This is a genomic window from Prolixibacter denitrificans (genome assembly GCF_003014495.1).
GTDB lineage: Bacteria > Bacteroidota > Bacteroidia > Bacteroidales > Prolixibacteraceae > Prolixibacter > Prolixibacter denitrificans.
Genome location: NZ_PYGC01000010.1, coordinates 1 through 57,671, shown reverse-complemented (window position 1 = coordinate 57,671; position 57,671 = coordinate 1). Strand labels below are relative to the sequence as shown.

Annotated in this window: 53 protein-coding genes (1 of these 53 running past the window's edge); 28 read left to right on the top strand and 25 right to left on the bottom strand. The window is 45.6% G+C overall.

Annotated features, from left to right (window positions below; translation table 11 throughout):
- From CLV93_RS16210 to CLV93_RS16190, 5 genes are all read left to right on the top strand, one after another.
- A protein-coding gene (locus CLV93_RS16210; protein WP_106543262.1) for an RNA polymerase sigma-70 factor crosses the window boundary here: on the top strand, positions 1 to 522 show its 3' portion. The gene continues 27 nt to the left of window position 1, outside the view; the window shows 522 of its 549 coding nt (coding positions 28–549); its start codon lies off the left edge, out of view; it ends in the stop codon at positions 520 to 522.
- 107 nt (positions 523 to 629) lie between these two features.
- Positions 630 to 1,664: a FecR family protein gene (locus CLV93_RS16205; RefSeq protein ID WP_106543261.1), complete on the top strand. Its 1,035-nt coding sequence runs from the start codon at positions 630 to 632 to the stop codon at positions 1,662 to 1,664.
- Between the two features lie 149 nt (positions 1,665 to 1,813).
- Positions 1,814 to 5,191: a SusC/RagA family TonB-linked outer membrane protein gene (locus tag CLV93_RS16200; RefSeq protein ID WP_211297880.1), complete on the top strand. Its 3,378-nt coding sequence runs from the start codon at positions 1,814 to 1,816 to the stop codon at positions 5,189 to 5,191.
- 34 nt (positions 5,192 to 5,225) lie between these two features.
- Positions 5,226 to 6,869 (top strand): RagB/SusD family nutrient uptake outer membrane protein, encoded by a 1,644-nt coding sequence (locus CLV93_RS16195; RefSeq protein ID WP_106543260.1) that lies wholly within the window; start codon positions 5,226 to 5,228, stop codon positions 6,867 to 6,869.
- Between the two features lie 101 nt (positions 6,870 to 6,970).
- The gene (locus CLV93_RS16190) at positions 6,971 to 8,275 is read left to right on the top strand and encodes a YdcF family protein (RefSeq protein WP_106543259.1); all 1,305 of its coding nucleotides are present in this window, start codon (positions 6,971 to 6,973) and stop codon (positions 8,273 to 8,275) included.
- A gap of 138 nt (positions 8,276 to 8,413) precedes the next feature.
- On the opposite strand, the gene CLV93_RS16185 is transcribed toward CLV93_RS16190, so the two are convergent.
- Both CLV93_RS16185 and CLV93_RS16180 read right to left on the bottom strand, forming a co-directional pair.
- The gene (locus CLV93_RS16185) at positions 8,414 to 8,995 is read right to left on the bottom strand and encodes an FMN-binding protein (RefSeq protein WP_106543258.1); all 582 of its coding nucleotides are present in this window, start codon (positions 8,993 to 8,995) and stop codon (positions 8,414 to 8,416) included.
- A gap of 9 nt (positions 8,996 to 9,004) precedes the next feature.
- Positions 9,005 to 10,207, bottom strand: a complete 1,203-nt coding sequence (locus CLV93_RS16180) for a hypothetical protein (protein WP_106543257.1) — start codon at positions 10,205 to 10,207, stop codon at positions 9,005 to 9,007.
- A 425-nt stretch (positions 10,208 to 10,632) separates the two neighbouring features.
- Between CLV93_RS16180 and CLV93_RS16175 the strand changes: the two genes are divergently transcribed.
- Positions 10,633 to 11,364 (top strand): DUF169 domain-containing protein, encoded by a 732-nt coding sequence (locus CLV93_RS16175; protein WP_106543256.1) that lies wholly within the window; start codon positions 10,633 to 10,635, stop codon positions 11,362 to 11,364.
- A 228-nt stretch (positions 11,365 to 11,592) separates the two neighbouring features.
- Here CLV93_RS16175 and CLV93_RS16170 read toward each other — a convergent pair whose 3' ends face one another.
- From CLV93_RS16170 to CLV93_RS16130, 9 genes are all read right to left on the bottom strand, one after another.
- Entirely contained in the window at positions 11,593 to 12,177 is a 585-nt protein-coding gene (locus CLV93_RS16170) for a hypothetical protein (RefSeq protein ID WP_106543255.1), read from the bottom strand.
- A gap of 314 nt (positions 12,178 to 12,491) precedes the next feature.
- Entirely contained in the window at positions 12,492 to 13,106 is a 615-nt protein-coding gene (locus CLV93_RS16165; RefSeq protein ID WP_106543254.1) for a heavy-metal-associated domain-containing protein, read from the bottom strand.
- Between the two features lie 108 nt (positions 13,107 to 13,214).
- Positions 13,215 to 13,850, bottom strand: coding sequence for an NAD(P)-dependent oxidoreductase (locus CLV93_RS16160; protein WP_106543253.1), 636 nt, complete (start codon positions 13,848 to 13,850; stop codon positions 13,215 to 13,217).
- 15 nt (positions 13,851 to 13,865) lie between these two features.
- Positions 13,866 to 14,279, bottom strand: a complete 414-nt coding sequence (locus CLV93_RS16155; protein WP_211297879.1) for an antibiotic biosynthesis monooxygenase family protein — start codon at positions 14,277 to 14,279, stop codon at positions 13,866 to 13,868.
- A gap of 88 nt (positions 14,280 to 14,367) precedes the next feature.
- Positions 14,368 to 14,769, bottom strand: a complete 402-nt coding sequence (locus tag CLV93_RS16150; RefSeq protein ID WP_106543251.1) for an ester cyclase — start codon at positions 14,767 to 14,769, stop codon at positions 14,368 to 14,370.
- Between the two features lie 65 nt (positions 14,770 to 14,834).
- Positions 14,835 to 15,200, bottom strand: a complete 366-nt coding sequence (locus CLV93_RS16145; RefSeq protein WP_106543250.1) for a DoxX family protein — start codon at positions 15,198 to 15,200, stop codon at positions 14,835 to 14,837.
- 64 nt (positions 15,201 to 15,264) lie between these two features.
- Positions 15,265 to 16,380, bottom strand: a complete 1,116-nt coding sequence (locus CLV93_RS16140; RefSeq protein WP_106543249.1) for an epoxide hydrolase family protein — start codon at positions 16,378 to 16,380, stop codon at positions 15,265 to 15,267.
- A gap of 42 nt (positions 16,381 to 16,422) precedes the next feature.
- Complete coding sequence (locus CLV93_RS16135; protein WP_146142044.1) at positions 16,423 to 16,860, bottom strand: SRPBCC family protein; 438 nt, start codon at positions 16,858 to 16,860, stop codon at positions 16,423 to 16,425.
- Positions 16,861 to 16,970: 110 nt separating this feature from the next.
- Positions 16,971 to 17,537 (bottom strand): Crp/Fnr family transcriptional regulator, encoded by a 567-nt coding sequence (locus CLV93_RS16130; protein WP_106543247.1) that lies wholly within the window; start codon positions 17,535 to 17,537, stop codon positions 16,971 to 16,973.
- Positions 17,538 to 17,919: 382 nt separating this feature from the next.
- Here CLV93_RS16130 and CLV93_RS20565 point away from each other — a divergent pair, with 382 nt between their 5' ends.
- From CLV93_RS20565 to CLV93_RS16085, 10 genes are all read left to right on the top strand, one after another.
- The gene (locus CLV93_RS20565; protein WP_281351382.1) at positions 17,920 to 18,042 is read left to right on the top strand and encodes a hypothetical protein; all 123 of its coding nucleotides are present in this window, start codon (positions 17,920 to 17,922) and stop codon (positions 18,040 to 18,042) included.
- A gap of 34 nt (positions 18,043 to 18,076) precedes the next feature.
- Complete coding sequence (locus CLV93_RS16125) at positions 18,077 to 18,712, top strand: hypothetical protein (RefSeq protein WP_106543246.1); 636 nt, start codon at positions 18,077 to 18,079, stop codon at positions 18,710 to 18,712.
- A 3-nt stretch (positions 18,713 to 18,715) separates the two neighbouring features.
- Positions 18,716 to 19,357 (top strand): DUF5675 family protein, encoded by a 642-nt coding sequence (locus CLV93_RS16120; RefSeq protein WP_106543245.1) that lies wholly within the window; start codon positions 18,716 to 18,718, stop codon positions 19,355 to 19,357.
- A gap of 54 nt (positions 19,358 to 19,411) precedes the next feature.
- Positions 19,412 to 20,062 carry a hypothetical protein gene (locus CLV93_RS16115; protein ID WP_106543244.1) on the top strand — a complete coding sequence of 217 codons (651 nt, stop codon included), beginning with the start codon at positions 19,412 to 19,414 and terminating at the stop codon, positions 20,060 to 20,062.
- A gap of 249 nt (positions 20,063 to 20,311) precedes the next feature.
- The gene (locus CLV93_RS16110; RefSeq protein ID WP_106543243.1) at positions 20,312 to 20,698 is read left to right on the top strand and encodes an HU family DNA-binding protein; all 387 of its coding nucleotides are present in this window, start codon (positions 20,312 to 20,314) and stop codon (positions 20,696 to 20,698) included.
- A gap of 333 nt (positions 20,699 to 21,031) precedes the next feature.
- Positions 21,032 to 21,688, top strand: a complete 657-nt coding sequence (cas6, locus tag CLV93_RS16105) for a CRISPR-associated endoribonuclease Cas6 (protein WP_106543242.1) — start codon at positions 21,032 to 21,034, stop codon at positions 21,686 to 21,688.
- Between the two features lie 181 nt (positions 21,689 to 21,869).
- Positions 21,870 to 22,313: a hypothetical protein gene (locus CLV93_RS16100; RefSeq protein WP_106543241.1), complete on the top strand. Its 444-nt coding sequence runs from the start codon at positions 21,870 to 21,872 to the stop codon at positions 22,311 to 22,313.
- 100 nt (positions 22,314 to 22,413) lie between these two features.
- The gene (locus CLV93_RS16095) at positions 22,414 to 22,992 is read left to right on the top strand and encodes a hypothetical protein (RefSeq protein WP_106543240.1); all 579 of its coding nucleotides are present in this window, start codon (positions 22,414 to 22,416) and stop codon (positions 22,990 to 22,992) included.
- A 172-nt stretch (positions 22,993 to 23,164) separates the two neighbouring features.
- Positions 23,165 to 23,548 carry a VOC family protein gene (locus CLV93_RS16090; RefSeq protein ID WP_106543239.1) on the top strand — a complete coding sequence of 128 codons (384 nt, stop codon included), beginning with the start codon at positions 23,165 to 23,167 and terminating at the stop codon, positions 23,546 to 23,548.
- 324 nt (positions 23,549 to 23,872) lie between these two features.
- Positions 23,873 to 24,454 carry a dihydrofolate reductase family protein gene (locus CLV93_RS16085; protein ID WP_106543340.1) on the top strand — a complete coding sequence of 194 codons (582 nt, stop codon included), beginning with the start codon at positions 23,873 to 23,875 and terminating at the stop codon, positions 24,452 to 24,454.
- A gap of 136 nt (positions 24,455 to 24,590) precedes the next feature.
- Here CLV93_RS16085 and CLV93_RS16080 read toward each other — a convergent pair whose 3' ends face one another.
- From CLV93_RS16080 to CLV93_RS16045, 8 genes are all read right to left on the bottom strand, one after another.
- The gene (locus tag CLV93_RS16080) at positions 24,591 to 25,868 is read right to left on the bottom strand and encodes an MgtC/SapB family protein (protein WP_106543238.1); all 1,278 of its coding nucleotides are present in this window, start codon (positions 25,866 to 25,868) and stop codon (positions 24,591 to 24,593) included.
- A 100-nt stretch (positions 25,869 to 25,968) separates the two neighbouring features.
- Positions 25,969 to 26,967: an alpha/beta hydrolase gene (locus CLV93_RS16075; protein WP_106543237.1), complete on the bottom strand. Its 999-nt coding sequence runs from the start codon at positions 26,965 to 26,967 to the stop codon at positions 25,969 to 25,971.
- Between the two features lie 328 nt (positions 26,968 to 27,295).
- Positions 27,296 to 28,912, bottom strand: a complete 1,617-nt coding sequence (locus CLV93_RS16070; protein WP_106543236.1) for a RagB/SusD family nutrient uptake outer membrane protein — start codon at positions 28,910 to 28,912, stop codon at positions 27,296 to 27,298.
- A 20-nt stretch (positions 28,913 to 28,932) separates the two neighbouring features.
- Positions 28,933 to 32,304 (bottom strand): TonB-dependent receptor, encoded by a 3,372-nt coding sequence (locus CLV93_RS16065; RefSeq protein ID WP_211297878.1) that lies wholly within the window; start codon positions 32,302 to 32,304, stop codon positions 28,933 to 28,935.
- A gap of 89 nt (positions 32,305 to 32,393) precedes the next feature.
- Entirely contained in the window at positions 32,394 to 33,449 is a 1,056-nt protein-coding gene (locus CLV93_RS16060; RefSeq protein WP_106543235.1) for a FecR family protein, read from the bottom strand.
- A 148-nt stretch (positions 33,450 to 33,597) separates the two neighbouring features.
- Positions 33,598 to 34,179: an RNA polymerase sigma-70 factor gene (locus CLV93_RS16055; RefSeq protein WP_106543234.1), complete on the bottom strand. Its 582-nt coding sequence runs from the start codon at positions 34,177 to 34,179 to the stop codon at positions 33,598 to 33,600.
- Positions 34,180 to 34,333: 154 nt separating this feature from the next.
- On the bottom strand, positions 34,334 to 35,521 hold the full coding sequence (locus tag CLV93_RS16050) for a helix-turn-helix domain-containing protein (RefSeq protein WP_106543233.1): 1,188 nt from the start codon (positions 35,519 to 35,521) through the stop codon (positions 34,334 to 34,336).
- Between the two features lie 423 nt (positions 35,522 to 35,944).
- On the bottom strand, positions 35,945 to 36,892 hold the full coding sequence (locus CLV93_RS16045) for a LysR family transcriptional regulator (RefSeq protein ID WP_106543232.1): 948 nt from the start codon (positions 36,890 to 36,892) through the stop codon (positions 35,945 to 35,947).
- Between the two features lie 100 nt (positions 36,893 to 36,992).
- On the opposite strand from CLV93_RS16045, the gene CLV93_RS16040 reads away from it, so the two are divergent.
- Both CLV93_RS16040 and CLV93_RS16035 read left to right on the top strand, forming a co-directional pair.
- Positions 36,993 to 37,445, top strand: a complete 453-nt coding sequence (locus CLV93_RS16040) for a Dps family protein (protein ID WP_106543231.1) — start codon at positions 36,993 to 36,995, stop codon at positions 37,443 to 37,445.
- A 34-nt stretch (positions 37,446 to 37,479) separates the two neighbouring features.
- Positions 37,480 to 38,202: a peroxiredoxin gene (locus CLV93_RS16035; protein ID WP_106543230.1), complete on the top strand. Its 723-nt coding sequence runs from the start codon at positions 37,480 to 37,482 to the stop codon at positions 38,200 to 38,202.
- Positions 38,203 to 38,264: 62 nt separating this feature from the next.
- Here CLV93_RS16035 and CLV93_RS16030 read toward each other — a convergent pair whose 3' ends face one another.
- Positions 38,265 to 39,671 (bottom strand): COG3014 family protein, encoded by a 1,407-nt coding sequence (locus CLV93_RS16030; protein ID WP_106543229.1) that lies wholly within the window; start codon positions 39,669 to 39,671, stop codon positions 38,265 to 38,267.
- A 93-nt stretch (positions 39,672 to 39,764) separates the two neighbouring features.
- On the bottom strand, positions 39,765 to 40,349 hold the full coding sequence (locus CLV93_RS16025) for a penicillin-binding protein activator LpoB (protein WP_106543228.1): 585 nt from the start codon (positions 40,347 to 40,349) through the stop codon (positions 39,765 to 39,767).
- Between the two features lie 188 nt (positions 40,350 to 40,537).
- On the opposite strand from CLV93_RS16025, the gene CLV93_RS16020 reads away from it, so the two are divergent.
- Positions 40,538 to 41,188 carry an HAD family hydrolase gene (locus CLV93_RS16020; RefSeq protein ID WP_106543227.1) on the top strand — a complete coding sequence of 217 codons (651 nt, stop codon included), beginning with the start codon at positions 40,538 to 40,540 and terminating at the stop codon, positions 41,186 to 41,188.
- Positions 41,189 to 41,390: 202 nt separating this feature from the next.
- Here the strand turns inward: CLV93_RS16020 and ung are convergent, their stop codons facing one another.
- Positions 41,391 to 42,053 (bottom strand): uracil-DNA glycosylase, encoded by a 663-nt coding sequence (ung, locus tag CLV93_RS16015; protein ID WP_106543226.1) that lies wholly within the window; start codon positions 42,051 to 42,053, stop codon positions 41,391 to 41,393.
- Between the two features lie 109 nt (positions 42,054 to 42,162).
- Positions 42,163 to 43,497 (bottom strand): Na+/H+ antiporter NhaA, encoded by a 1,335-nt coding sequence (gene nhaA / locus CLV93_RS16010; RefSeq protein WP_106543338.1) that lies wholly within the window; start codon positions 43,495 to 43,497, stop codon positions 42,163 to 42,165.
- Positions 43,498 to 43,979: 482 nt separating this feature from the next.
- On the opposite strand from nhaA, the gene CLV93_RS16005 reads away from it, so the two are divergent.
- From CLV93_RS16005 to CLV93_RS15995, 3 genes are all read left to right on the top strand, one after another.
- Complete coding sequence (locus CLV93_RS16005; RefSeq protein ID WP_106543225.1) at positions 43,980 to 45,215, top strand: ROK family transcriptional regulator; 1,236 nt, start codon at positions 43,980 to 43,982, stop codon at positions 45,213 to 45,215.
- 104 nt (positions 45,216 to 45,319) lie between these two features.
- Positions 45,320 to 48,418: a SusC/RagA family TonB-linked outer membrane protein gene (locus CLV93_RS16000; RefSeq protein ID WP_106543224.1), complete on the top strand. Its 3,099-nt coding sequence runs from the start codon at positions 45,320 to 45,322 to the stop codon at positions 48,416 to 48,418.
- 19 nt (positions 48,419 to 48,437) lie between these two features.
- On the top strand, positions 48,438 to 50,123 hold the full coding sequence (locus CLV93_RS15995; protein ID WP_106543223.1) for a SusD/RagB family nutrient-binding outer membrane lipoprotein: 1,686 nt from the start codon (positions 48,438 to 48,440) through the stop codon (positions 50,121 to 50,123).
- Positions 50,124 to 50,263: 140 nt separating this feature from the next.
- Here CLV93_RS15995 and CLV93_RS15990 read toward each other — a convergent pair whose 3' ends face one another.
- The gene (locus CLV93_RS15990) at positions 50,264 to 50,851 is read right to left on the bottom strand and encodes a DUF4251 domain-containing protein (RefSeq protein ID WP_106543222.1); all 588 of its coding nucleotides are present in this window, start codon (positions 50,849 to 50,851) and stop codon (positions 50,264 to 50,266) included.
- Positions 50,852 to 51,249: 398 nt separating this feature from the next.
- A complete protein-coding gene (locus CLV93_RS15985) occupies positions 51,250 to 51,840 on the bottom strand; it encodes a DUF4251 domain-containing protein (protein WP_106543221.1) in 591 nt (196 codons plus the stop codon).
- Positions 51,841 to 52,166: 326 nt separating this feature from the next.
- Between CLV93_RS15985 and CLV93_RS15980 the strand changes: the two genes are divergently transcribed.
- The 6 genes from CLV93_RS15980 (at position 52,167) to CLV93_RS15955 (ending at position 57,545) form a co-directional block, all read left to right on the top strand.
- Positions 52,167 to 53,048 carry a phosphatase PAP2 family protein gene (locus CLV93_RS15980; RefSeq protein ID WP_106543220.1) on the top strand — a complete coding sequence of 294 codons (882 nt, stop codon included), beginning with the start codon at positions 52,167 to 52,169 and terminating at the stop codon, positions 53,046 to 53,048.
- A gap of 258 nt (positions 53,049 to 53,306) precedes the next feature.
- A complete protein-coding gene (locus CLV93_RS15975) occupies positions 53,307 to 54,017 on the top strand; it encodes a hypothetical protein (RefSeq protein WP_146142043.1) in 711 nt (236 codons plus the stop codon).
- Positions 54,018 to 54,063: 46 nt separating this feature from the next.
- Positions 54,064 to 55,065 (top strand): hypothetical protein, encoded by a 1,002-nt coding sequence (locus tag CLV93_RS15970; protein ID WP_146142042.1) that lies wholly within the window; start codon positions 54,064 to 54,066, stop codon positions 55,063 to 55,065.
- Positions 55,066 to 55,236: 171 nt separating this feature from the next.
- Positions 55,237 to 55,689, top strand: coding sequence for a PepSY-like domain-containing protein (locus CLV93_RS15965; protein ID WP_106543217.1), 453 nt, complete (start codon positions 55,237 to 55,239; stop codon positions 55,687 to 55,689).
- 113 nt (positions 55,690 to 55,802) lie between these two features.
- Positions 55,803 to 56,522, top strand: coding sequence for a hypothetical protein (locus tag CLV93_RS15960; RefSeq protein ID WP_146142041.1), 720 nt, complete (start codon positions 55,803 to 55,805; stop codon positions 56,520 to 56,522).
- Between the two features lie 30 nt (positions 56,523 to 56,552).
- Positions 56,553 to 57,545, top strand: coding sequence for a hypothetical protein (locus tag CLV93_RS15955; protein WP_106543215.1), 993 nt, complete (start codon positions 56,553 to 56,555; stop codon positions 57,543 to 57,545).
- Positions 57,546 to 57,671 lie beyond the last annotated feature (126 nt).

The window sequence follows — 57,671 nt, the reverse complement described above, 5'->3', positions numbered from 1 at the left end:
CTTCTGTGGAAGGAAATTGTCCGGGATGACAAAAAAGCTTTGGAGTCGTTGTTTAGAAAGTATTTTGCTCCTTTATGCCGTTTTACCGATTCTTTTGTTGAGAATCCTATGACGGCAGAAGAGTTGGTTGCCGATATATTTTTGGGTATTTGGATCAAACGTAAGGAGCTTCTCATTCATACCTCAGTAAGGGCTTACCTTTTTGCTACTGCCCGAAATACTGCCCTCAATCATCTTCGCGGAAATACCAAAGGAAAGATTGTTTACCTGCACGAACAACCTGTCGAACCCGGTTTTGTCGATGGGGTAGATGCCGGCCTTGAATATTACGAGCTGTTGGAACAGGTGGAGGGCATCATCGATAAAATGCCGAAGAAGCGCCAGCAGATTTTCCGGATGCACAAATTGGAAGGTTTGAAGTATAACGAGATTGCCGATCGCCTTTCTATTTCGGTAAATACAGTACAAAATCAGATGAGTGAGGCAAAAAGATTCATGTCTCAGTTTAATGTATTTCTTTGATTACCTGCTAGAAGAGGTTTTTTGTTTTCCACTTAACAAATAATTAACATTAAAGAATAGTAGGTCGACTTGTTGATTCGTGTCTCAGATATGAGAAACACAACCTAATGAGTACGACGGATTTCTATGAACTAGCTATTCGGTGCCTGACGAATGAAGGCACAGACCATGACTGGAAGGAACTGGAGAAGTTCCTTCAGAAACGTGAATACCGTCAGCTTTATCAGAAACTTGCTTCCTCATTTCCTTCCGAAGAAAAAAATTCCCCACAATATAATCTGGAAAGAAGTTTGAATCGACTTCGTAGTGGTATTTCGCTCGATGAAAAAAGGGTTCCTACCAGGAAGAAGGGAAGGATCAAAGTGCTTCTTCGCGGTTTAGTAGCAGCGTCTGTCGCTGCAGTAATTGCCTTGGGAACTGTGAAATATCATTCCGGAAAAGAAGATATCCAATCCAAATCCGAAAAAGTGGCCTGGCTTAAAAAATCAGCGCCGGCCGGACAACAAGTGCGTGTGCTTCTTTCGGATGGAACCCAGGTGATTTTGAACGGAAACAGTCAACTTCGCTATGCATCCAATTACGCTTCTCAATCGGTGCGAAAGGTGTTCCTAAGCGGCGAAGCTTTCTTCACTGTCAAGCATAACGATAAAAAGGAATTTGAAGTAGTGACCGGTCATGTGGTGACACGCGATTTGGGAACCCGCTTTAATGTTGAAGCTTATGCAGAGGATTCGATTATTACCGTGGCATTGGTCGATGGCGCGATTGAAGTAAGTTCGCCGGTAGCCCGACATCTTCAATTAAAACCGCATCAGAAACTTACTTACCACGCGAGTGATAACAGCCAGGAAGTGAATTCCTTCAATGTGGCAGAATTGACCGGCTGGAAAGATCAGCTTCTGATTTTCCACAATAAGCCACTTCCGGTGGTGCTGGAAAAACTATCTCGGCATTACGGAAAGCCCATAGTATTCCACGACAGTGCTTTAAACCAAATCGTTCTGACAACGCAATTCAAACAGAAGTCTTTAGATCAGGTATTAGAAGTGCTCTCGTATGCGGTGGGGGTCAAATTTATCGATAAAGGGGACAGCATATTAGCTGTAAAAAACAATAGTGATAGAAAGAGAAATGAAAACTAAAATGGAATATATGATTTAATCTACTTGTCGGGGATTATCCCGAAAATCACCAACAATTGAACACAAAAAAAAGAGTAAAAATGAAGTTTGGCGACCGTCACTTTTACTCTGGAGAGAATTAGTAATTAATTCAAAACTGTTACAAAATTATGAAAAAAAAATTGTTCCTGACAATTTTCAGGCTGGGATTGTTTGTCCTGCCCAGTCTGTTGTTCTTAAACACGCCGGCTTCGGCCAGTGATTTATCCAAGCGGATAAACATCGATGAAGGCTCATATACTCTTGGTCAGTTTATTAACATGATAACTGATCAGTCGGGGTATGACTTTACCTACCAGGCAGCAGAACTGCCTATGGAAACAAAAGCCAGCATTCCCATGAAGGGTGAAACAGTTGACAAAGCAACGGAAAGACTGGCGAAAACCTTCCAACTAAAAGTAAACATCCTTAACAACAACATTATCCTGAAGCCCGGCGACGCCAAGGGGAAGCAGGATACAAAAACCATTAAAGGAAAAGTGCTGGACGACAAAGGACAGCCACTTCCCGGTGCAACGGTCGTTGTAAAAGGTACGACAACCGGTACCATAACCGGTCCTGATGGTACTTTTTCGCTGACGGCACCGGCCAATGCTACTGCTCTGACTGTTACTTTCATTGGTATGCAGAGCCAGGATATCGCTTTGGATGGACGTGCCAGCTATACCGTTAACATGCGCCCCGAAACAGTCGGACTAGACGAAGTAGTGGCCATTGGTTACGGAACCGTGAAAAAGAAAGATTTAACAGGTGCTGTGGGTATCGTTAAATCGAGCGAAATAGAGAGCCAGCCGACCGAAAGTGTCGACAAGATGTTGCAGGGACGTATGGCCGGAGTTGATGTCGTAGCCGATAATTCGCCGGGTGGCGGTGTAGCTGTTCGTGTGCGTGGTTACAGTACCATTCGTAATAACGAACCGCTTTACATTATCGACGGAGTTCCGGTTTCAGAAGGAATCAATATGGTGAACCCGAACGACATCGCGTCGATTCAGGTGCTGAAGGATGCTTCTTCTGCTTCTATCTATGGTGCACGTGCTGCCAACGGCGTTGTGATTATCACTACCCGCCAGGGAAAATCAAAAGATCCTTCTCTTCGTGTCGATGCGTACGTTGGTTTACAGCAGGCAGCCAATAAGTTAACCATGTTGAATGCACAACAGTATGGAGACATGCTTTGGCAGGCCATTAAAAACGACGGTGCTACACCGGCAAACGAAATTTACGGCAATGGACCAACACCGGTGATTCCACAATACCTTGATGCCGCTCAAATAGAACCATCGGCCAACACCAACTGGGTGGATGAAATTTTCCGTACGGCTCCGGTACAATCCTATAATGTATCCTTTTCGAAAGGAGACGAAAAGTCGAGACAAGCCTGGTCGCTCGGTTATTTCAACCAGGACGGTATTATTAAGTACACCGGTTTCGAGCGTATCTCCGGTCGTTTGAATTCGGAATACAATTTCTTCGACAAGAAACTGAAAGTGGGAGAAAACCTTGGTCTTTCCCATACATGGAGTAATGTAGCCGAAAATAACTCAGCACTGGGTGGCGTTGTCTACGAAGCCTATAAAATGCCGTCGATTGCACCGGTAAAAAACCTGAACGGTGAATATGCCAGTTCTCCGCTGAACGATATTCAGAATCCAATGGGTAAACTGTACCGGAATAAGGATAACAAGGGTAAAACGCTCAAACTGTTTGGTAACGGTTACATTGAATACAAAATTATTGAAGGCCTGACCGCCAAGACAAATTTTGGTATCGATTATACCAACTTCTATGAGCGCAATTACAGTCCCAAATACGTGGAAACATACACTCAGCAGAACCTGAGCTCGTTGACGACTAGTAATAACTGGAAGTTCGACTGGGTTTGGACGAATACATTGAATTACGTCCACCAGTTTGGAAAACACTCGATTAATGTGTTAGCCGGTATGGAAACCTTGAAATCGCAAATGGAAGGATTTACCGGTTTCCGTGAAGGATTTGCTTACGACGATCCCAACTTCCGCTACCTGGACGCCGGAGACGGTGGTTCTCAGAAAAACACAGGTACAGGAACTGAGTGGAGTATGATTTCCTACATCAGTAAAGTAGACTACAGCTATGATAACCGTTACCTTTTGTCGGCGACCTTCCGTCGTGACGGTTCCTCGAAACTGGGTAACAACAAATGGGGAAACTTCCCGGCTATCTCTGCCGGATGGCGCGTCAGTGAAGAGAAATTCTTCAACGTGGATGCCATTACGAACCTGAAGTTACGCTTCGGTTGGGGACAGAACGGTAACCAGGATGTGCCGGCTTACAGTACCATTTCTTCTTACTACAGCAATCCGTACTATTCCAACTATGCCATGGACGGTGCGCAGACTTCGGTATATACCGGTTTTACCCCGAGTAGAAACGGTAACCCCGATTTGAAATGGGAAACTACTACTCAGACGAACTTTGGTGTCGATTTGGGCTTAGTGAAAAACCGCATTGAATTTACCGGTGACTATTTCATCAAGACCACCAAAGACCTGTTGATGGAGCGGCCGCTGCCTCCGACCATTGGTGGTACTACACAAACAGTGTGGACGAATGCCGGTGAAATGCAGAACAAAGGTTTCGAGATCACTCTGAATTACCACAGTAAAAAAGTAAACGACCTGCAATGGAATGTGGGACTGAACCTGTCGCATGTGAAGAATGAGCTGACATCGCTGCCGGAAGATATCGACTATATCGGTTTGCCGGGCTCGTATCTGCACAGTGTGAACTTCGACCAGGAAACATCGCGCTCAGCTGTTGGTGAACCCATTTCATCTTTCTATGGCTACAAGGCGCTGGGCCTCTTTAAAACGCAGGCCGAAGTGGATGCCTGGGGGAAACAACCCAATGCTCAGCCAGGTGATATCAAGTTTGCCGACCTGAATAACGACGGTGTGATTGATGCTAACGACCGTACTTTCATCGGAAGTCCGCATCCTGATATGTCGTTTGGGCTGAATTTCAGTCTGAACTACCGCAGCTGGGACTTTTCCCTGTTCGCACGAGGAAGTGTGGGTGCCCAGATTTACGACCTGACCCGTTACTACGGCGATTTCTTCGATTTGTCGGCATACAACAAGCAGTCGCGTACGCTGAATGCCTGGACAACCGACAATCCGAATGCAACTGTTCCACGTTTGTCTCTTGACGACCCGAACAATAATATTCGTCCTTCGAGCTACTACGTTCAGGACGCCGATTATGTCCGCTTGCAGAATGTGAAGCTGGGATACACACTCCCGGCAGGAAAACTGCACAGCAAGCGGTTCTACCTCTATGTACAGGCACAAAACCTGTTCACTATTACCAATTACAAAGGTTTGGATCCGGAAGTCGGATTGCAGAACTACAGTTCAGCTCACAAAAACCTGGATATCGGTGTCGACCGCGGTATTTATCCTGCAGCGCGTACCTATACACTGGGTGTGAATCTGGAATTTTAAAAGGTAAAACGGAGTGTATAAAATGAATAGAAAAATGAGACGTATATATTTATTTATTATCATAATCGGCTTTGGCTTTTCTTCCTGTAGCAAAAGCTTTCTCAACGATACTCCCATCGGGGAATTATCGGAAACTCAGGTTCAGACGCCTGATAACCTGGAAGGGCTTGTCGTTTCAGCCTATTCGGTTTTGAACGGTCAGTTCGATGAGGCGTCGAATGCCTTTAACTCTCCGGCTTCGAACTGGAGCTTCGGTGACGTCGTTTCGGACGATGCTTATAAAGGGGGTGGTGGTACCGGTGACCAGAACCAGATTCACCTGATGGAGATTTTCCAAACCAACCCGTCGATTATCGATGTCGATAGAAAATGGCTGGCTCTCTACGAAGGGGTGAAACGCGCCAATCTTGCCATCCGCGAGCTGAACAAATCGGAAACGTTCGATCCGGAGCTGAAAAAGCAGCGTATCGCAGAAATGCGTTTCCTGCGTGGTCACTACTATTTCGAGCTGAAGAAGATTTATAACCACATTCCGTGGATTGACGAGACCGATGAAACCACTGACTCGTACTATAAATCGAATACCGAGTTGACTTCTGACCAGCTCTGGCAGAAAATTCTGGACGATTTCGATGCGGCGTACAAAGTGTTGCCGGCCGATCAGTCAGCAGAGCCGGCCCGCCCGACGAAATGGGCTGCCCGTGCTTACATGGCTAAGTGTTACATCTTCATGCAGGATTGGAATGATGCCATTACCGCCGCGGACGATGTGATCAATTCAGGCAAATACCATCTGATGGACAACTTCCGCGATGTTTTCCTTCCGGATAACGACAATGGCCCGGAAATTATTTTTGCGGTACAGAACTCCATCAACGATGGTTCGCCCAACAACTACAATGGTTCTATCGGCGACCGATTGATGCCGCCCGGAGGCCCTTTTCCTAACTACGGCTTTCTGCGTCCTTCGCAGAACCTGGTCAATTCATTTAAAACCGATGCGGCGGGTATGCCTGTCGAAGATAACGTGAACGTAACGGATGCTGACTACGTCGATCCACGGCTCGATCATACGGTTGGACGCCATGGCATTCCTTACCTCGATATGGGACTTTACAACTGGGAACCACGTGATGCGGTTACCTATGGTGAGTTCATTCAGAAGAAACGTCAGGTTTCGAAAAACTCTCCGGCTTATCTTCAGGTTTGGCCTTATGTTACGTCGATGAACTATTACATCATTCGTTACGCCGACGTACTGTTATGGAGAGCGGAAGCCGCCATTGAGACCGGCGACCTGGAAACCGGACGCACCTACATCAATATGGTTCGCGGACGGGCTAAGAACAGCGAAGTCGTGAAATTCGACGACGGAACACCGGCAGCTAACTACAGCATCGACACCTACAATACGCCGTTCGCCGATAAGGCAGAGGCAACTACGGCTTTGCGTACCGAGCGTCGTCTGGAGTTTGCGCTGGAAGGACACCGTTTCTTCGATTTGGTTCGCTGGGGCATTGCCGATAGTGTGATGAATTCTTATTTCGACGTGGAGAAAACCCGCCGGACACACCTGGCGAATGCGCACTTTACTGCCGGGAAAAACGAATATTTCCCGATTCCGCAGTCCATGGTCGATCTGGGCAAAGGCATGATTACGCAGAACCCTGGCTACTAAGTTCATACATTCTCTATTAGATAACACCAAAGTACCCGGCCCCCTGATTTTCATTGACGGGGGCCGGTTTTTTTCTATTCAACAGAAAATAATTTCAACTTATGAGCAATCGAAAAATAGTATTGTTGGCTGTCCTGGTATTGTTCACCTTAGCGGGAAAAGCACAAACTGCTTCTCCGAAAGTGGATTACCAGCCGGGATACCGATGGACCTTATCAGGCAATTATGTGCAGGATAAAAACTTTTACCTGCTGACTCTGATGGAAAAACTGCCGGCGGTACAAGAGGCGCTGGCAGCCGATCCGGTGTTAAAATCGCTGTTGTCCGAACGGGTGAAAAACATCAAAGAGGCTACCGGTTATGACTTACCGAATCAGTCGATGGAATCGATGCGGGACAAAACTTCCCATTGGGCCGAACTATTCCTGCTAAGCAGTGACGAAATTGAAAAAGTAGGTGATGAGCTGAAGAAAATGTACAAGTTGGATGCAGCATTGCAAACACTGGTAGCTGAACAGATTCGCCCCAGCGGAGCCTACGAACATTTTGCCAAATTAGATGATGCCGCATTGCTGGCGCAAGCCTGGAAGATTTCCGCCAAAGGAATCAACGGAATTATCCGGACCTACGCTTTGGGCGAGAAGCCGCTCTACCCGAAAATCGATTCGGTGAGCTACGATGTGAATTCGCAGTATTACCGGATGCTGGTTAATATGCTGGCCAGCAATGTAGGGGACGATACAAAGAAAATGAGTTTGTTCTTTCAGCCCTCTCTTTCCTTTTCGCTGTGGCTATTGAAGATGAACCATCGCGATGAAGCGGCCCGTTTTGAGCCGATGGTGACCGGTGAAAATGCGAAAGCTTGGGAGCAGGTGCAGAAAACGAACTTCGACGAGTATCCTTATACGGCTATCCTGTTGCCGGGATATGGTCCCGAAAAGAAAGGAGTTGATTTAAGTCCCGCCGGCATGCTTCGCTGCAAACTGGCAGCCGAGCGATATTTTGAGAAAAAGGCACCTTTTATCATCGCTTCCGGCGGCTATGTGCATCCCGACCAGACGCCATTTTGCGAGGCCGTCGAGATGAAAAAAGAATTGATAAAGGAATACGGTGTCCCGGAAAGCGCTATCATCATCGAGCCCCATGCGCGGCATACCACAACGAACTACCGCAATGCAGCCCGGTTGATGATTCATTACGGAATACCCATCCATAAAAAGGCGCTTTGCACTACCACGAAAGGACAGAGTTACTACATCACGAATATGGGATTTGAGAAGCGTTGTGTGGAAGCGTTTGGCTACATGCCCTACGTTCCCGGCAAACGGTTAAGCCGGAACGATACCGAGTTCACACCACGTCTTGAATCGTTGACTATTGATCCAATGGATCCGTTAGATCCGTAATTCGCATAGGTTGGATTAGATAAGCCCGGCCGATAGCAGCCGGGCTTTTTTTATTACCTGGTCAGGGGCTTTTCCATATCTCTGGTTAATATTGTCCTCTTCGAATTGAAGTTGAACATCACGTGGGTGTACTTGAGTTTATTTTTGGGAAATACTTGTTCTTAGCCATTGTTGTAACATCTGAGTCTTTTCCTTTACGTCCCTTGTAATGGCATAAACCGATATGGTAGCACCGGAAATCGCATCGATTCCATGTCCTACGCGAAGATCGTTCTTTCCGCTGTAGCCATCAAACTGTTTCAACCACCCGCGTGCGGTAATTTCCTGTCCGTGTGTAGCCTGGTAATTGAATACTTTGGTTTGAAGGATACTTCCACGGGCATCATACAAGATGAAATAGTCGAAATACTCGTATCCAATTTCACCTGTTATATTACCAGGTGCGGCACATCCTCCTGTACGACAGCTGTTTACCCTGCCAATGTATGCATACCGTACCGGGCTCAGACGATTCTCGTTGCGGGTTTGGAAGAACTTACCATGCATGTTCTTTGTCGGTACAGCATCAGAAAATTGTAGTTCTTCCAGGTCGGAGAGTCCATTCAGATCCTCTTTTTCGATAGCCCGGATGAACGGCTTGCTGGCAAAATCAATTCCCTTATCCGCGTACGTTCCCGCACTTACCAGCAGCCAACTCAAAAGAAGCAGAATTTTCTTCATATTGGTCGGTTAAAACATGATGCCGATACCTGTATTCAATGTTTTTGACCAGGCGTTGTCAGCTTCCGATTTCATAAACTGCATATCGGCTTTAATAACGGCCCCGGGAGTTATCTTCCAGGTTAAACCGGTCGTGATGATTTTTTTCTCATTGTTGCTGTTGCGGGAAATACCGGGTGCTAGTGTATTCTGAGTATTGAGATAAGCGTAACGGGCAAATGGAATCAACTCCCCGTATTTTTTTTCCAATCCACGAAAAACATTGTAGCCGGCTTCTGCATAATACCCCATCAAAGAACTACCCAAATCATTGGGTGTTCCGTCTGTCGCAGTGAAGCGGTTATAGGCCCCGGTATTGGAAAGGCCGGCATAATAGTATTGACCTCTCAACTGCCATCCTCCCGTGGTATAACGGGCATCGACACCTACCATCGATACACCGACAACAGAAGAGTCGGCGTGAGCGATTGCCGTGCGGTCATTCTTGTCAACACCATCGTACAGCGTACTTTGTGTTTTGCCAAAATATCCGGATAAGCCTACGTTCAATCCGCGGACACCGAAGTATTCGATTTTCCCGGTCACATTAGGAGCGCTCATAAACGACTCAGCCCCCTTTTGCCGCCCTTTCCGCAGGCCGTATTTACCACTCAGGGTACCCGAACCATCGAAGCTTTTGAAGCCATTGACGACGTATACCTGGTATTTCAGAGACGCCGGAAGGTATGTTCCGGAGAAACCAGCTCCTACTTCGCGCCAGGTGGTCGGGCTGATGTATTTGTCCACCAACGGGCGTTCTACTCCGTTGAATGTTGTTGGTTCGTGGTATTCGTTGATAATTCCCATTGGGGTTAGCAATAGACCTCCCCGGAAGTTGATGTAGTTGTTGATTTTATATTGCAGGAAGGCCTGTTCGACGGCTACTTCACCAATGTGTTCGAATTCAATCTCGGAGACAAACTGCGTTCGATTGTTGAATTTATAGCCAAACATCAGTACCATTCGGTGTACATCCAGAGAACCGTTATTGCGGATGCCGGAATTTAATGGTTGGTTGTAATGGATTTCTCCGTAGCCTCCGATTGTCAGCCGGCTTGTATTTAGCATTTGATTATCGGCGCTGTTCAAATAAACATTGGATAGGCTGTCGTTTGTCTGGGCATTTACCCCTGTGAAAATGCCCGCCAGAATCAATAAAAGTAGAGTTCGCATTGTGCTATTGTCATTTAGGTTAACTTATTTGGTTGCAAAACTACGGGCTGGAAGGATGGTTTGAAATACCTACTTGTGATGATTTGGAGGTTGCAGGCTCACATGTTGTCGGTATCAAAACGGTTAAAAAAACGTCGGGGCTTCGAGCACTGACAGGGTAGCGGTCCATTCCCCGTCAGTGGTTGTCTAACCCTAAAGGTGGTATAAAACAGCGTCGGGAATGAAAGGATAACGAATCAGAGCATCTTCTAAGCCTGACAGGATTCCAAACCTTGTCAGGGCTTTGCGTATAGGCTGACCAATTTAAATTCATTCAAAGACGCTTGAACCAGGGGCGAATCGTTTAGAACGATATCTTTAAACGAAAGTCATATCTCTGAAAAGAGCTATGGATAAACAAAAGGAAAAATTAGTGAAGAGAAATCATGAGTGTGATTACCAAAAGTAAAATTGCAGACGCCATCGGATTGAAAAATCACCCGGTTGCCGTGTTCCGTTCGACTGTTAGACCCGATAATGCCGCCCAGTTTAAAGAGGGACGGTGGGGATGTGTGGTTTCGTTGTTAAATGCCGCTGCAAAAGGGAGAACAGCGGTATTCGATGAGAAATCGACCCCTTGTATGGGCGGACAGGTTGGTTTGGGAGTGGGTTGTTACAACATGGATTTTATTACACATCTTTTATCGGACGGTTGGCCGGATGGACGGGAAGGTGAATTCTACCTGAAGAATACAGATTTAGCCGAAAAATTCGCTACCGGGCTACCCGAGATTGTAACCGAGAAGTATATGGTGTTCAAACCACTTTCGGAATTGAAAGAAGACGAAACTCCGGAAGTCGTTATTTTCCTGGCCAATGCCGATCAGCTTTCCGCGCTGACGACGCTCGCTAACTACGACAAAGAGACGCAGGACAATGTGAAAATTGACTTTGCCGCAGGATGCCAGCAAACGGTACTGTATCCGCTGTCGGAGGCCGAAAAAGGAGGGTCAACGTGCTTTGTCGGGCTAACAGATATTTCGGTACGAAAACTGGTCGACAAAGACATTCTTTCCTTCGCTTTGCCTTATCAGCGCTTTTTAGAGTTGGAAGAGCAGGTTGAAGAGAGTTTCCTGACCAAAGGAACGTGGCTCAATATTACGCCAAGAATCAATTGATTGGTCGGATCGAAAGTCTGAAATTCCATCATCTCGGTCTGGTACGTCTCTATATTCCGGCCCGTTATTCGGAGCACTTGTTGTTCCTGGGAATGTCTTGTTTATAAAGCGGGAAATAAGGTTTGGGAAAAGAATACTCTCTCGGTTCATCTGTTACCGTGGAATCTCCTTGTCTGTATAACATATATTAACAAGCTCTTAATTTCCATCATTAAAGCATTATGATATTTAGTTATTTAATTCAGTGACGTTCTTGTCCCGGTATTTTTTTGCAAGTTCATTACGACCTTTCGCAAACTCTTTTTTTAGTTGATTTAGGTTGATTTCATCTTCTTGGAATTTGCTCTCAAGCTCTAAAAGAAGCTCTAATTCTTCCAATGATTTCTGATAATAATTGATCGATTTATAGGCGGCTAACTTTCGAAGATTAAGCAAGTAAATATAGATTTCAGTGTGTGTATATTGGGACAAGTTCTTCGAAACGATGTCGTTTGCTATGATGGATTCAAGCAAATCGGGATAGGGGATCGGGTTTTGTTTTTCGATTCTTCTGATTGCTGTCGAATCAACATGAACGGTATCTTTTAAATTTGTAATATAACTATCAAGTTCTCTGGTATAATTGCTTGTTCCTTTGACAATTATGTTCGCTGAGTTAAGGAGCTTTACCGTATCTTCTTTTTCCTTTTTCGCTGCCTCTGAATTCGACAGACTAATTGCTAGCAGTACGCCAATGAGCGTTGCAATTAAAGTCAAGACAAACGATGTTATTTCCGTTTTTGACAGCTTTATAAAATTCAGTTTCAATTTCACAGGTCTTCTATCTTTACAAAGTACTGGACATATTAATTATATCTTCAATCACTGTTCAGATACTGGGAGACATTAATACATCACAGTGCAGTGACTTTTTAATTGTCATTTAATCCTTTCTCAAAAATTTGCCGCATGCATTTTCAATCTTAGCTTGATTTTTTCGGTTCCCCATATATTTAAAAAGTAAGGAAATCAATCAAATTAGTGCCGGACGAAATTACCAAACCGATGATTTGGCAACCAAAAGCTGTTTGAAATAAAATTCGTTTTTCCATGCTATCTCAGTTTTTGTAAAACTTTAATTTTTATGGTTAGGAACTTTGAATTGCCGCTATCAACTTCTCCATCTTTGGACGTTCAAACATCATTTTTGTGGATTTCAACTTTTTATTCTCAAAAACGAGTTGTTCCATAAAAGTCACTGGGGGGACTGGTTTGCTGGTGTGCATATCATAAATGACACAGGCTTCTTTTCCTTCGATAAAAATGGCCTTAATTTCGTTTCTTAAGATACCTGCCTTATTTGAACCTGAATGTTCCTTTAGCATATCAATATATTCGTTCGATGAATTGGTTTGCAATCCGCCATCAAACTTAAAATCGGGGCAAAGGCAGTTTTTGAGTTTGTCATAATCAAACCGGCCAATGGCTGTAACGTAATCAATAACAAGTTTTCGATACTGCTCTGAAAGAGTTTCTCCTGTTTCTTCTGCCTCGTCTTCCGCTTCAGATATTTTGTACAGAGTGTTTGACAACGCGCGCTGTAAAACCGCTATTTGAACTATGTTTTTCGAGTCGATTGTGCCTTGACCACTTTCCAGATCAATATCAACCTGATCTACGCCATCAACTTTTAATAGGCTGTCATGCACCAGTTTTTTACAGCCCTCGCAAGTCATTCCTGTAATTTGATATGATTTTTTCATTTCAACTTTGTTTTAGAGTTTATAAAGGGGCCGCCTTTTATTTTGAAGCGATAATCGATTTCGGGAGAAACTCACTTGCCTAGGTTGCTTGTACTCGTAAATGTGTTTCTAATAGGCAACAACTGGTTTCTCGTGAATATATTCATCTGACTCTACTTGTTCGACTATGAATTTGGACAGATCCTTTCGCGAAATCTTTCTACCTCCCTTTGGGCTGTGGTTCAGATTAGTCCGATATTTTCCCGTTCCTTTCTTTGAAGTCAATCTAGTCGGCCGAATGCAAATCCAATCAATATCGGTGTTCTCTTCCAGCAGTTTTTCCAGCATTTCCATGTCAGTATAGATATTTTTAAATAATTGCCGGACAATCGCTTTCACAATAAATGTGTTTGTTTGCGGATCGGAAGTATCGAATGCCGCAGCAGTCAGGACAATCAGTTTTTTAATCCCAAATTTCTTCATGGCGGCCATCATATTCCGGCCTCCTTCAGAATAGATGTTGGTCGGCTTTCTGTTTGTCCCTGTTCCCAATGTTGAAATCACCACGTCAATATCTGAGAAATGATCCTGAAAGGTGTCTGGTTGCATAACATCGCCTTTCAACACAGTCAGACTTTTTGAATCGGGAAAACTACAACTCTCAGGATTACGCGCCATCGCTTTTACCCGGTAACCGCTTGTCAGCAATTGATCAACTACGCGCAATCCTGTTGGACCGGAAGCGCCAAATAAGAAAACGTTCATGGATGAAGTGATTAATTAATCGTCCAATTCGGAATAGATTTCTCTTTCCATCTTTATATGTAACCGGTTAAGCATTTCCGGTGGGGCAAAATTTATCCGTTTATACTCTTGTTGTACCGCTTCTTTCGCTTTGTCAAGTGCAGCAGAATTCTGCCAGATGGCGACGGTCACATATATAAAGTTTCCTTCTTCATCTGTATGTTCGTAAACGTTGTCTGTGATAAATCCGGGGAGATTCTTAATGAAATGTCTGTTTAACATCATGCGATTGACAAATTCTGATTTTGCTTCTTTGGGAACATAAAATTTGTCAATCAGAACTTGCCTTTCAGTTTTGATGTTATTTGCGATATTTTGATGTGTCGAATTCATGATATTTTTCTTTTTTTCATGTTTATGGTGAATATTGGGTACATCCTCAGTAACCAACGATTGACAAAGGATTAATCCCAGTAATAAAACCGTCTTCATAACCAATGCTTTTAAAATTGACCAGAAATGAAAGTACCTGGCCCTTTTATAGCTCTGCAATTACCTGCATGATATCATTCAGTCCCCAATGGTCGGTGTACTTGCCGTTTTTCACACGTACTATGTCCATTACGCTCATAGTAACTTTTTTACCGGTTGCGGGGTGCCCCATGATTTCTCCCAGGTGAGTTCCGTGGAGTGTTTTTCTGGATGATACCAAATCGTTTTCGCCGATTTGTTCATGAATCTCTACTTTCAAATCGGGGAATCCCTGATGGAGAACCTTTACCAATTGAATCATGCCGTTGATATCGTGTGGCATATTTGCGGGGGCCGTATGATTGATGAAATCATAAGAGATAATCTCTTTTAACACCTCGGTGTTTCCCTTTTCCAGTAATTCCTTATTAAAGCGGAGCACCACCTTTTTATTGTTATCCGTATTCATGTTGAACCTATTCTATTTTGTGTATTTATTCCGGTGAATTGTCTTTCAGCTTATTCATGATGATATTAAAGCGGCCTGAGCTCCAGTCGGCCGTAAGCGATAAATGCACTGATAGCTGCAACTGTCAGCCAATAGATGCTATGACTGTAGTTCGTGTCTCCGGAATAAAAGCTCAATCCGATGTATCCCAACATTTCAACAACAATAATGAGTGCAGCGATGGGGGGGAGGATAGCCAGACGTTTCGTCAATGCCGGAAGGAATAGACCGATGGCACACAGGAATTCAATGATGCCCAGTGTCTGCCAAACTCCGTGAGGTATTGACTGAAGGGAAGATACGGTAGATGCAGGGTTGGTAAATTTCCAAATGGCGCCCATTATCGTATGCAGGGCAAGCAGGATCTGAAGAATCCATAACAAAATATTCATAGCTTATTTTTTTATAGTTGATTGGCGAACCATTTTTGTCTTTTATGGAGAGTTCGTTTCACAATTAGTCTATCCCCTTAAAAAATGTTTTAAGATTATCCGCCCATAATTCCGGCTCTTCCATGGCTGAAAAATGTCCTCCCTTTTCCATTATCGTAATGGATTTGAGATTGACCATTCGCTTTGCCCATTCTTCCGGAAATTGTGCTTCGCCCGGAAATAGTGCGACACCCGTTGGGGTGCTAACGTGTCGATTGTAGAGAGGGCCCTCTTCAGCCATAAAAACTGCACGAGCATTCTCCAGGTACATGCGGATTGATGAGTTAATCGTTTGCGAAACCCAGTAAATCATGATATTGGTTAACAATTCATCTTTTGTGAAACGGGTTTCGATATTGCCCTTGTTGTCGCTCCAGGCATAGAACTTTTCCAGTATCCAGGAGGCAAGTCCTACGGGAGAATCGTTCAATGCATATCCTAATGTTTGTGGTTTCGTTGATTGGATCATATTAAATGCCCCTTCAGCGAACCACCATTGCTGAATAAGCTGTCCAAATTCCTGTTCCGGTTGGGTCATCTGGCTCCAGTCTTCGCTGCCATTGGGATAACCTACATCCGTCAGATGAATGGCTTTAACTGCTTCCGGGTACTGATTGGCTAACGACTTGGTAATCGGGGTGCCCATATCACCCCCGGCTGCGTAAAAGTGAGTGTAACCCAATACATCACCCATGAGTTTGGCCCACAAAATTGCAACCTGGTCGGCGTTCATGGCTTTGTGATCAGAGAAACCGAACCCGGGGATGGACGGAATGATGAGGTCAAAGTCATCCAACATAGGGATTACCTTGTAAAAACGGTAAAACGAATCAGGCCATCCGTGGGTAAGAAGCAGTGGCTTGGGACTATTTCCTTTCCCTTTTATATGGATGAAATGAATCCCAACTCCATCAATCCTGACCCTGAATTGAGGAAACCTATTGAGAAGAGTTTCATGTGTTCGCCAGTTATATTCATTGAGCCAGTATTCAACCAGCTCTCTGAGATAGCCCGGATTTGTCCCGTAATTCCAATTAGCGTTTTCGGGTTCATCGGTCCATCTGGTTTTCACCAGTCGTTCTTTAAGATCGGTAAGAACAGATTCTTCTACTTGAATTTGGAAAGGTTCGGCCTGTTTCATGTTATGAAAATTTAGATTTATCCATTTTAACCAGAGGAAAACTTATTTCTTCTCACATGTTTCTTTTAATAGTTCAAGAGACAGTTGCATGTCTTTTCCCAATGATTTTTTCAACAGACTCTTAAATAGCCTGGCCAGCCATCCTTCCATACTTTCTTCGACGAAAACTTCCGTGTGCTTACCGTTATCAACGAACTTCCAGTTGTGGATGGCCAACATGTTCATTGCTTTACCGGTCCATCCGATAAATTGTGGAGGAAGCACGGTATGTAGCCGGGAATGAATTCGGGTTCCCCCGGCTTTCCAGTCAAAGGTCGTGTTGGGTTCAAGTGGGCCGTTTAATTTCGAATGGCTGACCATCTTCAGCCACGTATTCCAGTTGTCGATGTCTGACAGAATTGACCAGACTTTATCCGGGGGTGCAGCAATTTGTATTTGCCCTGATATCAAAATAGGTGCTTTGGAGTTGACTTCAATCATTCGCTTTGCTTTGGGTGAAGTTGACTCTGTCGTGTCAACTAATTCAATCTGATAACCCAAAGTTCGGGACAATTATCACCGGTACTTTTGATATAGATCAAGAAATAGCTTTAACGCGTACTCTTACGAAGTCGGCTTAATGTTTCAGGAGACATTCCGATCATCGAGGCGAGGTACTGTAGGGGGACCTGGTTGAAGAGTTCAGGATGTTCGTTTAGTAAGTGTTGATAGCGTTCTGCCGCCGGCATCGATAATAGGTTGAACACCCGGTCTTCCATCACAGTAAAATAGCTGGCAATGCAGAGTTTCTCGATTTCGTGCCAGCGTGGCAAGCGGTCAGCCAGACTTTTGTATTCGTCCCGGGTAATCGTATAGAATTCACAGTCTGTCAGGGCCTGCATGTAGTAGGGGGTAGGTTGATTAAAATGAATGCAGCGTAAATCGGTAATAAAAAATCCTTTGTACGAGATCCATTGTGTGATTTTTTTGTCTCCTTTGGGTTGAAATACCCTCATATAACCAGACTTATGGAAGCTAAGCAGGTCGCATATCTGTCCGGGTTTCAGGAAATAACCTCCCTTTTTCAGACTGGTTAGTTTGAACAGGGACGATATCACCGTTAATTCATCAGGGAATACTTTAAAATAGGAATGAATATAATTCTCCAGCTCTGTCATGGAATGGATTTGTATCTTATATAATTGACTCAAGTTGTTCCTGCCTAAATCCTTATAACCCTACATGGCTCTTTTTGTTTAATGCATTTATTGTATTGGGAAATAATCTGAAAAAGGTTTAATGAAGACTGATGCTTTTGGGAAGAATCCTCAATAATTCGCCCATATTGCGTCATTTAATCTAATATTTGCCTTTTGTTTAAATTGATTCTTAACCATATAATGATTAAGTTAGGCTATCATTTTGGTTCAACCGGGTGACCATCCGGCTAGCCACAGACAGAAAACAATAGCATCAGTTTACGGGGGAAAAAAGAAAACAACCGGAATCGACAGGTAATTTCCGGCTGAAAGTGACAAGTATAACCTCAACCCGAGACTGATGAAACGACCGACGAACAACCTTTTGACCCGACAGGGCAACCTCACACCGGAGGTAACCCATTCCCGTGTTTATCCTATCAATGAGAAAAATATCCTGCTCACTCCGGGCAGGAAAGACTAAGCTGATCAATCATTTACCTACCAATCCGATACACATGAAAAAAGACAAGAAAAGCGGCCTGCGAAAGTTGGGCGAAACCTTGCTCAAAAAAGGCCTTCCCCTGTTAGGGAGCATTGTTACCGGCGGAGCATCCGACCGGATCATTAACCTCCTCAAAGGCGCGACCGGCATTCTCGATGATGACCCGGAAGCCATCGAAAAACAGCTGACCGACCATCCCGAACTGCTGGTAAAACTGAAGGAGCTCGAAGCTACCAACAAGGTGCAGTTGCAGGAGTTGTTGCTGCAATCGGCCCGTATCGAACTGGAAGAAACACAATCGTACCTGGGCGATGTACAGGATGCCCGCCGCCGTGAGATACAGGTCACCAATGCTACGGGGCGTCGCGACTGGCTGTTTCTGGCTTTGGCGATTATTGTGGTGGTCGGTTTCTTTACCCTGGTGATGATGGCGGTCATTGGTTCGTTCAACGGGAAAACCTTCTCGACCAACGGAGCCATTAACCAGCTGTTTGGTGCCCTGGTGGCCGGCTTCACCATGGTACTCTCGTACTTCTTCGGTTCCAGTAAAGGCAGCGCCGATAAGACCAACCTGATGGAACAGCGTTTCCGGACGCAGCCGACGGCTATGCCCACGACAAACGAACCCTTTACCAACGCAAAAGGATAGCCCATGGAACTGCAAGTGATACGGTACAGCACCTCCGGCGAATCGGCGCTGGGGATGCTGCTCATCAACGGCACTTTTGCCTGTTATACCCTCGAAGACCGGCCGCGTGACAGGAAACAATACGGTCAGACCGGCATTCCCGCCGGGCGTTACCGCGTGGAGTTATATGAACAGGGCCGTTTGCATACCAAATACCTCGAACGGTATGGTGCCGATTTCCATAGAGGAATGCTGCACATTGTTGGTGTCCCGGGATTCGAAGGTATCCTCATACATACCGGCAATACCGATGACGACACCGACGGTTGCCTGTTGGTGGGCGATACCTCGCAGGTGAACATCGAGCGGGATGGTTTCATTGGAGAAAGCAGGAAAGCTTATCAACGCATCTACCCGATGATAGCCAATGTACTCGAACTGGGCGAGGCGGTATGGATTACCTACCGGGATAGCGTTAATGGAAAATCAGAAACTTCGGAGGCCGACCAACTGGTGGTGGCCGACCAACTCAACTTTCGCGCTTCACCGGGCGGTAACCGGATGGGTGTTTTGTTCGAAAACACCGGTGTCGAAACCATCGAACAACGCGACGGCTGGGCACGCATCCACGTCGAAGGCTGGGTGAGCGGAAAGTATTTGGGGTAAAAATTTTCTAACCTGACAGGTTTCAAAAACCTGTCAGGTTTAAACACAGAACCAATGCAAAAAATCGAACCTATCGTCTCCGACCGTTTTTATCACATCTACAACCGCGGCATCAACGGTGAGAACCTGTTTGCGGGAGAGGATAACTATCTCCATTTTTTGCGGCTGTACGATAAATACATTCATCCTATTGCCGATACGTATGCGTGGGTGTTAATGCCTAACCATTTTCATTTGTTGGTGCGGATAAAGGAGGAAAAGGAGTTTGACGTGGAAATTAACCCTGACAGGGTTTCAAATTTCGCAGAGCCTAACCTGACAGGTTTCCAAAACCTGTCAGGTTTAAAACCACCTTTTCAACATTTTTCCAATTTATTTAATGCATATATCAAGGCCTTCAACAAACGCCACGCCCGCCATGGCGCGCTGTTCGAACGTCCTTTTAAACGGAAGTTGATAACCGATGAACACTACTTGCGGCAGGTGGTGATGTACATTCATAACAACCCGGTGCATCATGGTTTCAGCGACCATCCGTTAGGGTATCCCTGGAGCTCGTACGCTGCGTGTGTGTCGATAAAACCAACCCGATTGCACCGCAAAGACGTAGTTGCTTGGTTTGGCGATCGGACCAACTTCATCGCCATGCACCGGCGCAGCATCGACCGGGAAAAGATTGAACAATGGTTGAAGATAAATGGATAGAGGAGCAGACCACTGTCGGGGTCCACGACCACCGACAGGGATTCGAACGCACCCCGTCAGTGGTTGAAAACCCTGACGGTGGTTAAAGAATAGAACACAGACCTGGCAGCGTGCGAAGCACCTGACAGCGTCGGGAAAAAAGATGTTTGACGCTGACAGGTCTGACGACGCTGTCAGGTCGAACGAAAAGAACAAACCAAAACTGAATCGAACCTTAGAGGAATTTATAAATCATTAAATATGTAGCATATGGCTATTAAATTCAAAGTCATCGAACGGGGAGAACCCGGTGTAGTAGGCGGCGGAGAGAAGAAGTACTATGCTTCTGCCGTTTCATCAGGGGAAACGACCCTGGAGAACATGACCGCTTTGATTGAAGAAGCAAGTACAGTTAGCGGAGCCGACATTCGTGCGGTTTTGTATGCCATGGTTTCTATTGCCGGGCGTTCGTTGGCTGACGGACAAATCGTTCGCTTAGGTGACCTGGGTAGTCTTCGGATGAGCATCAGCAGTAGTGCATCCGAAACGGCTGATAAAGTTACTTCCTCGAACGTCAAAGGGGTAAAAGCAGTATTTACCCCGGGTCCTAAACTGAAAGACACAATGAAACTGATGAAGTACGAAAAGACTTCGTAAAGAGTCATTGTAACTGAAGATGCCTGAAGCCGGTAGTTTTAAAGGTGAAGAGCCAACTCAAACAAACTCCGGCTTTAGGCTTTGGTAAATCATAAGCATGAAATCAAAAAACGATGCGCATCATTTTAAAAATCATAAGCATGAAATTGGAAAATCATAAGCATGAAATTGGAAAATCATAGGCATCAAATTTTTTTTCATAAGCATGATTTTTGAATTTGGTTACCCGTGTGAACTACCGCCTTTCCTGGGCCATGAAGAAAGCCCTGAAAAATGCAGACCTGAAGAAAGTGAAGGGCTGAACCGAACCCAAACTACCTATCATTTACACCTATGAGAATCCACTTAAAAACCGATGCCCGGAATATTCTGATTCCTTTTGAGCACCAACATTTGCTGACCGGGACCATCTATAAATGGTTGGGCTGGAACAACGAACACGGCAAGCTGTCACTCTATTCTTATTCGTGGCTGAAGGGAGGTCGCAAAACCGGCAACGGGTTGCAATTTGATAATGGAGCTTCTTTTTTCTTCAGCTCACACAGTCGCCAATTAATCGGGCGCCTGATATACGGGGTGCAATCCGATCCGGCGATGTTCCGGGGCATGGAAATATCAGAGATTGTCGTGCAGGAAGACCCCGATTTGACTAATCGCGAACGGTTCTTTACGGCCAGCCCGGTTTTTATCAAACGGCGGGTAGGCGACCGGATTGACCACATTTTGTACGACGACCCCAGGGCCAATGCCTGCCTGAAGGAAACCGTAACCACCAAACTGCGGAAAGCCGGAATAGAGGATGCGTCGTTCGATATCCGGTTCGACAGGGAACATCCCCGGGCCGGCACCCGGCTGATTACCTACAAAGGGATTGGGAATAAAGCCAGTTGGTGCCCGGTTTTTATCGAAGGACGTCCCGAAACCAAAGTGTTTATCTGGAATGTAGGATTGGGCAACTCCACCGGGATTGGGTTTGGAGCGATTAAGTAGCCTCCAAACCTGACAGGTTTTCGAAACCTGTCAGGTTAATAAACGAGCCTATTTGCCAAACCACATTTTATTGATAAATTAGTCTGTCCTAACGCTTTGCATTTTTTACATAGAGTCCCTTCAGAATTGTATTGCATTGATATAAAGAATCTAAACTTTAAAGAATTTCACGTTATTGATTATGAAAATTTTTTTATTTGTCGCTGTCATTTTAGTCGCTGGATGTAGCCGAAATTCAACGGAGCCGTCTAAGAAAAGTGCAGAAGATGAGTCTGAGTACAATAGGTTAGTCTGGGAAAAGTACAATGAACCTCTAGTATTACTAGCTATTAAATATGATATTGATACATCAATAGTGAGGCCGGTGTTTACTGAATATTTAAAAAAGCAAGATCCATATTCATATTACGTGTTAACTTATTATACTGTTGGTAATGATACTGCAGCACTTCATGCACCGCGTGAATCTGTTTACAAAACGGTCCATCGGATATCTAACGAGTATTCAATAGATGTAAAAGTTTTATCGAGTTTTCTTTTCGACTTAAGAACATACAACCTGCTAAATGAAATAGATGATACCAGTTCCGATATACTGGATAAACACTATGAAGAAAAACACTAATACTAATTTAATATCTACTCCTGAACACATCACTAAGAGGGGTATAAGAACAATGTATTTACACACTAGTTATAGCAAATTTTAAAAAAGCCGAATCCAAATGACAAAAAAGGGATTTTTGATAATATTCTTATTCATATCGACCACTACTGCCATTGCTCAAAAGATGGGGATTGAATATGTCACGGCATTAGACTCAACAGAGGTTAATCATTACTTGACTTTCAGCAAAAATGAAACTATGACAATCTATTATCCAGTTGGAAGGGGTGTTTTCTGGAATGCGATAATTGAAAAACCCAAAAGCTTTACATATTCAGTGCACAATGACACAATGGAGATTAATATGACGAGTGTGACAAGCACTTCGCCCATTAATTCAACTGAGAGAAGAATATTAAATTCAAAATTTGTGGTAACATCAAAAAACCAATTGTATGATGTTAAAAGTGGCTATTTCTATATTGACAGGAGGCAATCTAACAAATTTAAAAATGGTGTAGTCGTATTTGACAATAACATTTATATAATAAAGAAGAGAGGAAATAGAGCATTGAGAAAAAAATTAAAAGAGATTAATATTGATGACTACAAGACAACAATATTGAGGGGAAAAAGTGCATTAGACAAATATGGAGTTTGGGGAATTAATGGTGTACTTGTAGTCGAAAAAAAATAAAAAAACTTGCTATAACAATGTACATATTGCATCGCGGGGTTCGTGCAGTGTGTTGTCTATGCCCTTTTCTTGACCGTCTTGGTCCTGCGAACGCTCTCCGATTCCAAAACTTCGGAACACTTTGTAACGTACATCAACCGTAAGCAGAAGTTTTTAATAAAACATTGAATAAATGCCACAAGACAGACTTACCAACTCCAACGAATTTCGATTTTTCTATTTTACGAATCGATATGCTGATACAGTATATTTCTACAAACATATTATGCAACTTGAAGAAGTGAGGTCCTGGGATCGCGGTCATGGCAACAGAGGAACCATATTCAAGTTTCCCAAAAGCGAATTCCTGTTAGAAGTTGAAGAAAGCGAAGAAGCACCTTCATTTTATGGAGCCGGCCTTTATATGGAGGTCGATGATGTAGATGATTGGTATCGCAAAGCAGTCGCTCAACGTATGAAAATCAAACAACCGATTTCCGACACTTCCTACGGTCATCGGTCATTCAAGATGGAAGACCCTAACGGCTTAACAATCGGGTTGTTTCAATACATTTAATTGTCCAAAATATGGAGATGATCTCTAACCTGACAGGTTTCGGAAACCTGTCAGGTTTTTTGTTGCCGCATGGCCGACTACCGTCGGGGTCTGCGACCACCGACAGGGTAGTAACCCATTCCCCGTCAGTGGTTGCCAAACCCTGACGGTGGTATACGAACAGCCCGCAGACGCTGTCAGGTTTCTGAAACCCTGCAGAGTTTTTTTCATATAAATACCGGAGTGTTTGCCCTTGTTGAACAGAACAATATATTGGCAAACCAGCTAAGGTTCATTGTAAAAAGGCAGTATCCACTCATAGACAACCATAAAAAACAGAATCCGATGAGAAAAATAATTTCATTTATGCACCTGTCGCTTGACGGGTTTGTGGCAGGACCGAACGGAGAAATGGACTGGATTAACGTTGATGAAGAAATTTTTGACCATGTCGGTAAGCGGATCAGCGAAGGCAATACGGCATTATACGGGCGGGTAACGTACCAGATGATGGAAGATTACTGGCCTACCGCAGGTGATAAGCCGGCAGCTTCCAAACACGACATGGAACATTCGAAGTGGTATAACCAAATACATAAGATTGTTTTATCGAAGTCAATGAAAGACGCGGATTTGCCTGACGCAACCATCATTAGCGATAACCTTCCGGCCAGGATAAATGAAATAAAACAATCGCGCGATGGCGGGGGTAAAGAGATTTTGCTTTTTGGCAGCCCGACAGCAACTCATTCACTTATTCAACTTGACTTAATTGACGGCTACTGGCTGTTTGTTAACCCGATTATCCTTGGGCGTGGCATTCCCTTGTTTGAAGGCATTAAAGACAAAACAAAACTGAACCTGGTGACTACCCGGCCATTTACCAGCGGGGTAACCGAACTGAATTATACCGTGGAAAGACAATGACAACGAATTGCAAACAATGTGTTTGAGTAATGCCGGGACGATTTCTACCCTGTCAGGGTTTTTTAAGGAACAAAAAGAAGCTCCGGACGGACTAAACCGATGGCAAACCGGCCTCCACTTATACCGAAGCCCCCTCTTATTTTATCACGTAAAACCAGATGGAGCAGAGAATCCCGGCGGCCAGAAGGATACCGAAATGGAGGCTCATTCTTCTTTTCACCGTTTTGCTGCTCAGCGAAAGCGCGTATATCATTTTTAGCAGGTTGTTGCTATTAGTGGCATTCAGGATGGCCAGCGCTACCACAAATACATCGAGGGTGCTCTTTTGCTGTAGCAGGTTCATCAGGAACGGGTCGATATCGGTGACGCCCACGACAAAGGCCAGGGTCGTTACACCTGCACTTCCGTAAGCCTGCGAAACGTAATGGGTAATGAGTCCGAACAATACGAACAGGAGTCCGAAGACTAGGGCGGTCCTGAATTCGAGCGGGTTCCGGTTGGTACTTTCAACCTGTTTGCCGGTTATCTCCTGTTTTTCGGCTTTCATCAGAGCGGTGCGCGAGAGCACCATTGAAACCACGAACAACAGGAGGAACGGTATTACCAGCCGGAGGGCCACGGCGGTGTTGAACAGGAACGCCAACAGGAGAATGCGCAAATACATCATGCCGTTGGCCATCATAATAGCCGAGACGGCTTCGGCCCCCAGGCTTTCACTCTTTTCTTTTCTAGCCAGGATCACGGTCGTTGCGGTTGAGCTGTATAAGCCGCCTAAAATTCCGGTAATCGTCAGACTGGATTTCGGGAACACCAGTTTCTTTAGCAGGTAGCTGGCATACGAAATGCCCGAGACCACTACGATGGCGAGCCAGATATGGTATGGCGAAACCGGAATAGAATCCGAAATATTTTCATGCGGCAGCAAGGGAAGAATGATTCCCGCGAAAGCGATAAACTTGGCCAGCGTGATGAATTCATCCTGCGACACCTTTTGCATGATGGTCACAAATTCGTCCTTCATTTCGGTAATGACCAGGATGGCTACCACGAACGACAGCGTCAGCCAGATGGGCTGCGTCATGATAAGCAACGGGATGGAGTAGGTGAGCAGGGCCAGGATAACACTGGTGAGCCCGTATTTTTGCTGTTCTTTTATTTTCAGGTAATAATGAATACCGAGGAGCAACCCCAGGATGACAAAGCCCGTGAGAAAGGGAATGAACGATTTTTCGTTGACGACGATGAGCAGGTAGCCAAGTAAGCCGATGAAGGTAAAGGTGCGGTCGGTGCCGAAGAGCTCGGCGGCCTCCTTGGAGGAGTGGTGACGGCGCTGTTCGAGGCCAATCAGTAATGAGAAAACCAAAACCAGCAGGAAGTGGACAATTTCATCGGGAATGTTGGGTACAAAGTTCATCGGTTCTTTCCTTATCCGTTTACCATGAATAAAGATAGGATTTCGCGTTCATTTTGCATAATTATTTTTCAGGCATCCAAGTATCAGGAATTCCGGGAACTCACTGTTTCTTCAATGTCTTGTCCAGGAAGGTGACCATATACTTAACCGTTTGGTCGAACCAGGGATGTACCTGCCAGAAGGAATGTACGCTGTTGGGAATGGTGTGTACGTTGGTGTAAATATGGTACTTGTCGAGGACTGAGATGACGCTGTCACGTCCGGCATGGAAACGGGGTTGTGCACTGTTGATGAACAGCATGGGCGGTGTATCCTTTCCGGCGTAAATCATTGGAGATGCTTCCACCCATTTGGCCCGGTCCTCTTTCAGTGTGGCACCAAACCAGTATGCGCCTGCCGAGCGTTTGCCGGGAATTTTGTCTTTTGCACTTTCTGCCGGTGTGGTGAAATCGAGGATGCCATCCATGTCGATAATGGCCTGTACTTTCGATGAAACCTGGTTGTTTCCCTCATTGCCTTCAAACTTCTTCATATCGCCGGTCATACCGACCAACGCAGCCAGCTGACCGCCTGCGGAGCTTCCGGAGATAGCGATTCTGTCCGGATCGATATCATACTTTCTCGCGTTCGCCCGCAAATAACGAATAGCCGCTTTGATGTCGTATACCGCTGCCGGATACAGTGCCTCGGGTGATAACCTGTACCCGACTGCTGCGGTGACATAGCCTTTTGCAGCGATTTGCTGGGCCATGGGGACCTGTGCCTCCTTGCTTCCGGAGCGCCAGCCACCGCCAAAAACCAGGATCACTGCGGGGTACTTTCCCTTTTTCTCCGGCCGGAATAAATCCAGGTGCAAATCACGCTTGCCGTAAGGAGTGTTGGGCAGAGTTGCGTAGACCACGTTGTATTCCGCTTTAACACCCTTAGGTAACTCCGGCTTCACGGGGGTAACGTTGGGGTAGTGTTTTTTGATTTTCACCCAGGCCGAGTAAGGTGTGTAAGAAGTGTCGCGCGGAATCGGTTTCGTAGCACAGGTTTGTGCGGAAGCAGTTCCTGTCGCAATTAAAAGCAATAGCAGAAGTCGGATAGCTCGTATCATGGAATTGAGTTTGTAAGGAACAAAACTTATTAAACAAAGTCATTTTGACAAGTACCGTTCCATTTTAATTGTTGTTCTATGGCTATCATATTCGCCCAATAGTGGTTAATGGTTCGTGGTAAGTCGGTAATAATAGGAATGATAGAAACCGAAAAGCTTAACCTGAAACTTGTAGCCTGAAATTTCGAAATCGAAGGTCCGGAGTTTTTCTTCTTAACCCACTTTCTCAAAAGAAAAAGGGGCCACCGCTGTAGCTGCAGGATGGCCCCGGGTTAAAAACCCAACTGTATGAATGATTTGTTTTTATCGTTCCTTTTCAGGAATTGGATTAATATCCATCGTTTTGAGAGCTCTGCGGGTTAACGGAAATCTCCTGTTCCGGAATCGGCAGCAGTACGTTTTTGTCTTTGAACCCGGCACCTGAAATGGACATGTAATCCTCCTGGCCGTTGGTAAACGTTCCTTCCGGAATCATTTTGCCCTGGTCAGCCAGTACGCTCTTCGCATCGCCCCAGCGAACGAGGTCCTGGAAGCGTACACCTTCGAAAGACAGTTCCAGGCGGCGTTCATTTTTGATGTCGGCGAAAAGCTGGTCACCCGATGAAGTGAGGGCAGGCAGATTTACGCGGGCCCGTACCTGGTTGATCAGCGGAAGGGCTTTGCCATCCTGACCACTGCGGTTGTATGCTTCAGCGGCCATCAGCAGGACATCGGCATAGCGCATCAAACGGACGTTGGTGGCATAGTTCAGCTCTTTTACGCTGGTTGCGCTGGTATTAGACTCATCGGCCCATGAACCGTATTTAAGACGAACATAGCCTTCGCATTCCCAGGGATAGGAGTTGCCCTGATCGGCATTCCGCAGTTTTCCGCCGTGCGCGATTAACTGGTCTTCGCTCATCATGGCTGCGTTCCTACGTACGGTATCGTTGGCGGCAGTGTAAGCATTCCATAGCGATTTCTGCGGATAAGCAAATCCCCATCCGGCTACCAATCCGGTATTACCACCGTCAAACCAGCCGTCACCACGCGGACCGCAAAGCTGCCAGTGGATGTTACTTTCGGTGTTACGACCGTTGTTGCCCCACTGGAAGTTGCCCCAGTCGTAGTTTTTCTCGGCTGAGTAGGAAATTTCGAACAACGACTCTTTTCCGAATTCCTGTCCTTTACGGAGGACTTGAGAATAGTCGGAAATCAGTCCGTATTCGCCCGAGTCGATAACTTTCTGGAACTCGGCAGCTGCATCAGCATACTTTTTCTCGTAGAGTAACGATTTACCCAACATAGCCTGGGCCATTCCCTTGGACACGCGCACTTTGTCGGCTGCCGATTGCTGGCTTTTCAGCGGAAGATCAGGGATAGCCTCGTTGAGGTCCTTCTCTATCTGCGCCCAGATGTCGGCTACTTTAGCGCGTGGCTGGTTATACTGATCGGGTGACGATGCCGGTTCGGTTACCAGCGGTACTTGTCCCCACAGGGTAACCAGGTCGAAATACAGCATCGCACGCAACGATTTCGCTTCGGCAATAGCCTGCTTCTTGGCGTCCGATTCGGGTTTGATGTTCGCAATCACCAGGTTGGCGCGGTAAATACCCCAGTATGACATCTGGAACAACCAGGTGATTACCGGGTTGCTGGAACTGTAACGGAACTCATTGATTTCCTCGTAGGGAGGCTGGTCACCGCGGTGTCCTCCACCGGTATAGATTTCGTCGGACAACAGGGTTTTCAGCATCCACATGCTGTCCCAATCGTAGGCGTACATCGATTGAAGTATGTCGTAAACACCCAGCACGGCGCCTTTAGCGTCGGCATCGGTTTTATAGAAGCTATCCACAGGGATGGAGCCTTCGGGCGTGGTGTCCAGGAATGATTGAGAACAGCCCGACAGGAAGAAAATGGCGGATAGTAGCGCCACCTTGAATTTATATTTTTTGATCTGCATGTTCATTGCGTTTTAGTTGATTAGAATGAAATGGAGGTTCCGAACATCACTTTACGGGCGGTAGGATACGTTCCCCGGTCGATACCAATGTTGTTGTTATTGTTGTTGTTGGTACCGGCTTCCGGGTCCATACCGATGTAATTGGTGAAAGTGAAGAAATCATCGAGTGATACATAGAACCGGGCAGATTTCATATGTAAGTTCTGCATCAGTGATTTGGGAAGATTGTATCCCAACTGAATCTGCTTGATGCGCATGAAAGCTCCGTTGAATACCAGGAGGTCACTGTTCCATGCTTTGGGATCAGTTCCTGCACGTGGCTCGGTCGCCGTGGTATTATCAGCCGTCCAGCGGTTTTTGAAGAAATATTCCGGACGATTGATGGTCGGACGGTCGTTACGAATCCAGCCCATCAATACATCGTTACCGGAAGTTCCCTGGAAGTTCACATTGAAATCGAAGTTCTTGTACGATGCGTCGAGACTTCCACCGTAATAGAGGCTCGGAATGGCACTTCCAATGTACTGTTTATCGGCTTCCGTTACATTATTGGTTGGCTGACCACTTTTGTCGAGGAAGATCGGATCGCCGGTTTTTGGGTCGATGCCTTTGGTCTTGTAACCATAGAAGAACCAGAGCGGCTCGCCTTTTTGAACCGCCGTGGCAGTCCATCCCGGTCCCACCTGGGCACCGTAGAGACGGTCGAGTGTCGGGTTGAGGTAGGTTACTTCGTTCTTCAGCGTCGACATATTCAGGTGAATACCGTAATTGAAATCATGGATCTTATTTCGGTATCCCAATTCGAACTCAAAACCCTTATTCGTTACGTCGCCGGCGTTGATGGGCGATGCTGCATTTCCGGCTTCCAGTGCAGGCGTATTTTGCGTGATGAGATCGGTTGTTTTCTTGTTGTAGTAGTCCATGGTGAACGTCAACCGGTCGCGGAAGGCACGAAGATCAAGGCCCACATCTGTCTGCACACTGGTTTCCCAGCGGAGATTCGGGTTTTCGAGCTGTGAGGGTTCGAATACTGTTCCGAATGAACCGTCGGCCATCGGGTATGTCAATGCATATCCATTGCTGGTCGATGAGATGAGTGAAGCATAGCTGTAGTTCCCCAGGTTGGAGAGGCTACCGTTCTGACCCCAGCTGGCACGAAGTTTAGCACTGGTGACGAAGGATTTCGGGAAGAAATCTTCGTTGGAAATTACCCATCCACCCGATACGGCAGGGAAGATTCCCCAACGGCCGCTTTTGGGCAATTGTGACAGGCCGGCTCCATCGCGACGCAAACTACCTTCGAGGAGGTATTTGTCTTTGTAGTTGTATGACAAACGGCTGAAGTAACTTACTTTCCGATTGTCATAAATGCGACCGTTTACCTGGTCGTTTTTCTGTGATGAGATGAAGTCGAGCTGAGCATATGCCGGATTTTCCATAATCATCGGACCACCCTGTGCATTGGTAATGCGGTGTGTGGCTTTTTCGGATGACATACCCAACAGTAACGTCAGGTCATGATCGCCGAACTTGTGGTTATACGAAGCAAAGTTTTCGAACATCCAGTCTTTCCAAAGATCATTGTTATCAATCACCTTGGTTGCACTGTTATTCCGCTCTGCGGTATAGTAATATGTCGGATTCCAGGTATGATAATTCTGGTAAGTCAGGTTCAGGTTGAACCGTGAGGTGATGGTCAATCCCTTCAGCGGCGTCAGCACAGCATACACATTTCCCTGCAGTTGATCCTGCTGGGTCTGGTCTTTGGTGATGGCCTGCGTAACGAATGGATTGACAATTTCTCCGAAGACGTATTTGGAAATACCATAGTAATTTCCGTCCGGCGCTTTCAAAATCGGATTTCCGTTGTTGATGAAAGTCTGAACGTGTGCGGGTACATCGCCGGTATATTCTACCGGGGTAGCCGGGTCAATCATGAGCGCACTACCGATAACTCCACCAAACTCACCACCCGATTCGTTAATGGCGGCACGTTGACTGTTAGAGTAGGCGAATGTATTTCCGACTTTCATCCAGGGCAGAATCTGGTGGTCGGAGTTCAGCCGAACAGTGTAGCGTTTGTATTTGTCCTTCGGACCTACCACGATACCATCCTGATTGAGGTACGACATCGACAGCATGTAGGTGGAACCATCTTTTCCTCCCGAGAAGGAGATATGATGCTTCTGCATGGGAGCGGTTTCGAAGATAGCGCCGAGCCAGTCGGTGTTGTAGGTCTGGTCGACATTCGAAATTAATCCGGCTTCGTTCATGAAGGTGCTGTACTGTGAAGTGTTCATCAGCTTCGGTGTATGCCCTACGCTTTGGATGCCGTATTGGAAATCGTAAGTGATGGTGGGTTTCCCCGATTTTCCTTTTTTCGTGGTGATGATGACGACACCATTACCACCTTCGGCTCCGTAAATGGCAGTGGAGGCTGCGTCTTTCAGTACCTCCATGGAACTGATATCATCCGGATCGAGGTTCGAAATATCGGTGGTTTTGATACCATCGACGATGTAGATCGGATTGGAGTTGTTGTTTGATGAGTATCCCCGAATCCTCACTTTAATAGGGGCTCCCGGAGCTCCGGATGCGTTGATAACCTGTACACCGGAAGTTTTTCCCTGCAGCGCCTGTTGCGCCTGCGAAACCGACGTGTTACCGATATCGCTTGAATTCACACTGGCAATGGCACCGGTGACAACGCTTTTCTTTTGTACACCGTATCCTACGGCTACAACCTCCCCAAGACCAATGCTTTCCTCTTCCATCTTTAAATTGATGGTGCTTTGTCCGGTGTAGGCAACTTCCTTGTTCTTCATTCCCACGAAGGAGTAAAGAAGGGTTACGTTTTCCGGAACATTGGTCAGGTGATAAATGCCGTTGGCATCGGTGATGGTACCTTGGGTAGTACCTTTAATCACTACGGTTACACCGGGAAGAGGTGCCCCGCTTCCGTCTGTCACTTTACCCGAGACTTCGTGTCCCTGGGGTTGAGCATTCCCTGTGGCATCGTCAGTGGTGCGCGACAGAACAATGTGATTGTCGTTGATGCTGTAGTTGACCGGTGTGCCCGCAAACAAGGCATCGAGTACATCCTGCAGGCTGGTTTCCTGTTCATTCAGGCTTACTCTCCGGTTGACATCGATTAATTCGCTGCTGTAGATGAAGGAGTAGCCCGTTTGCTTCTCGATCGTTCTCAGGACATTCCTGACAGTTGTGTTGTTTACGTTCAGCGATAAATTGGCGTTTTGCGCGGTTGTTTTGTTCGCAAATGAGCTGAATGTGGCCAGTAAGACCATGAGTAGTGTCACTCTCATTTTGACAAAGATTTTAGCTCCCCACATTTCCCTGAGGAAAGGAGGTGCCTGTTTAGAGACTTTTTTCATAGATTTGAAACACTTTTGATTAAACTATATTTACGGATATGGTTTTTTCGGCCGGTGAGGTTCTGCCCAATCTCACCGGCCTTTTTCATTTACCTTTGTATTGCATAGATTTTAATTTGTTTTCTGGTATATGTTTGATCGGCCTGCTGCTTTTCTGCCGTAACCTCATAGCGGATTGGCAATGCCTTTTTCAACAGGTTCAATGTTTGCATCAGTTGTTCTTTTTGGAAGGTGGCGGTAATCGGCATTTCTTTCAGCACATCGTTCGCCAGGATGATATTGACATTGTACCACCGGCTCAGCTTTTTCACGGCGATACCCAGTTTTTCATCCACAAAAATTAGTTTGCCATCGCGCCATGCGGCATACTGCATGGGATTGACCTTATTGATGGTAAAGGTTTTATTTTCGAGGTTGAGGCGCGCCTGTTGCCCGGGTTTGATGTCGACTTTCTTGCTAATGTGTTCCGACGTTAGCGAAATGTGGCCCCGGGTCAGTGTTGCTTCAAAATATTTGTCCTGCGAATAGGCGTTCAGGTTGAACTCGGTGCCGGTGACGGTTGTGGTCATCAGCGGATTTTCGACGACGAACGGCCATTTGGCGTTATGTGTAACTTTGAAGTAAGCTTCACCGTCGACGAATACTTTGCGCTCTTTTCGTCCAAATTTCACCGGATACCGGAGCCGGGTTCCGTCATTCAGCCAGACCTGGGTTCCGTCGGCCAGTTCGACTTTGGTAATGCAGCCAGGTTTGGTGAATATTTCCCGGTAGGTGAGTTTCTCCGAGCGCGAAGACTGGTATTGACGAACGGACCACCATCCGGTGAAAACCAGTAGCGGGACGACCAGGATCGCTGCAATTTTGCGGAAGCCATTGATAAAGCGTTGAGAACGCGATTTTTTCCTGACAATCTTTTCGGAATTTTCTTCATCGAGAAGGTCGATGCGGCGGTGAATGGAATGCAACATCGAATCGAAATCGGGAGCCGGACCTTTGATGGCTACGCGGTTCTCCTCCCAAATCTCGGTGAGGTAGCTGCGTACCAATAGCTCATTCTCCGGAAGAGCCATCCACGAAACAACTTCCCGGGCGGCTTGCTTGTCCAGTTTTCCACTTAAATATTGTAAGAGCAAGTCTTTATTCATCAACAGCAAATCGTTTTACACAGATAATACGTAGGGAACCATCTCAACCCCTATCGATGTGTTTTATAACACATTCTTGGGATGGGGGCTCCGTTTTCTTTTCTGAGTAAAGGCTTAGCTGTTCTGGTAGTCTGTTTGGTTTTCGGTGTTACCGAACAAAAAGGAAGAAAAATAACACGCCCAGGATGCCGTATTGTGACAGTTTTTCGCGGAAGGTACGCAAAGTGGCGGTCATCTGATTCTCGACAGTTTTTACCGAAATACTCAACTGCGCGGCAATCTCCTTGTTCGATAATCCTTTTTCCCGGCTTAACAGGAATATTTCTTTTCGTTTTTCCGGCAGTTTTTCCAGAATGTCATGGTATATCTTGTCGATGTTGAAGAACTCGATTTCCAGCTCTGCATTGTTATCGTTTACTGTAAGCTCTTGATTGTTATTGATTTGAATGGAGGCCAGCAGATTTTGTTTTCTCAACTGGGTAATGACATCCCGGTAGGCTATGGTAAACAGGTAAGATTTGAACGAGAATTTTTCTTCGATGGTATTACGCCGTTCCCAAACCTTGACGAATACATTTTGCACGATCTCTTCCGCGTCCGCCGGATTTTTCAGGATGCTTGTCACAAAGGCATACAATCCTTCGGCATATCTTCCGTACAGCGCGTCGAATGCCTCGTGATCTCCTCTTTTCAGGCTGGATATTAGCTTCAGGTCTGTAGTTTCGTTCATCTCTTATGTTAAGATAACCGCACGTGTTAGGTTGCTGAACCTGCGATTTTAATTGGTAAAAGTGAGAAAAAAAAATTACATCTTCAATTAAAGAGGTGACACGAAAATAGCCCGCCATTTTATTGTTGTGACGAATCGGGAGGTGGTAACGTACTTATGTGTTGATTTGGGCGAAGGATTGGTCGCTTTTCCTGACCTTGCGATCCTCGCGGTATTTGCCGGGAGTAATGCCGGTTTCTTTTTGAAATGCGCGGATGAAGGAATTCAACGATCCGAATCCGGACAGATCGCCAATATGTTCCAGCGTATAACCGTCAAACGATTCGGTTTCCAGCATCCACCGGGCTTCCTTCACACGGTGATGGTTGACATACGTGCAAAAATTCATCCCGTAGTGTTTGTTGATGATGCCCGAAACATAGGTTCGGTTACTGTTGATCATTTTCGATACTTCCCAAATTTTCAAGTCTTTGTTGAGGTAAGCCTTTTCCGATGTAAAATATTCTTCCAGCTTGAGCACCACGTTGTTGGGTTCGTTTTCCGGACGCTCTTCCTGGGGGTACATCTCGTCGAGTTTAACAATTTGACTAACGATCTGATCTTGCCGGTTTCCCAGGTATCCGATAACAAACAGTAAGACTGAAAAAATGAACGACGGAATGAGCAATTTCACACTGTTGTCAAGAAAAGTACTACGCCCAAGGGCATTGAAAATGAAGCCTGCCAACGAGGTAAGTAAAAGAAAAATATACATCAGCTGTGCCCAATTGAGATTCAGCTCTTCCGGGTTGGAGTAATATTGAGCGATATTTTCCTTATGAAGTCTGATGAGTCGGATATTTAGCACCAGGTAGGCAAATATCTGAATTCCAAAAATCAATCGGCTCAGGAGGAAGAGCATTTGGTAGGCATCAATCCACGGATTCCCGGAGAGGTAAAAAGAATGTGAGCCATGTTCTAAGTGGTGAATATAAGCCAGCCGGTTGATCGGTCCCATGAAAATAATCAGAAACAAGCTGGCGACTGCCACGATAAGTCCGGGAAGGTAGTGAAGCAGATCTGAAGGCTTTAGCCGGGTTTCCACTGTCAGTAAGCGTATGTAGTGATAATACATCGGAAATACAGCTAAACTGGTGAGCGTGTAAATCCATTCGTACCACGTGAAAATCTGAAAATTACGGGTAAAGTAAAAAGCATGCCCCAGGTAAAGAAAAAATGCCACCATCATGAACACGCCAAGCATAAACTTGGCCCGGTTTATCCGGAGCGTTCCGATGGTAAGCACAATGGCCCAAAAAAGGGTCGCGTAAAGCGGGTTGAGCACAGCCAAATATCGTATCATAAGCTGTTGATGCAGTAAGTCTATTAATTCTTGAATGCGACAAAGTGAGATCAACTACCTAAGGGGGAAGAAAATGTACCAATTGAAAATTGGTTTTTACCTTCTGCAAGATACAAATAATCTTTTTGTCATACTTTCAAATGCATTAAGGTAAATGAATACAGTATTTTTTTGGGTGTTTTTTTGGAGTAGATACACCTGTTTCTCTCTCCTGTCGTTTGTGTCTGTCACAGCTGCAGGTGGCAACTTGGTTCACATTACACATTGAGTTTTGTGCTTAGGTTACATTTCAGGTGAAAGGCAAATGTTTGTGCCATCTGCACATGAAGGGTGTTCCGGTCGGGGCACCCTTCTTCATGTGTGCCATTCGTCACTGTAAGCTTCAAATGATTTTAGGGATAAACGGGAATCGTTATTCTTAATTCAAAACCGTAATCCGGTGTCCAATGTCTTCTCTACCGGACTGGCCAGCATTCGTTTGGGGATTACCTTTAATGCTTCATCCAGTAAGAATTCGATGAGGCGGTCACTCTTTGAAATACGGGTGGTAACCAGGCTGATCTCACGAACTGGTGGCGTTCCGGCTATTTCCTTTATCATCTGTTCTTTTTCAGGACCTACCGAAAGAGTAGCCATCTCGGGAATGAAGGTAATGCCGCCGCTGTTTTCCACCACCCGGCAAAGTGATTCAATGGAGTTGGACAGATAGACGATATTCTGGTACTCGCCGGGTTCTTTCGCATATACACATACCGAATCGACCTGGTTTTGAAAGCAGTTTCCTTCCTGTAGATACCACATCTCTTTTAAATCAACGGCATTTAAATCAATGTTCTCCGATGAATACAACTCATGTTGTCCCGATACATACAGAAAGAATTTTTCATAGAAAAGCGGACGGAAGACCATCCCTGGCGCCGACACCGGAGTAGAGATGAAGCCTGCATCCAACTGACCGTTTTTCAACTGGGCGATAATCTCTTCAGTCTTTAATTCCTTTACCGTTAGCCGGATGTCGGGATATTTTTGAGTAAACTGGGTGAGAAACATGGTAAACCAATAGGGTGCAAGTGTTGAGATGACTCCGACCCGGAGTTCACCTTCCGGCTTTTTCTCCAGCTCGAACGGCAAATCCTTCAACTTATCGGCTAACTGCAACAGTTCCCGAGCCTGACTTGCAAAGATTTCTCCTTCTGCGGTAAGCGTTATCCGGTTGGGTGAGCGCTTGAACAACTGCATCCCCAGCTCTTCCTCCAGCTTGCTGATTTGCAGGCTGAGGGCAGGTTGTGAGATGTGTAATCGTTTCGCTGCCAGTGAGAAAGAATCGTGTTGGCTTAACTCCAGGACATATGATAATTGCAATAGTGTCATCGTATAATCTTTTGCTTATGGATGTATAAATATTTATAAAAATAGAAAATATCACCTTTGAAATATCAAAAACGGAAACAAACAATTTAAATATCGAATCATGGAAACAAAAAGAACAAACAACAACGTAGTAGCGCAATTGAATAATGTACTGGCCGACCTGCAAATCGTTTATCAAAACATGCGGGCGATGCACTGGCTGATTAAAGGCCCCGATTTTTATCAACAACATAAGATGTTTGAAGGATTTTATACTGAGTTGGCTGATGTTGTCGATGACGTAGCGGAGAGAATCCTTACGTTGGGCGGCGTACCGTACCACCAGTTTAGCGAATACCTCGATCAGACCAGTATCGAACCGGTTGTAGAAGTGCCTCGTGGTAAGGAAACGTTGAAAATCACAGTGCAGAATTTTGAGCATTTACTCGGCGAGTATCGCGAAGTGTTGGAATCCGCGTCGAACAATGGTGACGAGGGAACGGTCGCGCTGTTCAGCGAATTAATTGCCTCTACCGAGAAGAAGCTGTGGATGCTGAATGCCACTTTATCCTAAAACCAGAACGTATTACCCAAAAACAATGTATCAAATGGAAAATCTGAATGAAAATCAGGTGGCTTATCCAATGCCACGCATCGGGGATGCGGCGCCCGAATTTCAGGCCGTAACCACTCAGGGAAACATTAACTTTCCAGCGGATTATAAAGGAAACTGGGTCATTCTTTTTAGTCACCCGGCCGATTTCACCCCAGTGTGTACCTCTGAATTCATGACCTTCGCTACGATGGAAGAGAAGTTTGCAGAGGCCAACTGTAAGCTTGTCGGCTTGTCGGTTGACGGTTTGTACAGCCACATTGCCTGGTTGCTGACCATCAAAGAGAAGATTGAGTACCGCGATATGAAAAATGTGGAGGTGAAATTCCCGCTTATCGAGGATATCTCCATGAACGTGGCGAAGAAATACGGTATGATTCAGCCCGGCGAAAGCTCAACGCAGGCGGTGCGTGCCGTGTTCATTATCGACCCGAAGGGCGTTATCCGGACCATCATCTATTATCCGCTGAGTCTGGGACGTAACTTCGACGAGCTGTACCGAGCTTTGGTGGCCCTGCAGGCAGCCGATGCATTTGGTGTAGCCACTCCGGCCGATTGGCGCCCGGGTGACGATGTGATTATTTCTCCTGCCGGTTCATGTGGCAAAGCGAAAGACCGAATGGAAGGTAAAGAGGAAGAGCTCGATTGTAAAGATTGGTTTTTCTGTACGAAGAAAATCAGTAAAGAGGAAGTATTGGAGAAAGTGCTGAAGAAATAAGTTCTGTTCCCATATTCTGATAGTAACAACCCGGAGGGTATCTGCATTGGCAGGTACCCTTTTTATGGTTGCGGCGGCGAACTTTCCAGGGTGTGGTAGGTAATGAAGCGCGTTTCGCCGCTTTGCCCATCCACATCGAACGTTTCGATTGGATTGCCGACGGCAGGATTTAAGTGCAAAGTGAGATGGTTTTGTCCATTGTGAAGAGGAACGCGGATGTAACCTACCTCGTAAGGCAGGGTTTGCCAGTTACGCGTATCGGCTTTTTCGGTGACGGCATTAGCCAGGCTAACCAGCATACCCAATGCATCGTTTTTCTTGCTGGCGGCTGTTTCAATTCCTTTCTTGACGGCCAGACGTAAGATCGCTTTCCCCATTTCGCGTAGTAATCGGTCGTGCAGAGTTTTGTGTGCTATTGCGTCGATGTTTTCCGCTATTTCCAAAGGATAGATTTTCCCGGAAGCAGTTGTGATTGTTGCTGAGTTGTAGGCTGGTTGCCGATCGGAGTAACGGGGCATGGCCACCCGGACGAAACGAAAATCATCGAGACCTGATTTTTCACGGGAAGAAAGGTCACCGATGTAGACCGGAAAAGAGAGACCATACTCGTCATTCACAAAATTGGCCCAGCCTCCCTCGCCCTTCACCATGGCGAAGTTCACAGACCATTCACTCTTTACAGGGCCCAAACCATTAAGCCAAAAGAAAACCGCTGAAGACCCGATGGTGTCGGTTGGCTGATACTGAAAACCAAACTCATCTTCGTATTGATGTTGTTCCTGAGTGAAACCGGTTAGCGCAGCTGTTCGGACTAAATCATGCTTTAGTTGTTCGGGAGCTGTCAATCCGAAATTTTTAGCGTAGCTACTTTGATAAACGTCGTAAGCATTTCGGTAAGAGATAAAGGCGTTGTTATAGTCTTTCAGTGCATCGTAAATCAGGCCGGTGAGAAGATGCGCAAAGGCATCATCCTGATACCGGTTCTTGTGGTCGGGATACTTGTCGTTTATCTCATGTAGCTGAATGTTGATTCTGCGGCATTCCACCAGCGCATCGTCGTATTGCTTCAGGTCGATGTAGTTGAGGGCCTGGTAAAAGTGGATGAGCACTTTCTCGAAGTCTTCCGCCCGGTAAGGGGTAGCCATCGGATTGGTGACCAGAGCCAGCGCTTCAGCGCCGTAATTGGTGCTGTAATCTTCAATCATGTGGTCAGCCTTGCTAAACAGCTTGATGCTTTCGCGGTAATCGCCCAGCATGCGTGTGGTGACTCCGCGATTAAGCAGGTAGAGCAACCGGTCTTTTGGCTTCACCTTTTTCTCCGACTGCTGAATGATTTTCTCTGCATTTTCGATATTACCGCTTTCGAATGCCTGGTAAAATGCCTGATTTTTCTGGTAATAGGTGGCACATCCGGTGAAAAACAACAACGGAAAAACACACAATCCGGTAAGGAAAAATACTTTTTTCATGCCGGGAAAAGGGTTTGACAAGTTTGCAGAAAAAGGAGAACAGCCCCGCGTTTTCCGGTTAACGGAACAGGGCTGTTTTTTTTGATTCGGTTTTTAGTTGCGGATAGCTTTTTTAATTTTCTTTTCGCCCATCCAGACCACCTCATTGGTTTCGAGATTGGTCAGCTCTTCATTTACCTGGTAGTAAACTACTTTTTCTCGTTTATACGAATCGACGATGGAGCTGATATCTCCCTGCATGATGAAGTCAGCACCTAGTTCGCGCGCCCATTGGGCTGCTGTACTAGGCGAGGCATAGGTGTTTTGGTCCTGACGTTCGGCACGGAGTTCATCGCGTTTGGCGCCGGCTTGTACCAGGCGCACCTTTCCACTGTTGATAAACGAGCGCTCGATGTCTTTAATGTATGTGTCAGTGTCGATGTGCTCGTGCGATTTGTTGTAAACCAGTCCCACTACGACAACGGGTTTGCGACCATGTGTGCGTTCAAAATCTTCGAGCCAGCGTTGGTTGAGCACCTGTTCGGTGAGTGCTTGTGCAGTGAGTCGCGAGTCGGTGTCGTTCCAACGACCACTCAGGTCGATAGCCTGGTCGGTGGCTACACGGGTTACTTGTCGTGAACAGGAGCCCAGTATTAGGGCAAAAGCTATCAGGGCAAATAGTCGCATTTGTCTTTTCATGATGATTCCTTTTGGTTACAATCTATTTTCGGTTTTCTCTTTTACAAAATATATACCGTAAGTTAAGGCGATTGTTCGAATTATGCCATGTTATCTGACCACGATTCGTTCAAATTGTCGCAAGGGGAAACTCTGAAGCTAAATAGAAGAAGCTTTTCTTACTTTGTTATCTTTGCCCGAAAAGACTCATGAGCTTCCGGAACATCCTTTTTGATTTAGATGGCACGCTTACCGACCCCAAAGAGGGAATTTTCAACTCCATTCTTTATGCTTTACGCGAAATGAATATTGAAGCGCCTGAAGAAGAGACGCTCCTTTCTTTTATCGGTCCGCCTTTGCACGATTCGTTTAAGCATCATTTTTCCCTTACGGATGAAGAAGCTGACGAAGCGGTTGAACTATATCGTGTGTATTTTCCCGAAAAGGGAATGTATGAAAATGAGTTGTATGAGGGAATTCCCGAATTGCTTGCAGCTGTGAAAGCGGCAGGAAAGAAGATCTATCTCGCCACCAGCAAACCCAAGGTATATGCTACCGAAATTCTGCGTCATTTTGGCTTGCTGCCGTTTTTCGATGGAATTTCCGGCCCGGAACTGGACGGGACTCGCAATCATAAAGCGGAAGTGATTGAATTTGTTATCCAGGTATATGGCATTGTTCCGGAGGAATCATTAATGATTGGCGACCGGTTGCATGATATGAAAGGAGCGGGCGCAAACAACATAAAAGCGGTTGGCGTTACCTATGGATACGGTTCAGCTGAAGAACTTCAGGAGAACGGAGCCTGGAACCTGGTTGACTCGGTTGAGGAGTTGGGGGATTTAGTGATGGAAAATTAAGGCAAAGGCCCAGGTGAGAGGGCGAAATGGTGAATAGGTGAAAAAGGGAGGCTGAAAATTTTACATGATGAATGTTGTCCCGAAAAATCGGGATTGAATTGATTTCATATCCCTGAGAATTTTCGTTCGACCAAACAATTATCAACGGTCTTTTCTATTTTCAGTTGATTTAAAATGAAACATTTAGAATTCAACATTTCTTCTACCATTCGATGGGTGTTTTCCTATGTTGTTCGAGGTAGGCGTTGGTTTTGCTGAAATGCCGGCAGCCGAAAAAGCCGCGGTCGGCTGAAAAAGGTGATGGGTGTGGCGCTTTTAGCACAAGATGTTTATTTGTATCGATGAATTCGCCTTTACGTTGGGCATAAGCTCCCCACAACAAGAACACGAGATTTTCTTTTTCTTCAGCCAGTTTGCGGACGACCGCATCGGTGAATGTTTCCCAGCCTTTGTTTTGGTGCGAACCGGCCTGGCGGGCCCGGACAGTTAATGTGGCGTTGAGCAGGAAAACTCCCTGATGTGCCCATCGCTCGAGATTACCGCTTTTCGGAGCAGGAATATTCAAATCATTGTTCAGCTCTTTGAAGATGTTCTGCAGCGAAGGCGGAAATGCGATGCCATCCTGAACAGAAAAGCAGAGACCATGCGCTTGTCCGGGGCCGTGATAGGGATCTTGCCCGAGTATCACCACTTTTACTTTATCGAACGGACAGGAATCGAAAGCGTTGAACATTTTCTTCCCGGGAGGATAGATAGTATGTTGGGTATATTCATCTTTGACAAACTTCACCAACGACTCAAAATAGGGTTGATCGAATTCTCCGTTTAATACTTTCTTCCAGCTTTCTTCTATTTTGACATCCATAAAAAGAGATAATAGACGTTAGATATTAGACTTAAGATTTCAGATTTACTTTATTCAGATTTTTTTTCGCCTTTATTGTTCATTTCTCATTATTCACTGTTCATTATCATCACGGTTCCACCGGATAACTGAATTCCTCATTTTTCGGCCGTGGAAGAATCCGCGACAGTAACAGATAGCCCACAACTCCCGCTACGAGCGAACCACCTAAGACACCTAATTTTGCTGCATTCAGCATTGAAAGGTCGAAGTAGGCGAGGTTGGAAATAAAGAGCGACATGGTGAAGCCCAGTCCCCCTAGGATAGCGACCCCGAACATATGCGACCATTTGATATTTTGCGGCAACTCGGCCAATCCAATTTTTACTCCGCCCCATGAAAGTAAGGTAATGCCCAATGCTTTTCCAACAAACAGTGCCAGTGCCACGCTAAGACTCAAATATCCGTAAGGTCCCATGTTGCTTCCATCGAGTACAACACCTGCGTTACCGAGAGCAAATACCGGCATGATGAAATAATTCACCATTTTGTGCATCATGTGTTCGATGCGTTGAGCCGGGCTCTGGACCATCTTTATTTGCCGCTTCAGGTTATCGAGTTTGTGTATTTCCTGGTCGGGAAGGGTGTACGATGTGGCGCAATCGTCGCACATGTTAAATTTGTCAACATGGTCGTTGAATTCGTTGGTCATCAGATTTCGGCGGACCGGAACGGTAAATGCAACCAATACGCCGGCAATGGTGGCGTGGATACCCGATTTCAGGAAAAAATACCAGACAACGGTTCCAATAACGACGTAAACCCATGGCTTGCGCACCCTCATCCAGTTGAGGATAAGCAACAGGGAAATCAGTGCCAATGCCTGCATCAGGTATTCCAGTTGTAGGTTCGACGAGTAAAATATAGCGATGACCATGATAGCTCCAAGGTCGTCGACAATGGCGAGCGCTACCAGGAAAATTTTCAGCGAAAGCGGAACTCGTTTTCCCAACAGACTCAAAATTCCCAGCGAAAAGGCAATATCGGTTGCCATCGGTATTCCCCAGCCTTGTGCACCGTCTTTTCCTATCGTGAGGGCCGAGAATAACAGCGCCGGTAATATCATGCCTCCTAAAGCTCCCAGGGCAGGAAGTGCCGCTTTTCGCATGCTCGACAATTCACCGGCGATCACTTCGCGTTTGATTTCCAGGCCAACTACGAAAAAGAAAATGGCCATCAAGCCATCGTTAACCCAATGCAGCAGGTGCATCCCAACTTCGAAACTGCCCACTTTCAGGGCAATTTCGGTATGCCACAGGTGTTCGTATGTGTAGTGAAAGGCTGAGTTGGCCCAAAGTAGCGCAATGATGGTACAGACGATGAGCAAAATACCTCCCGAGGCGTCATTCTCGAGAAATTGGTGAAATCTCCGGCGTGACGCCTGGATAACTCTTTTAGGAACCATTTCCTGCATAAGGTAAAATTGTCGTCAGGTTAAGAAAATTTTTGACCAAGCGGCCTGAGAAATAACCCTGCTAAGGTACGAAATTCCCCCTCCCGGGAAAATTTCAGGTCAGACTACCTGATACAAGATAACAAAAAATAACCGGTGAAGTTTGACAAAAATGTAGCGGTAACCGGGCAAGCATTGAATCGTTGTATTAGTGTATTTGTATGTAGGGAATTAGCAAAGATTGATAAAGAGCTTTAGCGATGATTCGTCACAATTTTTCTGTTTTGTGCAGATGAATTAAGAGAAGTTCAAGATGTGCAAATAATTCAAAATGTTCAGATTCACTAGTACTTGTTTCGGGTATTGTTGTTAATACAAGAACTTCTGTGTAAACATGCACAACTCTTAAATCTTTTTAAAAAATTTTAACAATGACTTGACTTAAATGTAAAATTATCTTTAATTAGTACCTGCAAATATTGGAAACGCGATAAATGATTCTGATAAGTAAAGAGGAAAGCCGAAGATTGACAGTGAATGGTATCAAGCGCTATCGTCAGCGCATGCAGATACTAAGTTTGTTGTATGAACATCGTTCGCTGTCGGCATCTGATTTAAGTAAGGAGGTTCACATCAGCCTGCCTACGACTAAGACATTGCTCGATGAGTTAATCGCGCTGAAAGCGGTTGAGACTAGTGGTATTGGCGAGTCACGGGGAGGGCGGAAGCCGGCTCTTTACAGTTTAGTGGCTGAAGCTTTTTATATCGTAGCCGTCGATATGGGACGTTATAAAGCTAAAGCTACCGTTTTTAATTGCCACAACGAAGAAGTAACCCCCATCCGGTTTATTGAAACCAATATCGATGATCCCAGGTTGGTCGATAAACTTCATGAAACAGCAACCGAAATGGTTCGTGATGCGGGTATCTCGGAGGATAAGATTGTGGCAGTGGGCGTTGATATGCCCGGATTGATTGATTCGGTGGAAGGAATCAATTATACCATCAAGAATCCCTCTTTACGAAATGTAAAAAAGCGTTTCGGTGCCAAATTTCAAAAGATTGTTTACATCGATAACGATGCCCGAATGCAGGCCTTTGGTGAATTTGTTTTCGGGAAAGCGCAAAATACCACGAACTCGGTTGTGCTGAACTGGAGCTGGGGATTGGGACTCGGCATGATTCTCAATGGTCAGCTTTACAGTGGTTCCAGGGGCTTTGCCGGTGAATTCAGTCATATCAGGCTGGAGGATGAAGGCGAACTGTGTATTTGCGGCAAACGTGGATGTATCGAAACTATGGCATCGGCTCATAAACTACTTAGCCTGGCGAAGAATGGCGTTAAAAATGGTACGATATCACAGCTAACCCGGATCTTCAAAAATAATCCGGAGGAAATGCAAGCGGAAGATGTGGTTAGTGCCGCCCGTGGAGGAGATGAATTCGCCATATCTATTTTAAATCAAGTAGGCAGTGCTTTAGGAAAGGGACTTTCCATTCTGATTCAATTGCTTAACCCGGAATTGATTGTCCTGAGTGGTCCTATTTCACAAGCCAACCAATACATAATGACACCTATCCAACAGTCATTAAACCAGTATTGTCTGGAAAATATCTGCAGTAACGTACGTCTCGAAATTTCTGAGATTGATGAGCACTCGGGTTTGCTCGGAATAGCTGCCATGCTTTTCCAAAAGGTTTTTGGTGACGCAATGGATGAACTTAAATAAGAAAGCAGTATAGCAGTCCTGTCATTTGCTATTGCAAAAACTGTTATTTGTTTTAGTTATATGTTTAATAGTATGGTTTTCTAACCACAAAACACCCAAACTCTATGCGAAAGATTGTTTTGGCTTTTGGTGTGTGCCTTGCACTCATTAGTAGTGCATATGCCCAGCACACGGTTACAGGAACAGTTGTTTCCGAGTCCGACGGTCAACCCATACCCGGGTTAACGGTCGTTGAGAAAGGAGTAAACAACGGTACCATTACGGATGCCGATGGTAATTACTCCATTACTTTACAATCGGGAGATGCTACTTTGGTGTTTTCATTTGTTAGTATGGAAACCCAGGAAATTCCCGTGAATGGTCGTTCGACCATTGATGTTACAATGAAATCCAAGGATGTGGCAGTTGATGAAGTTGTTGTCACAGCGCTTGGTGTTACCCGCGAAAAGAAATCGCTGGGGTATGCTGTTAGTGAAGTCAAGGGTGACGAAGTGTCTACCGTGAAGGATGCTAACCCGATAAACTCACTGTCAGGTCGTGTAGCCGGTGTAACCATTACACAAGGCTCCTTCGGACCGGGTAGTAGTTCCCGGGTGATCATTCGTGGTAACAACTCGCTAACCGGTAATAACCAGCCGCTTTATGTGGTTGATGGAGTGCCGATGGATAACTCAGGTTTCGGTTCGGCTAACGAAGCGAACACCGGAGAATATTCCAAATCGGACTACGGTAGTGGTATCGGTGACATCAACCCCGATGACATTGCTTCGATTTCGGTGTTGAAAGGCCCGAACGCCGCCGCGCTTTATGGTTCGCGTGCAGCTAACGGCGTTATCATGATTACCACCAAGAAAGGATCATCCCGGAAAGGTATTGGTGTAAGTATTACATCAAACACAACTTTCGAGAACCCGATGTTGCTTCCTGATTATCAGAATCAGTATGGGCAGGGAACACAGGGAGCGATTCCTTCTACTGTCGATCTGTTGAAACAGAGTGGTGGTTCATGGGGACCCAGAATGGATGGTTCCAGCCAATTGTATTATACCGGCGAGAATCGTCCGTATAGTCCGCAGCCTGATAACGTGAAGAATTTCTTCGATACCGGTTTTACGACTATCAATACATTGGCTTTGGATGGAGGAAATGATAAAATTAATATGCGTTTCTCTTATACTAATTCGCAGATTAATTCCATCATTCCCAACTCAAAAATCGAGAGGAATAACTTCAACCTGAGAGCTTTTGCCAAACTAACTGATAAGCTGACTGTAGATGCTAAAGCCACTTATTTCAAGCAGTATGGTAAGAACCGTCCGAATCTGGGAACGGAAGGTATCATGGCTTATCTCGTTAATATTCCCAGAAACGTTGACATTAACGACCTGAAGAATTATCAGGATCCGGTAACCCTGAGCTCGATTGGCCCAACTTCGTTGAATTCGAACCCGTACTGGATGGTTTATCACGATCAGAATAAAGACTGGAAAGATCGTTTCCAGGGATTTGTCAAGATTCAGTATGCGTTCACCGATTGGCTTTCTGCCTACGTTCGCGTGGGTACCGATATGACGATGATGGATATCGAGCGGGTGAACCAGTACGGACATTGGTTCTATTCAACTGGTCAGTTCAGTTATAGTGAAAGTCAGACTCAGGAAACCAATGCTGATTTCCTTTTCACGGCTAACAAAGACTTGACTGAAAAGATCAACCTGAACGCTTCATTCGGCGGCAACGCCATGCATCATACCTATCGTGGCCATAGCGTTAGCGGTTCTCAGTTCCGTATCCCAAGTGGACCTCCATTGTTGAGCGCCAATGTTGTGAATCCTGGTTTCACCCCATTACAAGAGAAGAAAATCAATTCACTGTATGGAACGGTTAGCCTGTCGTATGATCGTTGGTTCTATCTGGACGGATCGGCCCGTAATGACTGGTCTTCTACACTTCCTGAATCGAACTGGTCATATTTCTATCCTTCGGTTAGTGCTTCGGTCCTGTTTAACGATCTGTTGAAGCTGGATAATTCAGCGATGACCTACTCCAAACTGCGTGTCAGTTGGGCACAGGTAGGTAACGATACCGATCCTTACCAGTTGTACGATACCTATTCACTGGCAGGTGTAAACGATTCTTATTTGGGTGAAACGACTATGTCACGAAGTTCAACCAAATTTAACCCGAATCTGAAGCCGGAACAGGTAACTTCCCTTGAGTTCGGAGGTGAATTTAGGTTCTTCGATAATCGCTTGCATCTCGACATGTCATACTACGATATTAAATCGAAGAATTTGATCATGCGTGTGCCGATTTCTGCTTCTACTGGTTACAGCACTTTGCTTGAGAATGTCGGAGAGATCGAAAATAAAGGTTTTGAAGCGATGCTGGGGGCAACACCGGTACGCACGCAAAATCTGACCTGGGATGTATCAGTGAATTTTGCTACCAATAAGAACAAGCTGGTTTCATTGATTGCCGGCACCGATAACTATGTGTTCTCTACTACCAATAGTGGAAACATTATTGTACAGGGAACTGTAGGCGGTGGATTTGGTGATATTTATGGTACAACCTGGGCCAGAACAGATGACGGTCGCGTTGAAGTAAATGCTGACGGTTTACCAAAGTCGAGTAGCGACAAGGTTTACCTGGGTAACTATCAACCCGACTGGACCGGTGGTTTGAGTAACACCTTGACGTATAAAAGCTTCCGGTTGAGTGCATTGGTTGATGCACGCTTCGGTGGTAAAGTATTCTCTGGTGCAGATGCCGGAATGGATGGCGCCGGTACCAGTAAGCGTACTTTGCAATATCGTGACGGTGGTGTGGTTGTTGACGGTGTTCTTAATACCGGTACGGTTGATAACCCGGTTTGGGAAACCAATACCAAGCAAATTACTGCACAACAATATTGGGGTGCCGTTAGTGGTATCGCTTCAGAATATGTTTACGATCAGACCAATGTGCGTTTGCGTGAGCTTTCGCTGGTATGGAATCTGCCAAGTAGTTGGTTGAGCAGTACCGTGGTAAAAAGTGCTTCCCTTGGCGTTGTGGGTCGGAACCTCTTCTTCATTTATAAGAAAGTGGACAACTTCGATCCGGAATCAGCTTATAGCACTTCTTCTTTCTCTCAGGGGATTGTGTACTATCCCTTGCCTACGACCCGGAGTCTCGGTTTCAACCTGAATGTGAAGTTCTAATCGTTAATGACTGAATATTATGAAATTAAATAAATTCCTACTAGCAATTGTTGCTGTATTGGGGTTGACTTACTGTACATCCGATTTTGTGGATATCAACAAAAACCCCAATGCAATACTCGGAGACCAGATCTCTGCCAAGTACTTCATTACTCGTACGCAGGTTGATCTTTTTGCTCCGAATCGATATCCCTACTGGCGGGCACAGTTGATTCACGCTGACCGCTATGCCGGTATGTTCTGTTTTGGATTTTCCGGTTCCTGGTGGTCCGACGGATTAGGTTATACCTATAGTGCCGGTTACACCGATGCCGCATGGGATTATTATGAGGGATACAATAGTACCATCAATACATTTCTGCAGCTGACGCAGCCGGGAGGTGATTTGGAAAACCCATTGACCTATGCCACCGCTCTTATCATGAAGAGTATGTATTATCAGAAATTCACGGATACTTTTGGTGAAGTTCCGTATTCTGAAAGTGGAAACCTAGACATCCTTCAGCCGAAATTTGATACACAGGCTGAAATTTACCAGGGGATTATTAATGACCTGGATGAAGCTATGAGCCTGATTGGTGATGCCACCAAAACCGGTGATGGACAGCTGGATTTAGGCTCCAATGACCTGTTCTATAACGGTGATTTGCAGAAGTGGAAAAAACTGGCCAATACGCTGAAGTTAAAAGTGGCGTTGCGCGCCAAGGGTGCTTCCGGTGCGTCGTTTGTCGATCAGGCTATCAACGAGGCTCTTTCTGCTCCGCTATTGTCTGATGAGTCCGATAATGCGTTGTTGCCAAAAGATAATGTTATCAGTCAGTGGAACAGTTCCTGCTATGGTGACGTATGGTATAACTTCGGTACCGGTTCCGACTGGACCGTTAGTCAGCCACTGATTGATTTGCTGCAGAAGAACGGAGACCCACGTTTGTCTAAATATGCTCAACCTGCTGCCGGTGGTGATACGCTTACCATCCCTCATCCGGATTCGGATGATGATGCTATGTATCAGAAACGCAAGGATTTTATTCTCAGTGCGCTGGATGATGCAGGTGCTACCTATACCGAATGGACCAATGGAAATGGTGAAACCGTTATTTCCCTGGAAAAGGATAAGTATTATATTGGCCAACCGGTTCGCTTGAATGGTTTTACTTATGATTACGCCCTTTACCAATTCTTCAGTACACCAGCTCAATACATCATTCAGAAAAAGAACGATGGGAAACCCATTGCTCCGGAAATTGTGCTGACGACAGCTGAATCGTATTTTATGCAGGCACAGGCTGCGCTGGATGGATATGGTTCCGGTGATGCCAACACGCTTTATCGTGAAGGTTTGACTCAGGCGATGCTGGTTTGGGGGGTCGATCAAACTGATATTGATACTTTTCTTGCCAACTCACCAATGGCTAACTTGACTGGTACCGGTGACATGGAAAAAGTTGCTGAACAGCGTTGGTTGGCTAACTATACCGAAGGTTTCGAAGCTTGGGCAGTGGTCCGTAAGCTGGGATATCCTGCATCACTTGCAGCAGGTGTAGACGATCCGGATATTTTTGCCATGGGAGACTTGAACGGAGCATATCCACAGCGTATGCGCTATGGTTCCAGCCCGTACAGTACGAACAACGACAATCTGCAAGCGGCCATTGGTCGCCAGGGTGCCGATGTACAAGCCACGAAGTTGTGGTGGGCGAAATAAACCTAACTTGACCTTTCACTCAGTATCTCAGATACTAGTAGTTTAGATTGCCGGGGGAGCTTCGGCTCCCTCGCTTTAACCATATTAAAAGCGGGACCTTCGGGCCCCGCTTTTTTGGTTGTATCGATATCTTTTTTGTATTAGAAGTCCATTCCGCTTCGGTAGGTGGTCGACTGATCGAGCGGAACTAATTGACCGGCAAACCGGAGTCGGGCGCTGGTTGTAGCAGCGCTTACTTCCGCATCGGCAAAGTTGTTCCCTTTGCTCAGTCTTACGGTTATATCGGCTGTCAAAGCGTTACCGATAACCGACATCTGATAAGTGATGTTTCCGTTCTTATCTTCTGTCATTTTAATCTGAGTCGGTTTTCCTTTCAGTGTAATTCCACCCAGTCCGTTGGGGCCTGTGTAGCCATTAAAAGCCAGCTGCATGTAAGCCGTGTTATTTTCCAGCGAAACGAAGTTGGTTTGATCGCTAACATTGATCAAACGGCCCCATTTGGTGTAAAGACGATTGGCCTCCAGCACCCAGTCGCCGTTTTCAAGCGCCTGTTTGGCCTGTTCAAATTGGGCCATGTTGGCTGCCTCACGTTGTTTTTTCTTCATTGCTCTTTTCTCCTGGCGTGTCATGGTGTCTTGACCATTACCGGAGTTTTGTGCATATGCCTGCGTGATGGTGCCTACTCCGAGCAGGACGCCCATCACCATTGTGAGTATTTTTGTTTTCATGACGTTGAATTTTTTATGTTATATAATTCGTTTGTTCTTTTTCGTTTTGTCATCTTCATCTTTATTAATGCAAAACTCAGACCACGATTTGCTTCTTCTTTTTTGAGTGGATTTTACCATCTGGGAAAGTATCATCTGTTTGGCCAGTGTTTTCGGGGATTTTACCGGTTTGAATACTAGCAAAGCAGTGGCTTCGGTTAATAATTTTTAACCATCGGGTTTATCCGGTTAGCACTTTTTATTAATTACTGACTGAAGGAATGTCGGATTTTGTGAGGTGTTTTTGAGAGAGCGATGGCTGGGGAGCTTAAATAATTTTATGCAGGTAGGAGGTATATCGGGTCTCGCAAAATAAAAGCGGGGTTACTGGCCTCGCTTTTCATTCGTGTGTTTTTTTATTAGAAATCCATTCCACTTCTATAAACCGATGAATCGCTTGCGGGTACCAGTTGGCCGGCAAATTGCAGGCGGGCGCCGCTGGTTATCGCGTTCACTTCGGCACTGGCATAATTGTCGCCATTTCCTAAACGAACAATAATGTCGGCGGTCAGTGCATTGCCAATTACCGACATCTGGTAGTATACGTTACCATTTTTATCGGTGCTCATTTTAATTTGGGTTGGTTTGCCTTTCAGCGTAATTCCGCCCATTCCGTTGGGACCATTGTGTCCGGCAAAAGCCAATTGCATATAAGCTGTACCATTTTCCAGTTCAACAAAATTGGTGTTGCTGTCAACCGGTATGGTATTTCCCCATTTGGTGATGAGCCGGTTGGCTTCCAGAACCCAGTTGCCGTCTTTTAGAGCCGCTTTTGCGTTTTGAAACATAAATTGGTCTGCGGCCATTCTTTCTTTCTTCCGTAGTTCTCTTTTTGCTTTTCGCGACAGGTTCTTTTCAACGTTGGTATGCGTATCCTGTGCATAGCTTCGTGTCATGACTCCAAGTCCGAGCATGATACTCATCATCATAATAATTGCTTTTGTTTTCATGACGTTAATTTTTTATGTTAGACAATACTTTGTTGTTTTTCCAATTCTTTGTTCTTAAGTGCTTTTGGTCTAATACAAAACTTAAACCACGAATCGTTCTTGCCTTTGGCTGATTCGCTGTATTTTTTAGAGTTTTTAGTTGCTAGGTTCTTGTAAGGCAGGTTGTTGTGTATTGGTGTAGTGGTTGGGAGTAGCCCCTGGAGGATTAATGAATTTTAACCGTTTCCTAATTTTTGTATCGGATTTTTTTAACGTTCTTTAGCCAACTGGAAAATTTGTCACGACTTCGTAATCTGTGAATTGACTATTCCGGTAATCGGATTAAAATGAAATATATGAAGATGGGTAATCGATTTCTGTTGATTTTGTTTTTGATGATGATGCTGGGGAATGTCAGCGCAGCTACTAAGTTTCACATGCAGAATAATGGCGTTGCCGGAATAACTGGTGGAAAAATCGGGATACCGGAAAACGCGAAATCTGCCTTGACCACGCAAAACGATATTTACGAATATTGGCAGCAAAAAATGGAGACCGATAGTCTTCAGCAGAACCAGGGTAAAAGCTGTCCTGTTTTTCTCCGGAAAGCCATCCTGCCAACCGGATTGATAGCGGCTGGACTGGTTACCATGGCGGTTCCAAAGCAAACGGTACTCAGCAAGTACCGTATTCATGATACCATGCATGGTTGGAATCCCAATTTTCATACCACGGCTGACAATTATCTGCAATATGCACCGGCTGTCATAACGCTGGGGCTAAGCGCTGCTGGTTTAAAAGGCCGGAACGATCTGCTCAACCAAAGTTTGATTCTTGCCAAAGCGGAATTGTTGATGTCGGTAGTGGTTCAGGGAATAAAAAGAACCTCTAAGGTGGAACGTCCCTATGGTCCGGTATACACGTCGTTTCCTTCCGGACATACGGCACAGGCATTCCTCTCGGCCACTTTTCTTGCCAAAGAATACGGGCACATTTCTCCATGGATTAGCGTGGGAGCATACACTACTGCTATCGGCGTTGGCGTATTGCGCATGATGAATAACAAGCACTGGATTTCCGACGTGCTGGCCGGCGCCGGAATCGGAATTCTTTCTGTCGAATTCGTTTACCTGACGCATCAGCACCGCTGGGGAAAGAAAAACAACCTGGTCTTTGCTCCGACGCTGTATCACAAAGGTGGCGGTGTTTCTCTGGCGATGACCTTCTAAGTAATTTCTCACATATGTTTTAATACACTATTTGTTTGTTGACTTGATTTTCTGAAGTCAGGGAGGGAGTGGTAGGCCATTCAGCGGTTTGGGCCATGACCTGTCATACTTCGAAAACAGAGCGGGTTCACTTAATGAGAGAGAGTCTTCATCGGTGAGCTTCTGGGAATAATGCTCTGCCTACACCTACACATTCAGATTACCTAACCGGGAAGAGTAATAGCATGATTGCGAATTAAATCGGTTAAATATCTGACAATGAAATTAAGAAGAGTAGTGGCTGTATCAGCCGTTATTTATGTTCTGACTATTTCAAAAGCATTTAGTCAGCTGAGTGTTAGCGTAGGATATGGTCTTCAGTGTCCCGGCAGGCAAGACCTGAAGTTCAGGTACTACGAGAATGGCGTTTTGGTTAAAAACCTGAAAACATCGAAAGCCATCTCTTCCTGGTCGCCGGTCAACAATCTTGATTTGACTTACTGGCACAAGAAATCTGGCTTCGCGTTTAGTTATGTTTACTGGAAGAACGACAGCAAGGGCATTACATTCCTGACGACCGAAATTCCACCTTTCAAACACATGGAGCAGTCGAGAAATCTGTATTTACTCGATTATTTGCATAAAACCGGTATTCCTTTTCTTCAAAAGACGAGTGAAAATACCGAAGCATTGTATGGATATTGGGGCGTAGGCGTGGGAGTTGGCGTTACCGAAACAACGCCCGGTTTGGAAAAAAGCATCAAACCGGCTATGCAGCTATTGTATGGGGTAAATTACAAAATCTACAAGCGGTTGAGTCTTTTTGCTGAAGCAAGATACCTGTTAGCTCACGACGCCGATAATGCTCCTCCTGCTACGTTTACCGGGTGGAAGGTCGATTCTTCCGGGCATCCGTTCCCGCTCCGGCCACATCCGCACCTCGATACACGGTTTTACGATCTCCAGGTCGGTTTGCGATTCCGTTTATAACAGCAATGTATCACTATCGTCAAGTTTTTTTTCACAGTTACTTACAATGAAGAAGATTCAACTCATTCTATTGTTTCTGCTCGTGATGGGAAGCAGTGCTTTAGCTCAGTCGCCCCAAATGGCAGAGGATACCGTAGCGTTTAAACCGCACGGTAAAGTTTTTGCGCAGGTTTTCAGCAATTTTACCTATACCCTGACCAACTACAAATGGCAGCCCGCGTTTGAAATTTCCAGGGCTTATCTGGGATATGAATATGCTTTCAGTCAGAAATTCTTCGGAAAAATCAACTTCGATGTTGACAACCCGGGTGTAGGAAGTTTACAAATGACCGCCTACCTGAAAAATGCTTATCTGCGATATGCCGATAAGAATTTTCGGGTTGCTTTCGGATTGATTCCAACGTATCAGTTCCGTTTACAGGAAGCTTTTTGGGGACACCGCTATGTTCTTAAATCATTCTTGGAGCAGTATGTATTCGGTTCCAGTGCCGATTTTGGTGTCTCGCTTCAGTGGCAGGCGCTTCCTAAAGTAAATCTCGATTTCTCTGTTTTGAACGGTGAAGGCTACAGGCACTTGCAAGCCGACAGTACCCTGATGTACACTGCCGGAGTAACCTACCATCCTATTAACTGGCTGTATGCTCGGTTTTACTTCGACTACATGAAAAAAATAGAAGCGCAAATGACCTATGCAGCATTTGTAGGCTACCGTGGAAAGAATTTTACGGCCGGATTCGAATACAATAATCAGCAGGAGCACGGCAATGTTCCGGACCATGACCTGTCGGGAATTTCGCTCTACGGTACCCTGAAAATGAAAAATAACTCAGATGTTTTTTTTCGTTACGACAAGCTCATGTCGAAACACATTGGTGGTGTCCTGGATGGCTGGCATGTGATTGAGGACGGAAGACTTTACACAGCCGGCATGGAATATCAGCCGGTGAAAGGGGTGAGGATTTCGCCCAACATGAGTGGCTGGTATCCGGTGCATGACACGCATCACATTGTCACCCGCTTTAATTTGAATGTCGAATTCAAATTCTGAACGGGAGCCAAACGAAGTAGACACAAAAGAAATATTACCCGGACAAAGGCTGTTTTCCCGGACAGCCTTTTTTATGACAAATTGGACACCTGCAATCGAAATACCGGTCAACTTCAAAATTTCTTTAGAATTGAAAATTACGTTTGAGTCGTAATCAAAATTCAGGAAATTATGAAAACGACTTTTGTATTGCTCGCCTTTTTAGGGATGAGTCTTTGTGCGCATGCACAAAAAGCGGTGTTGCCGAATGCCGTTGCCGATGCTTTCTCGCAGAAATTCCCCAATGCACAAAAAGTACGCTGGAACCAGGAAGAAGCCGATGAATGGGAAGCTGAATTCTATCTGAACGGAACCGAAACTTCCGCTTCATTCAATCCTGCCGGTGCCTGGCTGGAAACCGAAACCGAAATCAGCAGGCGTTCGCTTCCGGCAGCGGTGAAAAATACGTTGGGCAGTCAGTTTGCCGGCTATAAAACAGGAGAAGTCGCCATCATCGATTCGCCCTCTTTTTCCGGGTACGAAATTGAGCTCAGGAAGAAAGAGCAGGCCGTGGAAGTACAGGTGACCAAAGAAGGTGTGCTGAAACATAAACGAATCCTGAAAGACGGAGAGGATAACAATTAATCCGCAGCGCATTATTTCCTGTTGAAACGAACTTGCTTTTCCTGTACAAGTAGCTAACGAAACCGGATAACCCAAACCTAAAGCGATGCCTGTGTTGACGTAACAATCAATCGATGAAACAGACAATGAATTGGAAAAAAGCCCTTCCGGCTTCGGTGGTGGTCTTTATGCTCACCATTTCGGCCGGGTACGGCCAGCTGAGCATCAGTATGGGATATGGATTGCAAATTCCCGGTAGGCAGGATTTAAAATTCAGGTATTACGAAAATGGGGTGCTGATGAAAAATCTGAAGACATCGAAGGCCATATCCTCTTGGTCTCCGGTGTCGAACCTCAGCGTAACCTATTGGCACCACAACATCGGATTTGATGTTAGCTATTTGAAATGGGAAAACAAGAGCCGTGGCGTTCGTTTTCTCACCAACGAAATTCCGCCGTTCAACAAAATGGAGCAGTCGCGGAAATTGTTCTTACTGAGTTTTCTTTCCAAAACAGGAAATCCGTTTCGCAAAAAAGGAGCGAACGATGACGGTAGTTATGGTTACTGGGGCGCGGGAATTGGCGCCGGCGTAACCGAAACAAATCCCGGTATGTTTCGCAGTGTGAAGCTGGCCATGCAGCTGCTGTACGGCGTCTCCTTTAAACTGACTTCCCACGTCCGCTTTTTTACCGAGGCCAAATATCTGCTGGCTCACGATGCCGACAACGCTCCGCCATCTACGTTTACCGGATGGAAAGTAGACACGTCGGGGCACCCGTTCCCGCTTCGTCCGCATCCACACCTCGATACCCGGTTTTATAATCTGCAGTTCGGACTTCGCTTCCGGTTATAATTTCCCTTTTATTTATCTGAATAGTTGACAATGAAAATAATCCGATTTAGCCTGTTCGTGTTGCTTTTGGCCGGAAGTAAAATGGTTATGGCGCAATCACCAAAGCAGGAAAATTTTCGACCGCACGGAAAGGCCGTCGTGCAGGTCTTCAGCAATTTTACCTATCGGCTGAGCAACTTCAAAGGCAAGCCATTGTTCGACCTGTCGCGGGCTTACCTGGGATATGAATATGCCTTCAGCCAGCGGTTTTCGGGCAGGGTGATTTTCGATGCGGGCAGCCCCGATACCAGTGGTATCCAATTGAATGCCGTCCTGAAGAACGCTTATCTGCAGTACAGCGGTAGTAACCTGAAGCTAAGGTTGGGCGTCATCCCGACCAGCCAGTTTCGGCTGCAGGAACAATTCTGGGGACACCGTTATGTAGCACGTACCTTTATGGATGCTTACCACTTTGGACCGGAGGCCGACCTGGGGGCTTCACTTGCGTGGAAATGGTCGCCCTATGTTCAGTTCGATGCGTCGGTGCTGAATGGCGAGGGCTACCAAAAGCTGCAGCAGGACAGCGCCCTGATGTACACCGCCGGGCTCACCATTCAACCGGTGAAGAACCTGTATGCCCGTTTTTACTTCGACCATATGAAGAAAACGGTCTCGCAGAATACCTACTCCGCATTCCTGGGGTATGCCGGCCCGAAGGTAACCGCCGGGCTCGAGTACAATTACCAGTTGGCGCATGCCAATGTGAACGACCAGGACCGTTCGGGGATTTCGCTCTATGCCACCATGCAACTGAAAAAACATTCGAACCTCTTTGTACGCTACGATAAGCTCTGGTCGAAACGAAACGATGGTGCGCTGGATGGCTGGGATGTGTTGACGGACGGACGGTTGTACCTGGCCGGGATTGAATTTCACCCGGCAAAGGGCATCACCATTTCGCCGAATATGAGTGGCTGGTATCCGGTTCACGATACCCATCACATTGTTAGCCGGTTCAACCTGAGTGTGCAATTTAAATTCTGATGTGGCAACCAATCGTCGCGAATAAGCGTAATAATTACTTATCATCCATAAATCCATTTAAAATGATGAATCGAATTGTGTTATTTTTTCTTCTGAGCATGTTCATTGGTCAGGCTCAGGCTTCCA

What these genes read in the sequence shown, in the direction of transcription:
- CLV93_RS16160 (WP_106543253.1), bottom strand. Translation starts at nt 13,850, where the DNA reads ATGAACGTTTTCTTATTTGGCGCTTCCGGTCCAACAGGATTGCGCGTA.
- CLV93_RS16185 (WP_106543258.1), bottom strand. Translation starts at nt 8,995, where the DNA reads ATGAAGAAAATTCTGCTTCTTTTGAGTTGGCTGCTGGTAAGTGCGGGA.
- CLV93_RS16035 (WP_106543230.1), top strand. Translation starts at nt 37,480, where the DNA reads ATGGAAAATCTGAATGAAAATCAGGTGGCTTATCCAATGCCACGCATC.
- CLV93_RS16060 (WP_106543235.1), bottom strand. Translation starts at nt 33,449, where the DNA reads ATGAATAAAGACTTGCTCTTACAATATTTAAGTGGAAAACTGGACAAG.
- CLV93_RS15985 (WP_106543221.1), bottom strand. Translation starts at nt 51,840, where the DNA reads ATGAAAACAAAAGCAATTATTATGATGATGAGTATCATGCTCGGACTT.
- CLV93_RS15980 (WP_106543220.1), top strand. Translation starts at nt 52,167, where the DNA reads ATGAAATATATGAAGATGGGTAATCGATTTCTGTTGATTTTGTTTTTG.
- CLV93_RS16190 (WP_106543259.1), top strand. Translation starts at nt 6,971, where the DNA reads ATGAGCAATCGAAAAATAGTATTGTTGGCTGTCCTGGTATTGTTCACC.
- CLV93_RS16195 (WP_106543260.1), top strand. Translation starts at nt 5,226, where the DNA reads ATGAGACGTATATATTTATTTATTATCATAATCGGCTTTGGCTTTTCT.
- CLV93_RS15955 (WP_106543215.1), top strand. Translation starts at nt 56,553, where the DNA reads ATGAAAATAATCCGATTTAGCCTGTTCGTGTTGCTTTTGGCCGGAAGT.
- CLV93_RS16205 (WP_106543261.1), top strand. Translation starts at nt 630, where the DNA reads ATGAGTACGACGGATTTCTATGAACTAGCTATTCGGTGCCTGACGAAT.
- CLV93_RS15960 (WP_146142041.1), top strand. Translation starts at nt 55,803, where the DNA reads ATGAAACAGACAATGAATTGGAAAAAAGCCCTTCCGGCTTCGGTGGTG.
- CLV93_RS16140 (WP_106543249.1), bottom strand. Translation starts at nt 16,380, where the DNA reads ATGAAACAGGCCGAACCTTTCCAAATTCAAGTAGAAGAATCTGTTCTT.
- CLV93_RS15975 (WP_146142043.1), top strand. Translation starts at nt 53,307, where the DNA reads ATGAAATTAAGAAGAGTAGTGGCTGTATCAGCCGTTATTTATGTTCTG.
- CLV93_RS16115 (WP_106543244.1), top strand. Translation starts at nt 19,412, where the DNA reads ATGCAAAAAATCGAACCTATCGTCTCCGACCGTTTTTATCACATCTAC.
- CLV93_RS16135 (WP_146142044.1), bottom strand. Translation starts at nt 16,860, where the DNA reads ATGATTGAAGTCAACTCCAAAGCACCTATTTTGATATCAGGGCAAATA.
- CLV93_RS16040 (WP_106543231.1), top strand. Translation starts at nt 36,993, where the DNA reads ATGGAAACAAAAAGAACAAACAACAACGTAGTAGCGCAATTGAATAAT.
- CLV93_RS16150 (WP_106543251.1), bottom strand. Translation starts at nt 14,769, where the DNA reads ATGAATACGGATAACAATAAAAAGGTGGTGCTCCGCTTTAATAAGGAA.
- CLV93_RS16005 (WP_106543225.1), top strand. Translation starts at nt 43,980, where the DNA reads ATGATTCTGATAAGTAAAGAGGAAAGCCGAAGATTGACAGTGAATGGT.
- CLV93_RS15990 (WP_106543222.1), bottom strand. Translation starts at nt 50,851, where the DNA reads ATGAAAACAAAAATACTCACAATGGTGATGGGCGTCCTGCTCGGAGTA.
- CLV93_RS16030 (WP_106543229.1), bottom strand. Translation starts at nt 39,671, where the DNA reads ATGAAAAAAGTATTTTTCCTTACCGGATTGTGTGTTTTTCCGTTGTTG.
- CLV93_RS16075 (WP_106543237.1), bottom strand. Translation starts at nt 26,967, where the DNA reads ATGATACGAGCTATCCGACTTCTGCTATTGCTTTTAATTGCGACAGGA.
- CLV93_RS16175 (WP_106543256.1), top strand. Translation starts at nt 10,633, where the DNA reads ATGAGTGTGATTACCAAAAGTAAAATTGCAGACGCCATCGGATTGAAA.
- CLV93_RS16020 (WP_106543227.1), top strand. Translation starts at nt 40,538, where the DNA reads ATGAGCTTCCGGAACATCCTTTTTGATTTAGATGGCACGCTTACCGAC.
- CLV93_RS16180 (WP_106543257.1), bottom strand. Translation starts at nt 10,207, where the DNA reads ATGCGAACTCTACTTTTATTGATTCTGGCGGGCATTTTCACAGGGGTA.
- CLV93_RS16065 (WP_211297878.1), bottom strand. Translation starts at nt 32,304, where the DNA reads ATGAAAAAAGTCTCTAAACAGGCACCTCCTTTCCTCAGGGAAATGTGG.
- cas6 (WP_106543242.1), top strand. Translation starts at nt 21,032, where the DNA reads ATGAGAATCCACTTAAAAACCGATGCCCGGAATATTCTGATTCCTTTT.
- CLV93_RS16145 (WP_106543250.1), bottom strand. Translation starts at nt 15,200, where the DNA reads ATGAATATTTTGTTATGGATTCTTCAGATCCTGCTTGCCCTGCATACG.
- nhaA (WP_106543338.1), bottom strand. Translation starts at nt 43,497, where the DNA reads ATGGTTCCTAAAAGAGTTATCCAGGCGTCACGCCGGAGATTTCACCAA.
- ung (WP_106543226.1), bottom strand. Translation starts at nt 42,053, where the DNA reads ATGGATGTCAAAATAGAAGAAAGCTGGAAGAAAGTATTAAACGGAGAA.
- CLV93_RS16100 (WP_106543241.1), top strand. Translation starts at nt 21,870, where the DNA reads ATGAAAATTTTTTTATTTGTCGCTGTCATTTTAGTCGCTGGATGTAGC.
- CLV93_RS15995 (WP_106543223.1), top strand. Translation starts at nt 48,438, where the DNA reads ATGAAATTAAATAAATTCCTACTAGCAATTGTTGCTGTATTGGGGTTG.
- CLV93_RS16070 (WP_106543236.1), bottom strand. Translation starts at nt 28,912, where the DNA reads ATGCAGATCAAAAAATATAAATTCAAGGTGGCGCTACTATCCGCCATT.
- CLV93_RS16055 (WP_106543234.1), bottom strand. Translation starts at nt 34,179, where the DNA reads ATGAACGAAACTACAGACCTGAAGCTAATATCCAGCCTGAAAAGAGGA.
- CLV93_RS16080 (WP_106543238.1), bottom strand. Translation starts at nt 25,868, where the DNA reads ATGAACTTTGTACCCAACATTCCCGATGAAATTGTCCACTTCCTGCTG.
- CLV93_RS16125 (WP_106543246.1), top strand. Translation starts at nt 18,077, where the DNA reads ATGAAAAAAGACAAGAAAAGCGGCCTGCGAAAGTTGGGCGAAACCTTG.
- CLV93_RS16045 (WP_106543232.1), bottom strand. Translation starts at nt 36,892, where the DNA reads ATGACACTATTGCAATTATCATATGTCCTGGAGTTAAGCCAACACGAT.
- CLV93_RS16095 (WP_106543240.1), top strand. Translation starts at nt 22,414, where the DNA reads ATGACAAAAAAGGGATTTTTGATAATATTCTTATTCATATCGACCACT.
- CLV93_RS16200 (WP_211297880.1), top strand. Translation starts at nt 1,814, where the DNA reads ATGAAAAAAAAATTGTTCCTGACAATTTTCAGGCTGGGATTGTTTGTC.
- CLV93_RS16090 (WP_106543239.1), top strand. Translation starts at nt 23,165, where the DNA reads ATGCCACAAGACAGACTTACCAACTCCAACGAATTTCGATTTTTCTAT.
- CLV93_RS16110 (WP_106543243.1), top strand. Translation starts at nt 20,312, where the DNA reads ATGGCTATTAAATTCAAAGTCATCGAACGGGGAGAACCCGGTGTAGTA.
- CLV93_RS16130 (WP_106543247.1), bottom strand. Translation starts at nt 17,537, where the DNA reads ATGACAGAGCTGGAGAATTATATTCATTCCTATTTTAAAGTATTCCCT.
- CLV93_RS16120 (WP_106543245.1), top strand. Translation starts at nt 18,716, where the DNA reads ATGGAACTGCAAGTGATACGGTACAGCACCTCCGGCGAATCGGCGCTG.
- CLV93_RS15970 (WP_146142042.1), top strand. Translation starts at nt 54,064, where the DNA reads ATGAAGAAGATTCAACTCATTCTATTGTTTCTGCTCGTGATGGGAAGC.
- CLV93_RS20565 (WP_281351382.1), top strand. Translation starts at nt 17,920, where the DNA reads ATGAAACGACCGACGAACAACCTTTTGACCCGACAGGGCAACCTCACA.
- CLV93_RS15965 (WP_106543217.1), top strand. Translation starts at nt 55,237, where the DNA reads ATGAAAACGACTTTTGTATTGCTCGCCTTTTTAGGGATGAGTCTTTGT.
- CLV93_RS16050 (WP_106543233.1), bottom strand. Translation starts at nt 35,521, where the DNA reads ATGATACGATATTTGGCTGTGCTCAACCCGCTTTACGCGACCCTTTTT.
- CLV93_RS16165 (WP_106543254.1), bottom strand. Translation starts at nt 13,106, where the DNA reads ATGAAAAAATCATATCAAATTACAGGAATGACTTGCGAGGGCTGTAAA.
- CLV93_RS16085 (WP_106543340.1), top strand. Translation starts at nt 23,873, where the DNA reads ATGAGAAAAATAATTTCATTTATGCACCTGTCGCTTGACGGGTTTGTG.
- CLV93_RS16025 (WP_106543228.1), bottom strand. Translation starts at nt 40,349, where the DNA reads ATGAAAAGACAAATGCGACTATTTGCCCTGATAGCTTTTGCCCTAATA.
- CLV93_RS16000 (WP_106543224.1), top strand. Translation starts at nt 45,320, where the DNA reads ATGCGAAAGATTGTTTTGGCTTTTGGTGTGTGCCTTGCACTCATTAGT.